45 protein-coding genes, 1 tRNA gene and 2 pseudogenes (1 of these 48 running past the window's edge) are annotated in these 57,671 nt (G+C 69.1%); 16 read left to right on the top strand and 32 right to left on the bottom strand.

The window, feature by feature from the left end:
* From hypF to J3P31_RS09110, 17 genes are all read right to left on the bottom strand, one after another.
* Positions 1 to 1,700 carry the 5' portion of a carbamoyltransferase HypF gene (gene hypF, locus J3P31_RS09185; protein ID WP_246849428.1) on the bottom strand. 559 nt of this gene lie to the left of the window's left edge, so the window shows 1,700 of its 2,259 coding nt (coding positions 1–1,700); its start codon is at positions 1,698 to 1,700; its stop codon lies off the left edge, out of view.
* Positions 1,685 to 3,112, bottom strand: coding sequence for a nickel-dependent hydrogenase large subunit (locus tag J3P31_RS21350; RefSeq protein ID WP_246849412.1), 1,428 nt, complete (start codon positions 3,110 to 3,112; stop codon positions 1,685 to 1,687). Before J3P31_RS21350 ends, hypF begins: the two co-directional genes overlap by 16 nt.
* Positions 3,109 to 4,098, bottom strand: a complete 990-nt coding sequence (locus tag J3P31_RS09180) for an NADH-quinone oxidoreductase subunit B family protein (protein ID WP_210528141.1) — start codon at positions 4,096 to 4,098, stop codon at positions 3,109 to 3,111. Before J3P31_RS09180 ends, J3P31_RS21350 begins: the two co-directional genes overlap by 4 nt.
* A complete protein-coding gene (locus J3P31_RS09175; RefSeq protein WP_368373046.1) occupies positions 4,095 to 5,414 on the bottom strand; it encodes a sensor histidine kinase in 1,320 nt (439 codons plus the stop codon). The genes J3P31_RS09180 and J3P31_RS09175 overlap by 4 nt, the downstream gene beginning before the upstream one ends.
* Positions 5,415 to 5,523: 109 nt before the next feature.
* Positions 5,524 to 8,001 (bottom strand): PAS domain S-box protein, encoded by a 2,478-nt coding sequence (locus tag J3P31_RS09170; RefSeq protein ID WP_210528139.1) that lies wholly within the window; start codon positions 7,999 to 8,001, stop codon positions 5,524 to 5,526.
* Positions 7,994 to 8,650 carry a chemotaxis protein CheX gene (locus J3P31_RS09165; RefSeq protein WP_210528138.1) on the bottom strand — a complete coding sequence of 219 codons (657 nt, stop codon included), beginning with the start codon at positions 8,648 to 8,650 and terminating at the stop codon, positions 7,994 to 7,996. The genes J3P31_RS09170 and J3P31_RS09165 overlap by 8 nt, the downstream gene beginning before the upstream one ends.
* Positions 8,647 to 9,009 carry a response regulator transcription factor gene (locus J3P31_RS09160; protein ID WP_210528137.1) on the bottom strand — a complete coding sequence of 121 codons (363 nt, stop codon included), beginning with the start codon at positions 9,007 to 9,009 and terminating at the stop codon, positions 8,647 to 8,649. The genes J3P31_RS09165 and J3P31_RS09160 overlap by 4 nt, the downstream gene beginning before the upstream one ends.
* A gap of 95 nt (positions 9,010 to 9,104) precedes the next feature.
* The gene (locus J3P31_RS09155) at positions 9,105 to 9,359 is read right to left on the bottom strand and encodes a hypothetical protein (RefSeq protein WP_210528136.1); all 255 of its coding nucleotides are present in this window, start codon (positions 9,357 to 9,359) and stop codon (positions 9,105 to 9,107) included.
* On the bottom strand, positions 9,356 to 11,530 hold the full coding sequence (locus J3P31_RS09150) for a chemotaxis protein CheA (protein ID WP_210528135.1): 2,175 nt from the start codon (positions 11,528 to 11,530) through the stop codon (positions 9,356 to 9,358). The genes J3P31_RS09155 and J3P31_RS09150 overlap by 4 nt, the downstream gene beginning before the upstream one ends.
* Positions 11,527 to 11,913 carry a response regulator gene (locus J3P31_RS09145; RefSeq protein WP_210528134.1) on the bottom strand — a complete coding sequence of 129 codons (387 nt, stop codon included), beginning with the start codon at positions 11,911 to 11,913 and terminating at the stop codon, positions 11,527 to 11,529. The genes J3P31_RS09150 and J3P31_RS09145 overlap by 4 nt, the downstream gene beginning before the upstream one ends.
* The gene (locus tag J3P31_RS09140) at positions 11,906 to 12,751 is read right to left on the bottom strand and encodes a CheR family methyltransferase (protein ID WP_368373045.1); all 846 of its coding nucleotides are present in this window, start codon (positions 12,749 to 12,751) and stop codon (positions 11,906 to 11,908) included. Before J3P31_RS09140 ends, J3P31_RS09145 begins: the two co-directional genes overlap by 8 nt.
* An 8-nt stretch (positions 12,752 to 12,759) precedes the next feature.
* The gene (locus tag J3P31_RS09135; RefSeq protein ID WP_210528132.1) at positions 12,760 to 13,383 is read right to left on the bottom strand and encodes a HEAT repeat domain-containing protein; all 624 of its coding nucleotides are present in this window, start codon (positions 13,381 to 13,383) and stop codon (positions 12,760 to 12,762) included.
* A 1-nt stretch (position 13,384) separates the two neighbouring features.
* Positions 13,385 to 14,452: a chemotaxis-specific protein-glutamate methyltransferase CheB gene (gene cheB / locus J3P31_RS09130; RefSeq protein WP_210528131.1), complete on the bottom strand. Its 1,068-nt coding sequence runs from the start codon at positions 14,450 to 14,452 to the stop codon at positions 13,385 to 13,387.
* A complete protein-coding gene (locus tag J3P31_RS09125) occupies positions 14,449 to 15,909 on the bottom strand; it encodes a chemotaxis protein CheW (protein WP_210528130.1) in 1,461 nt (486 codons plus the stop codon). Before J3P31_RS09125 ends, cheB begins: the two co-directional genes overlap by 4 nt.
* Complete coding sequence (locus J3P31_RS09120) at positions 15,893 to 17,806, bottom strand: methyl-accepting chemotaxis protein (protein WP_210528129.1); 1,914 nt, start codon at positions 17,804 to 17,806, stop codon at positions 15,893 to 15,895. Before J3P31_RS09120 ends, J3P31_RS09125 begins: the two co-directional genes overlap by 17 nt.
* A 271-nt stretch (positions 17,807 to 18,077) precedes the next feature.
* Complete coding sequence (ilvD, locus tag J3P31_RS09115; protein WP_210528128.1) at positions 18,078 to 19,916, bottom strand: dihydroxy-acid dehydratase; 1,839 nt, start codon at positions 19,914 to 19,916, stop codon at positions 18,078 to 18,080.
* 432 nt (positions 19,917 to 20,348) lie between these two features.
* Positions 20,349 to 20,924 (bottom strand): cytochrome b, encoded by a 576-nt coding sequence (locus J3P31_RS09110; RefSeq protein WP_210528127.1) that lies wholly within the window; start codon positions 20,922 to 20,924, stop codon positions 20,349 to 20,351.
* A 111-nt stretch (positions 20,925 to 21,035) separates the two neighbouring features.
* Between J3P31_RS09110 and J3P31_RS09105 the strand changes: the two genes are divergently transcribed.
* The 6 genes from J3P31_RS09105 to J3P31_RS09080 all read left to right on the top strand — a co-directional run bounded on the left by J3P31_RS09105 (position 21,036) and on the right by J3P31_RS09080 (position 27,912).
* Positions 21,036 to 21,785 (top strand): CDP-alcohol phosphatidyltransferase family protein, encoded by a 750-nt coding sequence (locus tag J3P31_RS09105; protein ID WP_210528126.1) that lies wholly within the window; start codon positions 21,036 to 21,038, stop codon positions 21,783 to 21,785.
* Positions 21,773 to 23,380 (top strand): sulfatase, encoded by a 1,608-nt coding sequence (locus tag J3P31_RS09100; RefSeq protein WP_210528125.1) that lies wholly within the window; start codon positions 21,773 to 21,775, stop codon positions 23,378 to 23,380. Before J3P31_RS09105 ends, J3P31_RS09100 begins: the two co-directional genes overlap by 13 nt.
* A gap of 93 nt (positions 23,381 to 23,473) precedes the next feature.
* The gene (locus tag J3P31_RS09095; RefSeq protein ID WP_210528124.1) at positions 23,474 to 24,469 is read left to right on the top strand and encodes an ABC transporter substrate-binding protein; all 996 of its coding nucleotides are present in this window, start codon (positions 23,474 to 23,476) and stop codon (positions 24,467 to 24,469) included.
* A complete protein-coding gene (locus tag J3P31_RS09090) occupies positions 24,459 to 25,253 on the top strand; it encodes an ABC transporter ATP-binding protein (protein WP_210528123.1) in 795 nt (264 codons plus the stop codon). Before J3P31_RS09095 ends, J3P31_RS09090 begins: the two co-directional genes overlap by 11 nt.
* Complete coding sequence (locus tag J3P31_RS09085; RefSeq protein WP_210528122.1) at positions 25,250 to 26,827, top strand: ABC transporter permease; 1,578 nt, start codon at positions 25,250 to 25,252, stop codon at positions 26,825 to 26,827. The genes J3P31_RS09090 and J3P31_RS09085 overlap by 4 nt, the downstream gene beginning before the upstream one ends.
* On the top strand, positions 26,824 to 27,912 hold the full coding sequence (locus tag J3P31_RS09080) for a glycosyltransferase family 4 protein (protein WP_210528121.1): 1,089 nt from the start codon (positions 26,824 to 26,826) through the stop codon (positions 27,910 to 27,912). Before J3P31_RS09085 ends, J3P31_RS09080 begins: the two co-directional genes overlap by 4 nt.
* On the opposite strand, the gene J3P31_RS09075 is transcribed toward J3P31_RS09080, so the two are convergent.
* Complete coding sequence (locus J3P31_RS09075) at positions 27,890 to 30,205, bottom strand: Tex family protein (RefSeq protein WP_210528120.1); 2,316 nt, start codon at positions 30,203 to 30,205, stop codon at positions 27,890 to 27,892. The genes J3P31_RS09080 and J3P31_RS09075 overlap by 23 nt on opposite strands.
* Before the next feature lie 403 nt (positions 30,206 to 30,608).
* Here J3P31_RS09075 and J3P31_RS09070 point away from each other — a divergent pair, with 403 nt between their 5' ends.
* Genes J3P31_RS09070 through mnhG form a run of 6 tightly spaced genes read left to right on the top strand, consistent with a single transcriptional unit; the run spans position 30,609 to position 36,621 of the window.
* A complete protein-coding gene (locus J3P31_RS09070) occupies positions 30,609 to 33,500 on the top strand; it encodes a monovalent cation/H+ antiporter subunit A (RefSeq protein ID WP_210528119.1) in 2,892 nt (963 codons plus the stop codon).
* Positions 33,500 to 33,844, top strand: coding sequence for a Na+/H+ antiporter subunit C (locus J3P31_RS09065; RefSeq protein ID WP_210528118.1), 345 nt, complete (start codon positions 33,500 to 33,502; stop codon positions 33,842 to 33,844). The genes J3P31_RS09070 and J3P31_RS09065 overlap by 1 nt, the downstream gene beginning before the upstream one ends.
* Positions 33,841 to 35,484, top strand: coding sequence for a monovalent cation/H+ antiporter subunit D (locus J3P31_RS09060; protein WP_210528117.1), 1,644 nt, complete (start codon positions 33,841 to 33,843; stop codon positions 35,482 to 35,484). Before J3P31_RS09065 ends, J3P31_RS09060 begins: the two co-directional genes overlap by 4 nt.
* Positions 35,481 to 35,969 carry a Na+/H+ antiporter subunit E gene (locus J3P31_RS09055; protein WP_210528116.1) on the top strand — a complete coding sequence of 163 codons (489 nt, stop codon included), beginning with the start codon at positions 35,481 to 35,483 and terminating at the stop codon, positions 35,967 to 35,969. Before J3P31_RS09060 ends, J3P31_RS09055 begins: the two co-directional genes overlap by 4 nt.
* Entirely contained in the window at positions 35,966 to 36,247 is a 282-nt protein-coding gene (locus J3P31_RS09050; RefSeq protein WP_210528115.1) for a K+/H+ antiporter subunit F, read from the top strand. Before J3P31_RS09055 ends, J3P31_RS09050 begins: the two co-directional genes overlap by 4 nt.
* The gene (gene mnhG / locus J3P31_RS09045; RefSeq protein ID WP_210528114.1) at positions 36,244 to 36,621 is read left to right on the top strand and encodes a monovalent cation/H(+) antiporter subunit G; all 378 of its coding nucleotides are present in this window, start codon (positions 36,244 to 36,246) and stop codon (positions 36,619 to 36,621) included. The genes J3P31_RS09050 and mnhG overlap by 4 nt, the downstream gene beginning before the upstream one ends.
* A gap of 81 nt (positions 36,622 to 36,702) precedes the next feature.
* Here the strand turns inward: mnhG and J3P31_RS09040 are convergent, their stop codons facing one another.
* Positions 36,703 to 38,121: a hypothetical protein gene (locus tag J3P31_RS09040; protein WP_210528113.1), complete on the bottom strand. Its 1,419-nt coding sequence runs from the start codon at positions 38,119 to 38,121 to the stop codon at positions 36,703 to 36,705.
* A gap of 627 nt (positions 38,122 to 38,748) precedes the next feature.
* Here J3P31_RS09040 and J3P31_RS09035 point away from each other — a divergent pair.
* Positions 38,749 to 40,578 carry a hypothetical protein gene (locus J3P31_RS09035; protein ID WP_210528112.1) on the top strand — a complete coding sequence of 610 codons (1,830 nt, stop codon included), beginning with the start codon at positions 38,749 to 38,751 and terminating at the stop codon, positions 40,576 to 40,578.
* Positions 40,579 to 40,865: 287 nt separating this feature from the next.
* On the opposite strand, the gene J3P31_RS09030 is transcribed toward J3P31_RS09035, so the two are convergent.
* The 12 genes and pseudogenes from J3P31_RS09030 to J3P31_RS08970 all read right to left on the bottom strand — a co-directional run bounded on the left by J3P31_RS09030 (position 40,866) and on the right by J3P31_RS08970 (position 53,664).
* Entirely contained in the window at positions 40,866 to 41,402 is a 537-nt protein-coding gene (locus J3P31_RS09030) for a chromate transporter (RefSeq protein ID WP_210528111.1), read from the bottom strand.
* Positions 41,392 to 41,946, bottom strand: coding sequence for a chromate transporter (locus tag J3P31_RS09025; protein ID WP_210528110.1), 555 nt, complete (start codon positions 41,944 to 41,946; stop codon positions 41,392 to 41,394). Before J3P31_RS09025 ends, J3P31_RS09030 begins: the two co-directional genes overlap by 11 nt.
* 1 nt (position 41,947) lies before the next feature.
* Positions 41,948 to 43,576 carry an ABC transporter ATP-binding protein gene (locus tag J3P31_RS09020; protein ID WP_210528109.1) on the bottom strand — a complete coding sequence of 543 codons (1,629 nt, stop codon included), beginning with the start codon at positions 43,574 to 43,576 and terminating at the stop codon, positions 41,948 to 41,950.
* The gene (locus J3P31_RS09015; RefSeq protein ID WP_210528108.1) at positions 43,576 to 44,484 is read right to left on the bottom strand and encodes an ABC transporter permease; all 909 of its coding nucleotides are present in this window, start codon (positions 44,482 to 44,484) and stop codon (positions 43,576 to 43,578) included. The genes J3P31_RS09020 and J3P31_RS09015 overlap by 1 nt, the downstream gene beginning before the upstream one ends.
* Before the next feature lies 1 nt (position 44,485).
* A pseudogene (locus J3P31_RS21835) lies at positions 44,486 to 45,090 on the bottom strand (ABC transporter permease).
* 595 nt (positions 45,091 to 45,685) lie between these two features.
* The gene (locus J3P31_RS09000; RefSeq protein WP_210528105.1) at positions 45,686 to 46,459 is read right to left on the bottom strand and encodes an SDR family oxidoreductase; all 774 of its coding nucleotides are present in this window, start codon (positions 46,457 to 46,459) and stop codon (positions 45,686 to 45,688) included.
* Positions 46,460 to 47,608 carry a galactonate dehydratase gene (gene dgoD, locus J3P31_RS08995; protein WP_210528104.1) on the bottom strand — a complete coding sequence of 383 codons (1,149 nt, stop codon included), beginning with the start codon at positions 47,606 to 47,608 and terminating at the stop codon, positions 46,460 to 46,462.
* Positions 47,605 to 49,224, bottom strand: coding sequence for a GMC family oxidoreductase (locus J3P31_RS08990; RefSeq protein WP_210528103.1), 1,620 nt, complete (start codon positions 49,222 to 49,224; stop codon positions 47,605 to 47,607). The genes dgoD and J3P31_RS08990 overlap by 4 nt, the downstream gene beginning before the upstream one ends.
* Positions 49,214 to 50,101 carry an aldose 1-epimerase gene (locus J3P31_RS08985; RefSeq protein WP_210528102.1) on the bottom strand — a complete coding sequence of 296 codons (888 nt, stop codon included), beginning with the start codon at positions 50,099 to 50,101 and terminating at the stop codon, positions 49,214 to 49,216. Before J3P31_RS08985 ends, J3P31_RS08990 begins: the two co-directional genes overlap by 11 nt.
* A complete protein-coding gene (locus tag J3P31_RS08980; protein WP_210528101.1) occupies positions 50,101 to 51,087 on the bottom strand; it encodes an ABC transporter permease in 987 nt (328 codons plus the stop codon). The genes J3P31_RS08985 and J3P31_RS08980 overlap by 1 nt, the downstream gene beginning before the upstream one ends.
* A 19-nt stretch (positions 51,088 to 51,106) precedes the next feature.
* Positions 51,107 to 52,615, bottom strand: coding sequence for a sugar ABC transporter ATP-binding protein (locus J3P31_RS08975; RefSeq protein WP_210528100.1), 1,509 nt, complete (start codon positions 52,613 to 52,615; stop codon positions 51,107 to 51,109).
* An 80-nt stretch (positions 52,616 to 52,695) separates the two neighbouring features.
* Complete coding sequence (locus tag J3P31_RS08970) at positions 52,696 to 53,664, bottom strand: substrate-binding domain-containing protein (RefSeq protein WP_210528099.1); 969 nt, start codon at positions 53,662 to 53,664, stop codon at positions 52,696 to 52,698.
* 165 nt (positions 53,665 to 53,829) lie between these two features.
* Here J3P31_RS08970 and J3P31_RS08965 point away from each other — a divergent pair, with 165 nt between their 5' ends.
* The 3 genes and pseudogenes from J3P31_RS08965 to J3P31_RS08955 all read left to right on the top strand — a co-directional run bounded on the left by J3P31_RS08965 (position 53,830) and on the right by J3P31_RS08955 (position 56,661).
* Positions 53,830 to 54,579: a FadR/GntR family transcriptional regulator gene (locus J3P31_RS08965; RefSeq protein WP_210528098.1), complete on the top strand. Its 750-nt coding sequence runs from the start codon at positions 53,830 to 53,832 to the stop codon at positions 54,577 to 54,579.
* 143 nt (positions 54,580 to 54,722) lie between these two features.
* Positions 54,723 to 56,333, top strand: a pseudogene (locus tag J3P31_RS08960) (IS21/IS408/IS1162 family transposase); the annotation flags it as partial.
* A gap of 7 nt (positions 56,334 to 56,340) precedes the next feature.
* Positions 56,341 to 56,661 (top strand): recombinase family protein, encoded by a 321-nt coding sequence (locus tag J3P31_RS08955; protein ID WP_210528097.1) that lies wholly within the window; start codon positions 56,341 to 56,343, stop codon positions 56,659 to 56,661.
* A gap of 923 nt (positions 56,662 to 57,584) precedes the next feature.
* On the opposite strand, the gene J3P31_RS08950 is transcribed toward J3P31_RS08955, so the two are convergent.
* Positions 57,585 to 57,661, bottom strand: a tRNA-Met gene (locus tag J3P31_RS08950).
* Positions 57,662 to 57,671 lie beyond the last annotated feature (10 nt).

Here is a 57,671-nt window from a genome sequence, read left to right as displayed (position 1 = left end):
GACAGCCCTGCTTGGTCGAGCCGCATCACGGCGTTGCGCCAGGGCTCGCGCTGCGCGGCGTCGCCGCCGGGGAGCGGCGCTGGGGCGAGGTGGGCGGCGCGGGTGACGTCAGCGTAGTCCCCGACCAGCAGCTCCCCGCCCCAGACGGTGCCGTCGGGGCCGAGGCCCAGGCCGTCGAGGACGATCCCGGCGACAGGGCCGCCTCGACGGGGCCAGAGGTTCTCGCCCAGGCAGGCGGCGAGGTGGGCGTGGTGGTGCTGGACCTCGATGACGGGCAAGCCGCGGCTGCGGGCGTGGAGGGAGGCGCGGGCGTCCGGGTGGAGATCGCAGGCGACGGCGTGCGGGCGATGATCGAAGAGCGCGGCGTAGTCGGCGTCGGCCTTCAGAAACTCCTCAAAGGTCAGGGCGTCGTCGAGGTCGCCCAGGTGATGCGACAGCAGCGCCTGTCCGTTCTTGGTCAGGCAGATCGCAGACTTGAGATGGCCGCCATAGGCGGTCACGGGGGGCGCAGACTCGAAGCCGGGGGGGAGCGGCTGCGTGGTGGGCACCCGGCCGCGCCCGCGCCGCAGGGTCATGGGCCCGTGCGGCGTCCACCGTTCCACCCCGTCGTCGAGGCGGCGGAGGATGTCGCGGTCGTGGAGGAGGAAGGCGTCGGCGAAGGCGGAGAGCTTGGCGCGCGTCTCGTCGTTGGCGATGACCTGCGGCTCGCCCGACAGGTTGCCGGAGGTCATCACGAGGGGTCGGTCCACGGCGTCGAGGAGGAGGTGGTGGAGCGGCGTGTAGGGCAGCATCCAGCCGAGCGTGGGCTGGCCGGGGGCGAGACCGTCCGGGAGGGGCGTCCCGGCCTTGGTCAGGAGGACGACGGGGGCGGCGGGGTCTGAGAGGAGGGCCTCCTCCTCGGGTCGGACCTCGGCGTGGGCCCGGATGGTCGCGAGCGGGGCCATGAGGGCGAAGGGCTTGGTCGGGCGGCGCTTGCGGGCGCGGAGGGTCGCGATGGCCTCCGGGTTCGTCGCATCGCAGGCGAGGTGGACGCCGCCCAGGCCCTTGACGGCAAGGATCGCGCCATCTCGCAGGAGCGTGGCGGCGTGGGCAACAGGGTCGCCAAGGCGTTCGCGCCCGTCCTGTTCGAGCCAGAGCCGGGGGCCGCAGGCCGGGCAGGCGATCGGCTGGGCATGGAAGCGGCGGTCGGCGGGGTCGGCGTACTCGCGCGCGCAGTCGGGACACATGACGAAATCGGCCATGGCGGTGCGGGCGCGGTCGTAGGGCAGGCCCGACAGGATCGACAGGCGCGGCCCGCAGTGGGTGCAGTTGGTAAAGGCATAGCCGAAGCGCCGCTGGGTCGGATCGCGGATTTCGGCGGCGCAGGCCGGACAGGTCGCGGCGTCGGGGGTGACGCGCGTCTCGGCCCCCACCCCGCGAGAGGGGGCGATGGTGAAGGCGACAGGTTCGGTCGCGAAGACATGAGCCGCGCTCTCGATGGCATCGATGCGGGCGAGCGGCGGGGCCTCCTTGGGCAGAGCATCGAGGAAGGCGGGGAGCGCGTCGCCGGTGACGTGGATCAGCACGCCTTCGGGGTCGTTCAGGACCTCGCCCCGCAGGCCGAACCGGGTCGCAAGCTGCCAGACGAAGGGCCGGAAGCCCACGCCCTGCACCTGCCCGCGGACGCGGATGGCGAGCGGGCCGCTCAATGCACCGTGCAGACCATGCACGGGTCGAAGCTCCGGACGATGTGCTGGACGGCGAGCGGGGCCACCTCCCCCTCGCCCACCGGGGCGCCGACGAGCGCGGCCTCGACCGGGCCGGGGACGCCGCCCGCGTCGCGGGGCGAGAAGTTCCAGGTCGTCGGCGCGACGATCTGGTAGGCGGCGATGCGGCCACGCTCGATCCGGACCCAGTGGCCGAGGGTGCCGCGCGCGGCCTCGACCAGCCCCGCGCCCTCGCCGTCGCAGAGGGGAGCCTCGGCCATGAAGGGCTGGGCGGAGTCGAGGGCGGCGACCCATTGCTCCAGCAGGATCTGGGTGCGGGCGATCTCCAGCAGCCGCGCGGCGACGCGGGCCAGGACGGAGGAGCGGGCCGCGAGGTCGAGCGCGAGCGGGTGCCCGTCCACGACCTGCCGGGCGAGCGCCCCCGTCTCCATGGTCCGGCCCGAAAGGCGCGGGGCCTTGCACCAGCTATAGGCCGGGGCGGCCATGTCCTCATCGGGGGCGGTCACGCCCTGCGCGGGGTGGCGCGAGGGGCCGAGCATCCAAGCGTGGCTCAGGTCCTCGGTGATGGCGGAGGAGTCGAGCGGGGCGGTGGTGCCCTCGGTCCAGATGCCCCGCGCGAAGGCGGTGCCGGAGGCGGTCGGATAGCCGCCGCTGGAGAGATACCGGCCCGGGCCGGGGCCGAGGCCCAGGAGGTCGAGGTCGGCGGCGATCCGGAGGAACAGGCCCGCGTCGCCGCTGGACCAGCCCATCAGGGCGTCGAGGGACGGGAGGGCGGCGAAGTCCTCCAAGGCGCCCCCGAAGAGGCTGGCTTCGAGGAAGCTCCGGAACGACCGCAGAGTCGTCGCCATGCGGATCTTGTCGCGCACGGTCGGCGCCCGGGTGACGCCACCGGGCTGGATGGCCAGCGTGTGGGGCCACTTGCCCCCGAGAAGGCCCACGATGTGCAGAAGCTCGGCCCGGGCGGAGGTCATGGCGCGGGCGGCGCTGCCCTCCATGGCGGTGAAGCGGGCGACGGCCTGCGCGTGCCAGGGGCGACCCGCATAGGCCGGGCGGGCGAAGTCCGGCATGAAGAACAGGTGGAAGTGGGTCACGTGGTCGGACAGGTTCTCGACCCCGTGGAGGATCGCGGCGGCGAGCGCCCCCTGCGGCGCGGGCGTAACCCCGGCGGCATCGGCCAGCGCCAGCGCGGCGGCCGCCGACTGGCTGATCGAGCAGATGCCGCAGATGCGCGGCGTGATGGTCAGCGCGTCGCGTGGGTCCTTGCCCAGAAGCATCATCTCGAAGCCCCGGAACAGGGGCGAGTTGACGTGGGCAGCGACGACGCGCCCCTCCTCGACCGTCAGGCGGACCTCGAGGTCGCCCTCGACCCGGTTGAACGGGCCGACGAGGAGGGTGCGGGAGGTCATGGGCGCTTGGGCAGGCTGGGTGGCACGAGGATGCGGTCGGCGGTGGCGTTGGCGCCGATCCGATCCGGCGTCGCCGCCTTGGAGAGAGAGGCCAGCGCCATGAACCAGGCCTTGGGCATATCGGAGGGCAGGCCCACCGGGATGCCGGCGAGCTTGGGCGTCTCGGTGAAGGGATGCCGGGGCTCCTCCCACTCAGGCGCGGTGCAGGCCACGCAAGGGGTGCCGGCGCGGGTGCAGGAGGAGCCGCCGTTCCAGCCCCGGATGTTGCAGTCGCCCGCCGCCTGGGTGCCGACGCAGCCCAGATGCTCCATCATGCAGCCCATCTGCGACAGCGCCTTGGCGCTCGCCTTATATTCGTAAAACTCGTTCTTGGGGCAGGCGTGGTGGACGAGGTGGTCGGCGAAGAAGCGGGGCCGTCCGTAGCGGTCGAGGTCGCCCTCGCCCAGCGCGCCTTCGGCCAGGAGGAGCAGGGTTTCGGTCACCCAGTCGGGGTGCGTGGGGCAGCCCGCGACGTTGACGACCGGCAGGCCGCCCCGGGCGCGGAAGCTGGCGTGCAGCACGGCCCCGGGTCGGGTGCCGTCCCATTGCAGGCCGGTCGCGCCCGCCGGGTTGTCGCCGGCCGAAGTGATGCCGCCATAGGCCGCGCAACTGCCCACCGCGACGACATGCCGGGCGAGCGGGGCCAATTGGCGCACCCAGTCCAGCATGGGCCGCCCGGTGCCGCCCAGGATGTGGAAGCGCCCGGTCCCCTTGGGCCCCGTGACGACCGACCCTTCGATGCAGAGGACGTCGAGGGGCACCGTGCCCGAGGCCACGGCATCGAGGATGGCCAGCGCCTCGGCCCCCGTCTCCTGCGACAGGGAGGGGTGCCAGAGGACGTGGATGCCCGCGCCGGACAGGAGGTCGAAGACGCCCGGATTTTCGGCGCAAAGGAGCGACATGGTGCAGCCGCCGCAGCCCGCCGACTGGAGCCAGAGGAGGTTCATCGCGCCTCCGGGATCGACAGGCGGAAGGTCGCGCCGGGGGGACCGTCGAGCAGGCGGAGCGCGCCGCCATGCTCCTCGGCGATCTTGGCGGAGATGGACAGGCCGAGGCCCGTCCCCTTCCCCACCGGCTTCGTCGTGAAGAACGGGTCGAAGATGCGGCCCCGCGCCTCGGGCGGGACGCCCGGGCCATTGTCCTGCACCTCCACGACCGCCATGCCGTCCCCATGCATCAGTGTCACCGTCACGACGGGATCGTCGGTTTCGGCCACGGCGTCGAGCGCGTTCTGGATCAGGTTCATCACGACCTGCTGAATGTGGCCCGCGCGGCCGATGGCGCGCAGCGTCTCCTCGCCTTCGATGGTCAGGGCGGGCTTGTGCTTGGCGCCGCGCAGGACCCAGTTCGCGGCGACGCGCACCGTCTCGGCCAGGTCGAAGGCGATCGCCTCGCCCGAGCCGTCGGCGGACAGGCGGCGCAGGTCGGCCACGATGTCGCGCACCCGCTCGGCTCCGTCACGCGCGCCGTCGATGGCGGTGCGGAGGTTGCGGACCTCGCGGTCGAGCTTCAGCTCGGCGCGCAGCCGGACCAGCTCCTCGCGCAGGGCACCGGCCTGCACGCGCTCGAAGTAGGCCTCGAAGCGGCTCGCGTAGCGTTCGAGCGCATGGACGTTGGCGTAGACGAAGCTGATCGGGTTGTTCAGCTCATGCGCGACCCCGGCCAGCAGTCGCCCGAGGGAGGCCATCTTCTCGTTGCGGACGAGCTGGGCCTGCGCCTCCTGCAGGGCGCGATGGCTGTTCTCGAGCGCTTCGTAGGCGCGGCGCAGCTCACCCACCGGGCGACCGACGAGAACCGCGCCCTTGCTGCGACGGCGGTCATCGAGGCGGGGCGTCAGGCTCCATTCGAACGTCTGGGGGCCAGAGGGCGAGGCCAGGTCGGCTTCCACCGTCAGGCGGCGGCGGCTGACCATCACCTCGTGGAGCGCGGCCTCGAGGATCGTGCGCGACCCCTCGTCCACGATGCCTGCCATGGGCTGCCCGGCCAGCGAGCCAGGTTCGGCGAAGAGCGCACGGAGCGATGCGCTCGTTTCCTCCATGCGGCCGTCGCGATCCACGACGACGAGGACGTCGGACACGGAATCGAGGACGGACGCCATGCTCCTTCGCAGCGACTCCAGCTCGGCGTTCTGCTGCTCAAGACGCTCCTGATAGGAGACCAGCTCTGCGTAGGTGCTGTCCACGGCGCGCAGCACGTCGAGCCAGGCGGAGTCGCTGAACTCCGCGGTCGGGGTCGTCTGAACGAGGTCCTGCCCAAGGCGCACTGCATCGTCCTCCGCGTCGCAGGTTACCGGGACAGGCGTGCCATGGAAAGCCGAACCCCGCAGGGCGCTAACCCTGGACGGATCCATGATGCCGCGGACCCGGCCTCCGTCAGTGCTGCCAGGCGACTTCACGTCCGGACAGGTTCCCCCCAGCCTCTTCGGGGGACCGGAGCGCCGCCTCGATGGCCTGGGCCAGCTGGTCCGGGCTGAAGGGCTTGCCGAGCACCGCCTCTCCGGCGAGCGCCTGCGGATCGGCATGACCGGTCAGGAACATGATCCGCAGCGACGGGTGCGCGGCCCGCAGCCGCGCGGCCAGCGAGGGACCGTCCATGTCCGGCATGACGACATCGCTGACCACGAGATCCAGGCGGGGAACGGCGGCCGCGATCCGGATGGCCTCGTCGCCGCTGGAGGCCTCATGGACGCTGTAGCCCAGGTCGCGCAGATGCGCCCCCGTCACCGGTCGGACCTGATCGTCGTCATCGACCACGAGGAGGACCGCATGGCTGCGGGGCTTTGCCGCCAGGGGCTCGGCGGCGGCGTCCTCGCTGGCGATCTCGCCGGTCGCGCGGGGCAGGACCAGGCTGATCCTCGTGCCTTCGCCCGGACGGCTGTCGATCAGCATGGCCCCGCCGGACTGCTCCACAAAGCCGTGGACCATGGCCAGCCCCAAACCGGTCCCCTTGCCCACGGCCTTGGTGGTGAAGAATGGCTCGACGGCCCGCGCCAGCACATGGGGCGGCATCCCGACACCGGTGTCGGCGACGGAGATCACGCTGAAGTCCCCGGCGGGCACCTGCGGGTGCCGCCCCTCGGGCGCGAGCCGATGAGCACGGATGGTGAGGCGCCCCCCTTCGGGCATGGCGTCACGGGCGTTCACCACGAGATTGAGGAGCGCCACCTCCAGCCGGTGGCGGTCGACCAGCACCGGCCAGGTGTCGGCCTCGGTTTCGATCGTGCAGGCGATCGTCGGACCGGCGGCATGGGACAGCAGGTCGGCCACGTCGGTCAGCAGCCCCGACGGATCCACCACCTTGGGGCGGAGCTCCTCGCGCCGGGCGAAGGCCAGCAGGTGGCGCACCAGCTCGGCCGCGCGGTCGGCCGCCTTGCGGCCATGTTCCACGATCTCCCGGACCGCCGGGTCCTCCACGCGCCGGTCGATCAGGGCATAGCTTCCCGTGATCGCGGCCAGCATGTTGTTGAAGTCGTGCGCGACACCCCCGACGAGCTGGCCCAGCGCCTCAAGCTTCTGGCTTTGCGCCAAGGCCGCCTGGGCCTCCTCGCGCTGCTTCATCTCGACCTGGAGATCGGCCGCCGCGCGGGCCAGCGCCTGGGTGCGGTCCTCGACCCGCTGTTCGAGCTCGGCGTTGAGCGCGCGGAGGTCGGCCTCGGCCCGCTGGCGGGCCAGTTCGCCCCCGGCCCGGGCGGCGAAGGCCGTGACCAGCCGCTCGGCCAGCTCGGGGTTCGCCAGCGGCTGGCGGTCCATCGCGCAGACCACCCCGATCGGGCGGCCCTGCGCGTCGTGGAAGCGCACGCCCACATAACTCTCGAAACCGCGTTCGGTGAGCAAGCCGGCCCGAGGGAACATCCCGCGGACGCCGCGCGGCACGACGCAGTGGCCGTCGGCGAAGGTATCCGCGCAGGGCGTTCCGTCGATCGCGAACTCGACCGGATCGGTGCGCCCGGCCGACCAGACGGCGAGCGACCTCAGCCGGCGCTCGCCTCCCTCGTCGACGAGGACCGCGATGTGCGTGTGCTCCACCCCGAGCCCGGCCGCGAGCTCACGCGCCAGCTCGGCCAGGAGGACGCTGTCGCTGGTGCCCGAGGACACGGCGGCGGCGGCGCGCAGGGCATCCTCGGCCCGCTTCCGCTCGCTCAGGTCGCGCAGGATCACGGTCAGATGGCGCCGCCCCTCGGCCACCCAGGGCGCCACGGAGACCTCCACGGGCACCACGCCGCCGTCGCTGCGCCGCCCCACCTCTTCCTCGGGTCGCCGGATCTGGGCAAGGCTGGGGCCGTCGCGGGCCGGCAGGAGAAAGGAGATGTCCTGGCCTTCGGCCTCGGAGCGCGCGAAGCCGAACTGGCGGACCGCCGCATCGTTGAGCCACTGGATCCGACCCTGCCCGTCCGCCATCAGGATGGCGTCGAAGGCCCCGTCCACCACGGCGCTGAAGCGGGCGTTCAGGCGTTCGCGCAGGACGCGCTCCCGGTGGTGGGCGGCGCTGGCGTCCATGACCTGCACCAGCACCGTGCGGGCATTGCCGGTCTCCACCGAACGCACGACGACATGGTGAATCATCGGCCGTCCGTCCCGCCGCCGCAGAGGCAGGAGTTCAGGATTCAGCGCGTGGCTCAGGGTGCTCGAGATGCCGAGTTCGAGCGCGTCGGTGATGGCCAGGGCGAGCCTCGAGCCGTCGAGCCCGGGAAAGACGTCGCCGAGCGTCCGCCCGGCCCCGGCTTCCGGCGCGAGACCCGACGCGGCGGCGAACCACGCGTTCCACCACAGGATCGCGCCATTGGCATCGATCAGGATGACTCCGCTTTCGAGGGAGTCCATCGCGGCGGCGAGGAGCGAGGCATCAACCATTCGAGGTGGCCGTGGCCTGAGCGGAGGTGGCCCTTTGGATGAAGTCGTTGATGAGCTGCTTCAGCCGCTCCAGCGACGGCAGGTCCATCAGCAGCGCGATGTAGCCCTGGATGTCGCGGTCGCGGACGCGGAAGTCGATGAACAGGAACAGCACCAGCCCACCGTCCTGCTCGGCCGGACCGCCTCCGAAGAGCTCCGCATCCGTGGTCCGCATGACCTCGGGCAGGGACATGTCCAGCCGTTGACGAAGCACGTTCGCCATCGTCGCGAGGCAGCCGTTCAGGACGACGTTGCCGATCTCCGCGACCGCCTCCTGCTCGAGGTCCGCCACATCCTCGAGCGGGACCGCTTCGCCCACGACCGCGCGGACCAGTTCGAGGCTGTTGGCCTCGGGGAACACGAGAACGGCCTGGCCCGAGAACGGCCCGACGAAATTCTGCTGCACGGCGACAAGGCTGCCGGTGTTGCCCCGCATCGCGAGGGCGGACGCCCGGGCGCGGGTCACGACCTCGACGGCGGGCACCGACAGGAGAACCTGCCCGCCCACCATCCGCGCGAGGTTGGCGGCCGCGCGGCCCACGCCCATGTTGGCCAGTTCGGCCAGCGCATCGCGCTCCAGTTCGTCCAGTTCGATCAACGTCCCGCTCATGCCCCCGCGCGCCTGAGCCGGAGCGTAGCGCCCGACAGGAAGGCGCCAAGAGCCTCGTCCGTGACCGGCTTGGGCACGAAGGTGGTGTCGAGCGCCCGTGCGCGCGAGATGATCTCGTCCTGGACGTTGGCCGAGATCAGCGCGATCGGCATGTTGGGCCAAGTCTCCCGCAGGTCCGCAGCCAGGCTGAGGCCATCCGCCCCCGGCATGTTGAAGTCGATGAACGCCACATCGACCGGCTCTGATCGGGCCTTCTCCAGGGCCTCGTCGGCGTTGGCCGCCTCGACCGGGCGCCAGTCGGGCCTCAGCCGTCCCAGGGCGCGAGCAACGACCATGCGGGCCAGCTTGCTGTCGTCCACGATCAACACCGTCCTTGCAACGGTTCCGGTGCTGTCAGTTGCGGTCACGTGAACGCTACCCTCTCGGCATCTCTGAAGAATTCTCCATCATCAGGTTACAATCCGCCCGGTGGGGCTGCAACCGTGATCGGCTCGATCCAGCGGGCGACGAAGGGATCGCCGCAGGGTCCCTGGACCGGCCGGCCCGCCTGAAGCACAAGCTGCACCAACGCCGTATGGAGATGCGACGCGCCGCGCCAGTCGACCGTGGCGGCGCCTGCGTCACGAAGCAGCAGGGCGAGCATTTCCGCCTCGTCCACGGAACAGCGCCCCTCCAGCACGATCGCGGACCCTTGCCGTCGGACGGTCATGGCAGCAACGCCTCCGGTTCGAGCACGAGGAGCACCTGCCCGTCCCCGCGAACCGTGGTGCCCAGCAGGTGCGGCATGTTGGCAAGGAGACCCTCGGGCGGCCGCATCGGGGCGTCGAGCCGATCCTCGATGCCGTCCACCTCGAAGCCGACCGGTCCGCTGCGAGTGGCAAGCACGACGACCAGCGCCTGATCGCCCCCCGTGACACCCGTCAACCCAAGCAGATCCGCCAGCCCCACCAACGGGACCGTGCGGTCGCGCAGGACGAACGCCGCCCCGCTCCGGATCGGGTGGATGCGCTCCCGGGGGATCCGGACCGTCTGCAGCGCGCGATCCATGGGGAGCCCGAACCGCTCGGTGCCGGCGCGGACCACCATGACGCGCGTCACGGTCATGCTGATCGGCAGCAGGAGCCGGAAGGTCGTTCCCTTGCCGGGCCGGTTCAGGATCTGGAGCGTGCCGCCCACCCGTTCGACGGCGTCGCGCACGACGTCCATGCCCACGCCGCGCCCCGACAGGTCGGAAACCCGCGCGGCGGTCGAGACACCGGACCGAAGCACCAGTTGGACCGCCTCCTCGTCGGACATGGCGAGGGCGGCGGCCTCGGTCACGACCCCTTGCCTGACCGCCCTGCGGCGGAGCGCGGCGGGGTCGATTCCCCTGCCGTCATCGCCGACCTCGATCGCGACGCGGTCGCCGTCGGGCGCGGCCCTCAGGGTGATCCGGCCCTCCGGGGGCTTGCCCGCGGCACGACGCTCCTCCGGCGGCTCGATCCCGTGATCGAGCGCGTTCCTGAGAAGGTGGAGCAGCGGTTCGTGGATGGACTCGACGATGGTCCGGTCGACCTCGGTGCCTTCACCGGACATGTCCAGCAGGACCTGCTTGCCGAGGCTTCGGGCGGTCTCGCGGACGAGGCGGGGAAAGCGCCGGAACACGGGTCCCACGGGCATGAGCCGCAGGTCCGCCACGGCCCGCTGGAGCACCACGGTCAGGCGCCCGAGCTCGGCGTCACGCTCGGCCAGTTGCTTCAGGAGATCGGACGCCGCCATGTCGCCTGACGCGCGGCCGAGCAGGTGCGACAGGCCATTTCGCGCGACGGCGATCTCGCCCGCCAGGTCCGCGAGCCGGTCGATGCGGGCCGAGTCTACCCGGGTCGCCGGGCTCGCGCCTGTCGGTGCCGGCGCCTCGGAGCCGGCGGGTCCAGCGGACCAGGGCTCCTCGAGCGCGGCGAGAAGCGGCCGCGGGTCCTTTTGGGCCAAGGCGGCGGCCCCGGCGGCGTCGATCCGGTCGGCACGTTCACCCGCACCGGCGTGCCGGAGCGCATTCACCGCCGATCGCGCCGCCGAAGCCAGCCGCCCCAACAGATCACCCGGTTCGGCGGGCGTCCGGAGCAGCAGGCCTTGCTCTGCCAGGATGGCGTTCAGAAGGACATCGGCGGAGGTCGCCCGTTCGGGCGCAGGTTCCACGACCGCGATCCGGGCCTGATCGGCCACAAGCCGGACGAGGTCGCGCGCCGTTCCCGGGTCCGCCGCCGCGAGAGCGCGGATACGGAGGTTGCAGGTGAAGGGGTCCGTCTGCTCGATGGGTGGCCAGGGGTCACGGGGCACGACGCTGACCGCCAGGAGGCCCGGAAGGCGCCGCACGAGATCCAGCGGGTCGTCGCCGTCGAAGAAGCACCCGGGACGGGGTTCGTAGTCCAGGGCGACGATGGGCCCGGCCGGAATGTCCGTAAGGTCGTCCAGCATCTCCTGCGCCCAGGGTGGTGCCTCCGGGATCGGCCCGACGGGGCTGGCCCCCCCGTGGGACCCGGTGCCCTCGAGCAGCCTGTCCGCCGTGGCCGAGGCGTCCTCGGGCAGGCGGCCCTCGGCCTCGAAGTGGCCCAGCCAGGACTCCGTCTGGTCCAGGATGGCGAGCACCCGGTCGATGGCTCCGGCCGGAAGCCGTTCCTGACCGCGCCAGGAGCCCAGCCAATCCTCCGACGCGTGCATGAGGCGCGACATCGGAGCAAGCTCCATCACGGCGGCCGAACCCTTGAGGGTGTGCACGACCCGGAACAGACGGTCCAACCGTCCGATGTCGCCCGGATCACGCTCGAGCGCGACGATATCCTCTGCGGCCTGGGCGGTGAGCTCGCGGCATTCGATCAGGAACTGCTCGTCCAGGGGGCTCATGCCGCGGCCCCCGTCAGGGCGGCGACGTGGCGGCGCAGCACGTCCTCGTCGAGAGGCTTGACCAGGTAGAAGTTCGCCCCGGCCTGCCGGGCCGCCTCCCGGTCCTGCGGACCGCCTTCGGTGCTCGCCACGAGAGTCGGCGTTCCCCCAAGGGGCAGCGGCTGGCGGCGGAGGGACTGGAGGAAGGTGATCCCGTCCATGTAGGGCATGTTCACGTCGACGATGATGAGGTCGAACGAAGAGACCAGAGCCTTTTCCAGCGCCTCGATGCCGTTCAGGGCTTCCTCGATCTCGAAGCCTGCGGGCTCCAGGGCATGGCGGCACCACTGCCGCAGGAGCGCGGAATCGTCGGCCACGAGCACGCGCCGCCTTGGGTCAGTCATGCGCGTCCCCTTCCGGCCGCTGGTAGACGATCGCCTCCTCGTGGCGGCGCACCTCGAAGAGCGGGGAGATGCGGCTCATCGATTCCGCGTGCCCCAGGCAGATGTATCCTCCGGGCACGAGGGCGTCGTAAAGGTTCTCCGCGGCGACGCGGCGGGACATGTCGTCGAAATAGATCAGCACGTTGCGGCAGAAGATCACGTCGAACCGGCCTTGGGCGCCGACGGTTGCCGGATCGATCAGGTTCGCCTCCGTGAACAGCACGGACTCGCGGAGGCCGTCGATGATCCGCCACGACTCGTCGCCGGATTGGTCGAAGTACTTCGTGACCAGCGCCGGAGGGAGGCGCGAAAGGGAACGGCGGCCGTAGATGCCGTCGCGGGCCGCCGCCAGGGCAAGGGTGTCGATGTCGGACCCGACGATCTCGACGTCCACGTCGTCGATGGGCGGCCAGTTCTCCAGAAGCCAGATCGCGATGGAATAGGGCTCCTCGCCGGTCGAGCAGGGAACGGACCAGATCCGGACCGGCTCGGAGGGGACCCTCCGCGCCACGGCGCCGGGCAGGATGGAGGAGGTCAGGCAGCGGAGCTGGTGATCCTCGCGGAAGAAGTAGGTCTCGTTGACGGTCAGGCTGTTGACGAGATGCTCGACCTCCCCGCCCGCGTCCGCCCTGAGCCGCGCGAAATAATCCGGGAAGGTGGCGGCCCCCGTCGCCTCCATCCGTGCCGCAAGCCGGCGGTCGACGTAGTAGCGGCGCGCCGGCGTGAACGAGAGTCCCGTCCGGCGGTACAGGAAATCGCACAGGCGCTGGAACTCGTCCGCCGTCGCGCGCGGGGGCACGGCGGACGTCATCGCGTGGCGGGCGCCCGGCCGCCCGAGATCCGGGCGGAGGCCGCACGGATCGCAAAGCCCAGGAAGGGCTCCGACGCGAACCGACCCGCGCAGGCCTCGAGCACGGGCAGGCAGTCCGGGCCGCCGATCTCGGCCAGAACCTCGACGGCGGCCGCGCAGGGGTTCGGCTCCCGTTCCCGGGCGATCATGCCGCACAGGAGGGCGGCGGCCTCTCCGGCGGGCATGGCGCGCGCGATCTCGGCGGCCAGGACGCGGATGTCGGGGTCCTCATCCGCCAGGAGCGCCGGCAACTGCGCCAGCGTGGCGGGGAGCCCCTGAAGCGTCGTCAGGGCGGCCGACCGCAGGGCGGCATCATCGGATCGAAGATGCGGGAGGAGCGCCGCGACGGCAGCATCCCCGCCGATCCGCGCCAGCGCCGTCAGGATCGCCTCCCGGACGCTGCCATCGCGCTCGTGGGCGAGCATGCGACCCAGCGGCCCGGCGCTCTCGGGATTGGGCGGCAGGAGCCTGGTGGCCGCGCGCCGCGCCTCGGGATCGGGGGACGACGGGTCTGGCCGGGACGTCGGCGTCGGATCGGCCGGAGGGATCGGGCTGGAGCCGTCGCGGCGGGTCAGGGGCATGTCAGGGCACCATGCGGCAAAGGTTGAGCGGGATCTCGTCGAGGGGCGCGACGATGTCGGCCCCGCCCGCGCGGACCAGTTCCCCGGGCATTCCCCAGATGACTGCCGTCGCCTCCGACTCGGCGATCGTTCGGCCGCCTTGGCCGCGCAGTCGCGTCATGGCCTCGGCGCCGTCGCGGCCCATGCCGGTCATCAGCACGCCGATGAGGCGACGCGGCGGCATGTGCTCCATGGCGCTTTCGACCAGCCGGTCCACGCTCGGGTGCCAGAGGTAGCGATCCGAGGCGGGGGCAACGACCGCCGCCAGCTCACTGCCCCGGCGCGCCACGAGCAGGTCGGCGTCGCCCCGGCCGATATAGGCCCGCCCGGGCCGAAGGGGCATGGGTCGGTCCACCTCGACCACCTCGATCTCGCAAAGGCCGTTCAGGCGTCGGGCGAGCGCGCCGGTGAAGGTGGCGGGCATGTGCTGGGCCACGAGAAGCGGCCAGGCGAACCCTGCGGGAAGGCGGGTCAGCAGGTTTTCCAGCGCCGGCGGGCCGCCTGTCGAGGTCCCGACCAGCACCAGACCTTCCGCGACGGGCCCCCACCCCTCCTGCAGGCGCGTGGAGCGGGCCACGGGGCTGCCGGCACCGACGCGATGACGGACGACCTCGGACAGCCGCAGGCTGCGGCGTGGCCGGGCGCCCGCGGCGGCGCGGACCTTGGCTACGATAAGGGGACCGAACTGATCCATCTCGAGCGAGACGGCGCCGCCGGGCTTGGTCACGAAGTCCACCGCGCCGAGCCGCATCGCCTCGAGAGTGACGTCCGCCCCTCTGGCGGTCAGGGCCGAGACCATCACGACCGGACAGGGCGCCTCCACCATGAGGCGGTCGAGGCAGGCCAGGCCATCCATGCGGGGCATGTTCACGTCAAGGGTGACCACGTCGGGGCGCAGGCTTCGCGCCAACGCCAGCGCTTCCTCGCCGTCGCGGGCCGTATGCACCTCGAAGCCGGATTGCCCCGTGAACAGCCCGGTCAGGAGCTTCCGCATGAGCGCGGAGTCGTCGACGATCAGGAGCCGGATCATGCCCCGCCCTCTCCGGTCCGCGCAGGCCCGGACGGGTCGAGCCCTTCGAGCAGCCGGTCCACGTCAGGGAGGAGGACCGTGCGGCCCTGCCCCATCCTGGCCACGCGCCCGACCTCTGCGCCATCCGGCGAGGGGTCCAGGGCCGCGTCGGGCAACAGCGCGATGCGGCTTCCGGCGTCGACCACGAATGCGGCTCGCCGGTCCTTATGCGACAGCACCAGAAGGTGATCGTCCGACCGGGCGGGCCTGGAGGGCAACCCAAGCCGGCGCTGCAGATCGAGGACAGGCACGGCCCGGCCGCGCAGGTTCATCACCCCGTCGAAAAAGGCCGGCGCGCGCGGCAGCCGGGACATCCGGGACGGACGCGGCACGATCTCCTCGACCACCTCGATGGGCACAGCCAACTCGCTTGTCCCCAGGTGGAACGTCAGGACATGGGTCATGTCTTCTGGATCAGCCGCCAGGGAACGACGCGCCGGGGCGGCTTCGCTGGACAGGACCCGGTGCAGCGTGCCGGGATCGAGCAGGCGTTCCGGGGACAGGAGCGCCACCAGCCGACGCCCCCCGTCCAGACGCGCGACGCCCTCCAGTTCGGCCTGGGACCCGGCATCCTGCCCGAGCAGAGGCGAGACCGGGTCGAGATCCGTCTCGTCGAGCCGTCGGATGGCCGTGGTCCGGTCGACGGCGATACCGACGCTCCGGTTGCCCAGCGCCACGACCACCACATGTCCGTCCGAGGTCGCTGGCGGGGGCACGCCAAGCAGGCGACGCCCCGACAGGACGGTCAGGGGTGCGCCTCGGAACTCCATAAGGCCGGGCGAGGCGCCGTCCTCGCGCATCGCCTCAAGGAGGTCCGGCGGCATCGGGACGATCTCTCGCACCGACCCCAGCGGCAATCCATAGTCCTGGCCCGCGAGAACGAAGCCGAGGACCGAGATCCGTTCGGCGCGGGTTCGTCCAGCCTGCGCGAAACCCTGCGGAGTCGCAGCCGATCCGACCCGGTGCTGAACGCCTTGGGCGCGGAACTCGCGCGCCAGCACGGGCGCGGGGTCGAGGACCGGGACTTCGCCCGCGTCCAGATCCAGCATGGAGGACCAGGCCAGATGGCCGATCGGCCGGATCCGGTCGGCAGCCACCTCGATCAGCGACATGACACGGTGGACGCGCAGACCGACAAGGTCGGGAGCACCGAGGACGACCACCTGCCCCGGGTCCCCTGCTGCTTCGCCGGGGCGGTCGAGCAGCCGCCTCGCATCCACCACGGGCAAGGCTCGTCCATGCAGATTGGCAATCCCGTCGAGGCAGGCGGGGCTCCGGGGCAGCCGGACCAGGGACGGGAGACGGATGACCTCGCGCACGTGGTCCGCAGGAAGGGCGCAGGCGGCGTCACCCACCTGAACGCGGAGGAACCTGTGCGGTCCTCCGGTCATGCTGCCGGCGTCAGCCCTGCCCGACATGAAGCTCGTCCGCCAGCAGGGCGATCTCCTCGATCGCGGCGGCAAGATCCTCGGCCCCCCTGGCCTGCTGGCGCGCCGCGGTGGCAGCCTGCGTGGTCGCGCTGCTCGCCTGCTCGGCGGCGGCGGCGATCCGATGGGCTCCGGCCCGAGCCTCGCGGGCCGCGGTCGCGATGCCGTCCACCCCGCCGAGGATGTCGCGGCTGCCCGCAACCAGCGCCTCGATCTCGGAGTCGACAAGGGTCAGCGCAGCCGTGACGGCCCGGTTCTTCTGCACCTCCAGCTCGGAAATGGCGGCCACTTGTTCCAGCTCCCGGCGGACGTTCCCGACGTGATCCTGGATGGCGCGCACGGCCTCCCGGATCTCGGCCGCGTCCTCGAAGGCATCCCGGGCGAGCGCCCGGATGTCCGCCGACACCTGGGCAAAGCCTGCACCCTCCTCGCCCGCACGCGCGGCCTCGATGGAGCCGTTGACGGCGAGCATGCTGGTCTGGACGATCACCATGTTGATCGCGTCCACGATCCGGTCGATCCGCCGTCCGGCGGCTTCGAGCCCGGCCACGAGAGTGAGGCTGGCCCGGGTGTCCTGAAGGGACAGCTCGACCCCTTCGATCAGGCGGGTCACGGCCCTGCGGCTTTCGCCCACCATCTCGCGGACCGAGGTCGCGCGGTCCAGGGCCTCGCGGGCGGTCGTGCGCGCCAGGTCGGCCCCGGCCTCGATCTGCTCCATCGCGCGGCTCGACTGCTGGGCGGCCGCGGCCTGGGCCTGCGCGCCCCGGCTGATCTGCTCCACGGCCGCCATGATCTGCGCCGCGGCGCCGGACAGCTCCTGGACCGTTCCGGACAGTTCCTCGGCGGCGGCCCCGATCTCGCCCGCCGCCTGGGCCAGGGAGGGGCTGCCGCGGAGGTCGTCGGCCACCTCGGCAAGGGCCTGGGCCGTGAGCTGGCTTTGATCCAGAGCCGTGCTCTGCTGCTCGATCGCCTGGAGCGCCTCGCCGGAGGCGGCCGCCAGCTCTTCGGAGGCCGAGGCGACCTGATCGGCGCCTCGCTGCACCTCGCGCGCGGCGCTCTCGGACTCCATCGACCGGACGAGGATCAGGCGGGACCCGTCGGCCAGGGTCACCATGTCCCGGCGCATGTCCTCGAGGGCGGCCACGACGTCGTGGCCGCGCCCGGCCTCCCGGACCGCCACCTCGGCCGCCGTCTCGATGGCCTTGGCGACCTCGACGGCCTCCTCCCGGATCCGTTCGGCCAGCAAACGCGCGTCCGAGGCATCCGTCTCGGCCCGCTCGGCCAAGGCCCGCACCTCGTCGGCCACCACGGTGAAGCCCCGGCCCATATCGCCCGCGCGGGCGGCTTCGATGGCAGCGTTCAGCGCCAGCAGGCTCGTCTGGTCCGAGATGCGCGTGATCCTTCGGGTGACCTCTCCGATGGCGTCGGCCTGGCGCTGCAGGGCATTCGTCGTGGCCACCGAGGCGACCTGCCGGTCGGCAGCGCCCGAGATGCTGGCGACCGACAGGCCGATCTGGCCACTGGCTTCGGCCAGTTGGGTCTGAAGCGCCTCGGTCCGGCGCCGGCCTTCCTCGGCCCGGCTGCGGGCCTCGGTCAGCGCCCCCAGGATGGCGGTGGCAGCGGTCAGGGATTGCTGGGATGCGCCTGCGGCATCCTCGGCGCCGGCGGCGATCTGGGTCATGGCGCGCCGGAGTTCCTCGGCCGCGGCCGCGGCTTCGGCGATGCCGCTGGCCAGCTCCTCCGTCGCGGCGCCGACCCGCTCCGCGATCTTCTGCTGCCGGGCCCGGGCCCTTTCGCGCGTGCGCAGAAGACCGGGAGCGGTCGGCTCGCGCTCCGGCACGGGCCTAGCCTCGCGCGATTGAAGATCGCCGGACTTCCTGAGCGGCATCCCATTCCTCCGAAACTGCTTTGCCGCCAGTAATTCGAAGGCGGACGCCTTTGTCCAAGGGGATTCCGGGCCGACGGTCGAACGTCGCCACGGGACGGCCCCGCGCCGACCTGGGCGGCCCAGGCTGGAGGGACCGTCCTGACACCCCCAAGCGACCTGCGGTCGCCTGTCCAAGGCCATGCGGCACCATGTCGACGCAGATCCGCGTCGGAACGGAACCGACAAGGTCGGAGGGAACCAGCCCAGGGCTTGGACCGGGCCGGTCCGGCGGTCAGTCCTCGGGCAGCGCGCGGACGGCGCCCTGCGCTGCCGATGTGGCAAGCATGGCGTAGGCCTTGAGGGCGCTGCTCACCTTGCGGGCCCGGGGCGCTGCGGGCTTCCAGCCCTTGGCGTCCTGCTCGGTCCGGCGGCGGGCCAGCTCGTCCTCGGGCACGGCCAGGGTGATGGTCCGGGCGGGAATGTCGATCTCGATCCGGTCCCCTTCGCGCACGAGACCGATCGCGCCGCCGGAGGCGGCTTCGGGGCTCACGTGGCCGATCGAAAGTCCCGAGGTCCCGCCCGAGAAGCGCCCATCGGTGATGAGCGCGCAGGCTTTGCCCAGTCCTTTCGACTTGAGGTAGCTGGTGGGATAGAGCATCTCCTGCATCCCCGGCCCGCCCTTGGGGCCCTCGTAGCGGATCACGACGACGTCGCCGGCCTTGATGCGGTTGGACAGGATCGCCTCCACCGCGGCGTTCTGGGACTCGACCACCCGGGCCGGACCCGAGAAGACGAGGATCGATTCGTCCACGCCCGCCGTCTTCACGATACAACCCTCGGGCGCGAGGTTGCCCGACAGCACCGCAAGGCCGCCATCCTGGCTGAAGGCGTGCGCGGCGTCCCGGATCGCGCCCTTCTCCCGGTCGAGGTCCAGCTCCTTCCAGCGGCGGGACTGGCTGAAGGCCTCGGTCGTGGCGACGCCGCCGGGGGCCGCCTGGAAGAACTGGCGCACGGATTCGTGGTTCGTGCGGCTGATGTCCCACTGGTCGATGGCTGCGCCCAGGCTGCGGGCGTGGACCGTGGGCACCTCGCGGTGAAGGAGCCCCGCCGCGTCGAGCTGGCCCAGGATCGCCGGGATGCCGCCCGCGCGGTGCACGTCCTCCATGTGGACGTCCGACTTGGCGGGCGCGACCTTGCACAGGCAGGGCACGCGGCGCGACAGGCGGTCGATGTCCTCCATGCCGAAGTCCACGCCGCCCTCGTGCGCGGCGGCGAGGATGTGCAGCACCGTGTTGGTCGATCCCCCCATGGCGATGTCGAGCGCCATGGCGTTCTCGAACGCCTCCTTGGTGGCGATGGAGCGGGGCAGCACGGTCTCGTCGTTCTGCTCGTAGTAGCGGCGGGCGAGGTCCACGACGAGGTGGCCCGCCTCCACGAAGAGCCGCTTGCGGTCCGAGTGGGTCGCGAGCGTCGAGCCGTTGCCCGGCAGCGACAGGCCCAGCGCCTCGGTCAGGCAGTTCATCGAGTTCGCGGTGAACATCCCCGAGCAGGACCCGCAGGTCGGGCAGGCAGACCGCTCGATCTGCTGAACCTCGGCGTCGGTCACGGCGTCGTCGGCGGCGGCGACCATGGCGTCCACGAGGTCGAGCGCGACCTCCTTGCCGCGCAGAGTGACCTTGCCGGCCTCCATCGGCCCGCCCGAGACAAACACGACGGGGATGTTGAGCCGCATGGCAGCCATCAGCATCCCGGGCGTGATCTTGTCGCAGTTCGAGATGCAGACCATGGCGTCGGCGCAATGCGCGTTGACCATGTATTCGACGCTGTCGGCAATGAGCTCGCGCGAGGGGAGGCTGTAGAGCATCCCGTCATGGCCCATCGCGATGCCGTCGTCGACAGCGATGGTGTTGAACTCCTTGGCGACGCCTCCTGCGGCCTCGATCTCGCGGGCGACGAGCTGGCCCAGGTCCTTGAGGTGGACGTGGCCCGGCACGAACTGCGTGAAGGAGTTCACGACAGCGATGATCGGCTTGCCGAAATCCTCGTCCTTCATGCCCGTCGCGCGCCACAAGCCTCGGGCGCCGGCCATGTTTCGGCCATGGGTCGTGGTGCGGGAACGATAAGCGGGCATGGGCTGGGCCTCAGGCGGGACAAGGGTTGCGCACCCATGGCGCGGGTCGCCGTCACGATCAAGAGCGCAAACGCGCGAGGGCGCCGGATCGACCCGGCCAGGGCAGCCCGCGCGATCGCGCTCACGTCGCCGGTCCATGCGCCTCGCACCGGCCCGCCGAGCCGCCGTGTGAACGAGGCGGAAGACCGCCTTCGGCGTCCGGAACGCCCGGCGATCCGCCAGCGCGGCTAATGGCTTGCCTGGCGGACAAGCAGGGCTGGCATCTGCCGGGGAAAAGGTTTGGACAACATCGACTTGTTCCCCCGCGACAGAAGGAGAACATGCCGCCGAAGAAGTCGCTGCTTTGGTTTTGGGTCGCCTGTGCGCGCCGGACGGGCGACATTCGGGCGCCGCATCCGTGAAAGCTCGGCGGCCGGACGCCCTTTGCCCGCATCAGCGCCGCCGGAACGTCGGCCACATGCGCTGGAACACGCCGTCGCGCAGCACCACTGCGTGGAACAGGGCCGCGCCGATATGAAGCGCGATGAGCGCGATTAGCAGGAGGCGGTTCCAGCGGTGGACCGCCTGGGCCGCATCGGCCAGACCCCCAGACCGCGGCACCGGGCTCGGGATGCCCCAGGCGTCGAGCCACTCGATCGGAAAGCCTCCGGCCTTCACTCGAATGTATCCGGAGACCGCCTGAACGATCAGCAGAAGATATAGAGCCTCGTGCGTGAGGCCAGCGACCCGTCTCTGCCAGACCGGGACGCTCGGGGGCAAAGGCGGGGGTGGGTGCCGGATGCGATACACGAGCCGCAGGAGGACGACCCCAAGGATCACCATGCCGATGTTCTTGTGGTAGATGAACAGGGCATCCTGGAGCGGGCGATCCAGCCCCTTCCGGACCATCAGCTGCCCGGCCGGGATCGTGCTGAGGACGAGTGCCGCCGTCAGCCAGTGAAAGACCTTGGCCGGAGCCCGGTAAGCACCGGCAGACAACGTCGGGACGGCAGATGGGGCCACGACCATGCGCAATCCCCCGGAGGTTCACTTCGCCATCCTAACAGGGCCGGCTTCGATTTCGAAGCCGCTTGCGTCATGATCTTGACGCGTGGGCAGAAAGACGGACTTGCTGGAGCCATGCTCCGCAGCGGCCATGCCCCAAGGTCACTCTTCGGCGCGCGGACGGCTGCGCTCCGCGCCGGACTGGCCGCCCTGATCCTGCTTCCCCCGGTCTGGTTGGCGGGGTCTACCCTCGCGCCCGGAGGAGGACCTGTCGCGGTGGGCGCGCACCTGATCATCTCCACCGTGATCGTGATGTCCTTCGGCCGACACTGGTCGCCGCCGCTCCTGGGACTGGCCAACCTCGTGACGCTGCTTCGCGCGGCGCTGGCCAGCCTGTTGTCCGTCCCTATCGTCTTTCCTCCGGACTCCGCATCATCGACGTCGTGGCTGCTGGCGGGTGGGGCGGCGATCGCGCTCGCTCTTGACGGTGTCGACGGAATGCTGGCCCGCCGCACGGGGCTTGCGACCGCGTTCGGCGCCCGGTTCGACATGGAGGTGGATGCCGTTTTCGCCGCCCTCCTGTCGATCGCGATCCTGCGGATGCAGGAAGCGGGGCCGTGGATCCTGCTGCTCGGCCTGATGCGGTACCTTTTCGTCCTGGCGAGTTGGCCCCTGCCCTGGCTTGCCGCCCCCCTGACCCAGCGGCGTCGCCGCAAGGCCGTCTGCGTGATCCAGATCGCGACCCTGGTGGCGCTGCTGTCCCCGCTCGTTCAGCCCCCGCTGTCGGGTATCCTTGGCGCTGTCGCGACCCTGCTGCTCGCCTGGTCCTTCGGCACGGACATCCGCGAGCTTGCCTCGGGGCGGAGCCGGGCGTGGGAACGGTAGCCCGACGTCTCCTCGCCGCCGCCATCCTGCATCTGGCGCTCATCCAGCCGAACCATCCGGGCGCGCTGACCTGGGGGGCCCTGACCCTCGTTCCGCTCGAACTGCCGGTGCTGACGCTGGGGCTCGCGGCGCTGGGCGAACGGGGTCGGGGGCGGCGTGCCCTTCGATGGGGCCTTGGATCTCTCCTCGCGGCCATCATCACCCTGAAGTTTGCGGACCTCGGAACCACCATCGCCTTTGGCCGGATGTTCGATCCCCTGACCGACATGCAACTTGTCCCGGCAGGACTGCGGCTGCTGCATGGGATCGCCGGGCCATGGATCACACTGGGCCTGCTGGCGGGCCTCGGACTCGCGTTGATGGGAACGCTGGCTGCGCTGGTGTGGGCGCTGGGGGTGTGGGCCGCGCTCGGGCTGGCCCCGCGCGGGCGATGGATCGCCGGCCTCGTGGCGGCAAACTTCGCGATGCTGGCGATCAGCGAGACCGGCCTGCACCTCGGCGCGTGGCGTGGGATCAACCCGCCCGGCTCGGCCTTCACGACCCGCGTCGCAGCGGAACATGTCCGGGACCTCGCCCGGTCCCGCGCCGCGTTCGCCGACTTTGCCCAAGCGGCACGGCGCGATCCCTATGCCGGGCGGGATGACCTCTTCGACCGCCTGGGGACGCGCGACCTCATCGTCATCTTTGTCGAAAGCTACGGCCGCGCGAGCTTCGACAACGCCCTCTACGCCCCGACCCATATGGGTTCGCTTCGCGAGGCCGAGGGAAAGCTCCGGCGCGCGGGCCTGGCCAGCCTGTCGGGCTGGCTCGTCTCGCCGGTCGAGGGCGGGCAGAGCTGGCTCGCTCATGCGACGCTGGCCTCCGGCCTTCGGATCTCGGACCAGCGGCGCTATGGCGCGCTGCTGGCCAGCCCCCGCCGCACGCTCTGGCACCTGGGCGCGGCGTCGGGCCGCCACCCAGCCGCCGTGGAGCCAGCCATCGTCCTGCCCTGGCCCGAGGGCGGCAAACTCGGCTTTCGGACCCAGCTCAACGCCGCGAAGCTCGGGTACGAAGGCCCGCCCTTCAACTGGGTGACGATGCCGGACCAGTACGTGCTTTCGGCCTTTCGCGACAGGATCGGACCGCAGCACGAGCCCCTGTTCGTCGAGATCGCGCTGATCTCCTCCCATGCCCCCTGGACGCCGGTGCCGCGGCTGGTGCCCTGGACCGAGGTGGGCGACGGCCGGATCTTCGCCGACCAGGCCAGCGCCGGCCCCTCGCCCGAGGAGGTCTGGGCGGACGAGGCGCGCGTGCGGGACCAGTATCGCAGGTCGCTCGACTATTCGCTCCGGACCGTGATGGATTGGGCGGCGCTCGCGCCGGACCCGCGGCCCCTTCTTCTGGTGCTGGGCGACCACCCCCCTGCGGGTTTCGTGTCGGGGATCGAGGGATCGGACGTGCCCATGCACCTGATCGGCCCGCCCGATCTGATCGCCGCCTTCAAGGGCTGGGGCTGGACGCCCGGGCTCGTGCCGGCCGGGGACGTCGCGCCATGGCCGATGGAGGAGGTCCGCGACCACCTCGTGGAGGCTTTGACCACGTCCGGGCCGCGCTGAACCTTTGCACCAGGCCCTTGGTCCGAACAGGACCACGCTTCGCTTCCCTTAGGTCAATGGACGCCGTAGCATGAAGGACAGGAGGAGACCGCGATGACCCGATCTGCGCCCACCCGCCGCCAATTGCTGTTCACCGCCGGTTCGCTGCTTGGCTCCGGGCTCCTGGGGGTCCGGCCGACCCACGCCCAAGGCATCCCGGTGGCGATGCAACTGTCCTGGCTCCACTCGGTCCAGTTCGGAGGCAGCTACATCGCGCTTCGGAACGGATATTGGGCCGAGCAAGGGCTGGATGTCACGTTGCTGCCCGGAGGCCCCAATGCGCCTGTCGCGCCCCCGCTGGTCGCCGGGCAGGCGCTGCTGGGGCGCGGGGCGGCGGACTACGACGCGGCCGCGGTCGCGCAGGGGGCTCCGTTCCGGATCATCGGAGTGGCCATGCAGAAGAACCCGTTCTGCATCGCGTCCCTGCCCGCAAACCCCGTGCATGAGCCCCGCGACCTCCTGGGCAAGCGGCTGGGCATGGCGCTCATCAATCGTCCGGTCCTCGACGCGCTGTGCGCGCTCAACGGCATCGATGCCACCGCCATCGAGATCGTGCCGACCCAGTACGACGCGGCGCCGCTGCTCCAGGGCCAGGCCGACTGCCTGCTCTGCTGGGCGACGGACCTGCCGGTGGCGATGGCCGTCCAGGGGGTGGACAGCGTGGTCATGCTGATGGCGGATCATGGCTACGAGATCCACGCGCAGACCTACATCGCCACCGAGGACAGCCTGGCCCAGCGCCGGGACGAGATCGTGAAGCTTCTCAGGGGCGAGGCCCGGGGCTGGCAGGACTATCGCAAGGACCCGGCCGCCGCAGCCGCGCTGACGGTCGAGATGTTCCCGGACCTCGGCCTTGACCCGGAGGCCCAGCGCATCCAGGCCGAGCGTCAGCTTCCCCTGATGTTCACGGACGTCACGGACGCGCACGGCTTTGGCTGGTTCACGGACGAATCCGTCGAGGCGAACATCCGCACGCTGGCCCTGCTCGGCCAGGAGGTCGGCCCGGACCTGTGGGACCGGTCCGTCCTGGAGGAGGTGCATGGCAACTGACCGACCGCCAAGCATCGAGGTTCGGGACCTGAGCAAGAGCTACGGCCACGGCCCTCATCGGATCGAGGCTCTGGTGGATCTCAACCTGCGGGTCGAGGCCGGACGCACAACGGCGCTGGTCGGTCCGTCGGGCTGTGGGAAATCCACCCTGCTGCGCCTTGTGGCGGGGCTGGAGACGCCCACCTCCGGATCCTTGCGGATCGGAGATGAAACGCCGGAGGCAGTCCGCGCCCGGGGCGATCTTGCCGTCGCCTTCCAGGATGCGGCCCTGCTGCCCTGGCGCAGCGTGCGCGGAAACGTGGCGCTGGGCCGCGCTCTGGCGGGCTTGCAACGCGACAGGACCGCGGTGGACGCGCTTATCGCCCTGGTCGGCCTGTCCGGGTTCGAGGAGCGCCGGCCCGCGGAGCTGTCGGGTGGAATGCGACAGCGGGTGGCCATCGCGCGGGCCCTCGCGGGCAGGCCCCGTCTTCTGCTGCTCGATGAACCTTTCGGTGCCGTGGATGAATTGACGCGCGGGCAACTTCATCAGGATCTCGCCCCGCTCTGGCAGGCGCAGGGGACGACCACGTTGCTCGTCACCCATTCGGTGGCCGAGGCCGTGCGGCTGTCGGACCGCGTCGTGGTGCTCACGCCCCGGCCGGCCCGGGTCGCGGCGGACATCGCCATCGACCTGCCGTGGCCGCGCGGGACGGGCATCGGCTCCAACCGGTTCCACGCCTTCTGCGACGAAGTGTCCGCCGCGCTGCGGGACAGTGGCGGCGACCAGCGACTGGCGGCGCAATGACGGGACAGGCCCTCGTTCCCCTGCGCCCGGGGCCATGGCTGCAGGGCGCTGGCGTCCTTGGCCTGCTCCTGGCCTGGGAAGGCGCCTCGCAGGCCTCGCAGAGTCACTTCGTCCTTGCGGGGCCGAGCCAGATCCTGGAGCGCCTGCGACTGGACGGAGGGCTGCTGCTGCGCGCCCTGCTGGCCACCCTGAGGGCCGGGGCGCTGGGATTTGCGCTGGGGGTGGCCGTCGGGCTTGGGCTCGCGCTGACGGCCGTGCTGGCACCGCGTGTGGAACGACCGCTCACCACGATCTCGCTTCTCCTGTTCTGCCTGCCGCTGGTGGCTACCGGGCCGGTGCTCCGGGTGATCCTTGGCCCCGGAATCGGTCCACAGGTCGCGCTGGCGGCGCTGGCGGTGGTCCACACCACCTTTACCACTGTCCTCGTGGGACTGCGGGCGGCGCCGGCCAGCTGGTTCGACCTCGTCCGCAGCTATGGACGGACACGCTGGGCCGAGCTCTGGCAGGTCCGTCTGCCTGCGTCGGTCCCTTACCTTCTGGCGGCCTTGCAGATCGCCGCTCCGGCCGCTCTCCTCGGCGCGATGGTCGGAGAGTTCACGGGGGCCGAACGGGGTTTGGGCGTGCTCACGATCCAGGCGATCCGGTCGCTCGACGTGGTCGGCGCCTGGACGATCGCCACGGTCGCCGCGGCTTCCGCGATGGCCGTCCATGGCGGCCTCGGCGTGCTGGGGCGACGCCTCGACATCATTCCACCCCCTGTTCTCCTCGCCCCGCCGCCCGACCCGCCCGTCCGGAGCCCGGCTGCCCGAGGGCTTGCTCTGCTGGGCCTCATGGGGTTCGTCCTGCTGCTCTGGCAGGGTCTCATGGACGCCTTGGCCCTGTCGCCCTTCTTCGCCAAGCGGCCCGCGGATGTCTGGGCCTATCTGGTCGCGGGGTCGGATGCGGCGGTCCATCGGCAGACCCTTCTGGTGGCCCTGGGAGAGACCGCGTCCCACGCCTTGCCCGGAGCTTTGGCAGGGCTCGCGTCCGGAGCGGGGCTCGCCGCCCTTCTCGTCCTCGCGCCCCCATTCGCGGCTGCGGTGCTGCCCCTGTCGCTGGCCCTGAGGTCGATCCCGGTCGTCGTGACGGCGCCGCTGATCGTGCTCGGACTGGGACGCGGCCCGGCCGGAACCATCGCCGTCGTCGCGGCCATGGTGTTCTTTCCGACCCTCGTCGCCTGCCTGAGCGGGTTGCGCCACGCTTCGCGTCCGATCCTGGACATCCTGGACAGCTACGATGCCGGGCGGATCCGGCGCCTGGCGATCGCGCAGCTTCCGGCCATGCTGCCGGCCCTCTGCGCATCGGCGCGCATGTCGATCCCTGCGGCGATCCTGGCCACGACCACCGCGGAATGGCTGGCCACGGGACGGGGTCTGGGAAGCCACATGGCCATGACCGCGATGACGTCCGACTATGCCGCGCTCTGGAGCAGCATCGTCCTGATCGGCCTTGCGGCCCTGGCGGCCCATGCAGGGATCGCAGCCCTGGAACGGGCGCTCCTGGCCCGCTTTGCGCCCGAGCAACTCGCCCCATGAGACCGGCAGCCTTCGCCATCCCGGGCGACCACCGTCAGAAGACCGGCGGCTTCATCTACGAACGGCGGCTGCTTGAGGAGTTGCGGGCCGCCGGTCGGGACGTTGCGCACCTTATGCTGCCGGCCTCCTATCCCGCCCCTTCCGAAGGGGAGGCCCGGGCTGCGGCCGAATCCCTGCGCGCCCTGTCCTCCGATCGGCCGCTGATCCTCGACGGGCTCGTGTTCGGCGCGATCGACACCGGGGTCCTGGCCTCCCTCGCCTGCCCGGTCATCGCCATGGTCCACCACCCCCTCGGGCTCGAAACCGGCCTGCCGCCGGCGCGTGCGGCCCATCTCCTCGCGCGGGAGGCTGCGAACCTGCGGCATGTGGCCCATGTCGTGGTCCCAAGCGCGCATACCGCCCGGGTGCTCGTGGCCGATTTCGGCCTCGACCCGTCGCTCGTGACGGTCGCGCCCCCGGGGCATGACGGACCGCGCGGCCGACGCCCTCTGGGGACCGAGCAGCCGCTGATCCTGTCGGTGGGGCTGCTCGCGCGACGAAAGGGGCATGACGTGCTGATCCGCGCCCTGTCCCGGATCGCCGATCTGGACTGGGTGGCCGAGATCGTGGGCAAGACCCATGAGGTGCAGGTCCGCGACGAACTGCGGTCGCTGGTGGACGAGCTCGGCCTCCGGTCGCGGGTCTTGCTGGCGGGCGAGGTCGAGGACGCCGACCTCGCCCGCCGCTACCGCGAGGCACGGATCTTCACGCTCGCCACCCGCTACGAGGGCTACGGCATGGCCTTGGCCGAAGCTCTGGCGGCGGGGCTTCCCATCGTGACCTGCCGGGCCGGGGCGGTCCCGGACACGGTGGGATCGGCGGCGCTCCTCGTCCCGCCGGATTCACCGGAGGCTCTGGCCGGGGCCTTGCGGGACCTCCTGACCGACGACACCCTTCGCACCGAGCTTGCCACGCGGGCCGAGGCGGCCGGCTTGCGCCTTCCGACCTGGTCCGACACCGCCGCCATCATGGGGACCGTGCTGGACCAAGTCGAGGCTGGTCCAAACGGAGCGGCGCGGCGGACTACCGGCCGAACTTGCCCTTGAGCGCATCTGCGAAGGCGTTGCCGCCCGAGGAGCCTCCCTTCGGCGATGCCGACGACGGACCTCGGGCCGGAGCCTTGCCGGAGCCCTGGCCCCGTTCGCGCGCCTGCTCCCGGGCCTCGCCCGAGTCGCTCCTCATGGTCAGGCCGATCCGCTTGCGCGGGACGTCGACCTCGACCACGCGGACCTTCACCACGTCCCCGGCCTTCACCACCTCGTGCGGGTCCTTCACGAAGCGGTCGGCCAGCTGGCTCACATGCACGAGGCCGTCCTGGTGCACGCCCACGTCGACGAAGGCTCCGAACGCCGCCACGTTGGTCACGGTCCCCTCGAGGAGCATTCCTGGCCTGAGGTCGCCGATCTCGTCGACACCTTCGGTGAAGGTCGCCGTCCTGAACGAAGGCCGGGGATCGCGACCGGGCTTTTCCAGCTCCGCCAGGATGTCCTTGACCGTCGGCAGGCCGAAGCGGTCATCCACGAAGGCGCGCGGGTCCACCTTCTTGAGCGCGGCGGCATCGCCCATTAGGGCGCGGATGTCCCGCCCGCAGGCTTTCACGATCTTCCGGGCCACCTCATAGGCTTCGGGGTGGACCGACGAGGCGTCGAGAGGCTCGTCCCCCGCCGGGATGCGGAGGAAGCCCGCCGCCTGCTCGAAGGCCTTTGGCCCGAGCCGCGCCACCTTGAGAAGATCGCGCCGGGTGCGGAACGGACCGTTCTGGTCGCGGTGGGCGACGATGGACGCCGCGAGCGAGGCCCCCAGGCCTGACACGCGCGCGAGAAGAGGCGCGGACGCGGTGTTGAGGTCCACGCCCACCGCGTTCACCGCATCCTCGACCACCGCTTCGAGGGAGCGACCCAGGCGGCCCTGGTCGACGTCGTGCTGGTACTGGCCGACCCCGATGGACTTGGGCTCGATCTTCACCAGCTCGGCCAGCGGATCCTGCAGGCGGCGGGCGATCGAAACCGCGCCCCGAAGCGAGACGTCGAGATCCGGGAATTCCTTGGCGGCCAGTTCGGACGCGGAATAGACCGAAGCGCCGGCCTCGCTCACGATGACCTTCACCGGCTTTTCGGAGCCCGGCAGATGCGCCAGCAGGTCGGCCACCATCTTCTCGGTCTCGCGGCTGGCTGTGCCGTTGCCGATGGCGATGAGCCTGACTCCGTGCCTGGCGATGAGCTGCGCCAGGGTGACTTGGGCCCCGCGAAGGTCGTTCCTGGGCTGGAAGGGGTAGACGGTCTCGGTGGCCATGACCTTGCCCGTGGCATCGACCACCGCGACCTTCACGCCCGTCCGGATGCCGGGATCGAGGCCCATGGTCGCCTTGCCCCCGGCCGGCGCCGCCAGGAGCAGATCCTTGAGGTTCCGGGCGAAGACGCGGATCGCCTCCTCCTCGGCCCGCTCGCGCAGCTCGACCATCAGGTCGAGGGACAGCGAGCCCCGCAGCTTCACACGCCACGCCCAGCTCGCCGCCTCGCGGAGCCAGCGGTCGCCCGCGCCGGCTCCGGCGGCGCCCAGCGCCGCGGCGCAGGTCCTTTCGGCCGGGCTTTCGCCACGCGGGGCCTCGTCGTCGATGGCCAGGTCGACCGCGAGCGCGCCTTCGTTCCGTCCGCGCAGCATCGCCAGGACGCGGTGGGACGGCGCGGTGGCCCAGGCCTCCGAATGGGCGAAGTAGTCCGAGAACTTGGCGCCCTCGGCCGCTTTCCCGTCCACGACCTTCGCCGTGAGCCGCGCCACCTGCCTCATGTGGGCGCGCAGGCGGCCGAGAAGATCGGCATTCTCGGCCAGACCCTCGGCCAGGATATCGCGCGCGCCCTCCAGGGCTGCCTTGGCGTCGGGCACGGCTTCGGTGACATAGGCCGCCGTCAGAGCTGCAGGGTCCGCGGCGCGGTCGGCCAGGATGGACTCGAACAGCGGCTGGAGACCGTTCTCGCGCGCGATCATCGCCTTGGTGCGGCGCTTGGGCTTGTAGGGCAGATAGATGTCCTCGAGCTCGGCCTTGGTCGTGGCCGAGGCAAGCGAGCGGGCCAGTTCGTCCGTCATCTTGCCCTGACCGGTGATCGACCCGACGATCGCCGCCCGCCGCGCCTCCATGTCCCGCAGGTAGGTCAGGCGCTCGGACAGGGTCCGCAGCTGCGTGTCGTCCAGCCCACCGGTGGCTTCCTTCCGATAGCGGGCGATGAAGGGGACCGTGGCGCCGCCGTCCAAAAGCGTGATCGCGGCCTCCACCTGCGGGGCGCCGGCGCCGATCTCGGCGGCGATCAGGTGAGGGATGCGGCGGGCGGCGTCCTGGGTCATGGGTCGTCCTGCTGACTCGGAGAGAAAACGGTCACCCGCCATAGCGTCGGCGGGGAACCGGGCCAAGACCCGAGAGCATGGGCAAGGCGCCGCGCCCCGGCGACCAATCGTCCGCACCAGTCGTCAGGTCGGGACCGGACAGGCGAGCGGCGCGCCAAACGCGATCGCGGCGGCCGCAAGGACGTGACCCTGAGATCACGGAACGTTTGCTCGGGCGGCATGTGACCGATCGTCCCGCTTGGGGTTGATATTGCACCCCCCTGCCCTCTAGTTCGGAAGGGAGTTGGCCGGGGCGCCCGGTCTTTCTTGACACCACAAGCAAGACCTCCGGGCGAACCACCTTCGAGGAGGTCCGTTCCGTGGTCCCGTGAAACGCCGGACGAAGGAGTAGGCTGACCCGCGCATGGCTGAACCGAACCTGATCCTTCTTCTCGTCCTTCTGCCCTTTGCGGGCTCGGTGATCGCGGCCACGATGCCGACGGGCGCCCGGAACGGCACGGCCTGGCTGTCGGGCCTGATCATGTTTGCCGGCCTGCTGATCCTTGCAGCGGTCCACCGGCCCGTGGCCGAGGGCGAGGTGCTGCGGTACGCGATCTCCTGGGTGCCGTCGCTCGGCCTTGATCTTGTCTTCCGGCTTGACGGCTTTGCGTGGCTTTTCGTGACGCTGGTGCTGGGGATCGGCGTGCTGGTCGTCCTCTATGCGCGGTATTATCTGGCGAAATCAGATCCTTCGCCGAAGTTCTTCGCGTCCATCCTAGCCTTCGCCGGGGCCATGGTTGGCCTGCTGACATCGGGCAACCTCATCATGCTCGTGGTGTTCTGGGAACTCACGAGCCTCATCTCCTTCCTGCTGATCGGGTATTGGCAGCGTAGCCCGGCGGCCCGGGATGGCGCCCGGATGGCGCTGGTGGTGACCGCGGCCGGAGGGCTCTGCCTCCTGGCGGCGATGCTGCTCCTGGGACAGATCGCGGGCACCTATGACCTGGACGGAGTGCTGGCGGAAGGGAGCCAGATCCGGTCGCATCCGCTTTATGGCGTGACCCTGGCCCTGTTCCTGATTGCGGCCTTCACCAAGTCCGCCCAGGTTCCGTTCCATTTCTGGCTGCCGAACGCGATGGCGGCGCCGACGCCGGTGTCAGCTTTCCTCCATTCGGCCACCATGGTGAAGGCGGGGGTCTTCCTGCTCGTCCGGTTCTCGCCCGCGCTTGGAGGAACCGAGGCCTGGTTCTTCACGGTGACCGGGATCGGAATGGCGACCCTTCTCTTCGGCGCGGTGATCGCCCTGTTCCGGCACGATCTCAAGGGCCTGCTGGCCTATTCGACGATCAGTCACCTGGGCCTGATCACGGCGCTTGCCGGGATCGGAAGCAACGGGGCGATCGTCGCGGCCATCTTCCACATCGCGAACCATGCGGTCTTCAAGGCCTCCCTGTTCATGGCAGCCGGCATCATCGACCATGAGACAGGGACGCGCGACATGCGTCGGCTCAGCGGGCTGATCCGGCTGATGCCCGCGACGGGAAGCCTGGCCATCGTGGCGGCATTCGCGATGGCGGGGGTGCCGCTGCTCAACGGCTTCCTGTCCAAGGAGATGTTCTTTGCCGAAGCCGTCGAGTGGCACAACGGGACCTGGCTCGACGACTCGCTGCCCTACATCGCGACGTTGGCCAGCGTCTTTTCGGTGGCCTATTCGATGCGCTTCATCATGACGGTGTTCTTCGGGCCGCCACCCGTCGACCTGCCGAAGACGCCCCACGAGCCGGTGACATGGATGCGGCGTCCCGTCGAGCTCCTGGTCCTGATCTGCCTCGTGGTCGGGATCATCCCGGGCCTCACGCTTGGCCCCACGCTGAACATGGCCGCGCGGTCGGTGCTGGGGGCGGACATGCCCTATTACAGCGTCGCGGTCTGGCATGGGTTCAATACGCCCCTGATCATGAGCCTGATCGCCATGGTCCTGGGCGCAGGCCTTTATCTGGTCTTCGCGCGCGCCATCCAGAACGGCCCCGAAGGCCCGCCCCTGGTCCACAGGATCCAGGCTCAGCGCTTCTATGAGCGAGTGATGCTGGTTGCCACCTGGACCGGGCCGCGTCGCCTGCTGCGGCTGGTCGGGCCGGATCGGCTTCAGCCGCAGCTCCGGCTGATCGTGCTGCTGGCCATCGCGGGGACGGTCTACATGATGTGGGGCTCGGCCGGGACGCCGCCCCGGCTCGGCCCGACCGAGCTCAACCCGGGCTTCCTGGTCATGTGGATCGTCGGCGCATCCTGCGCCATCGCCGCCGCGTGGCAGGCCAAGTATCACCGCTTTGCGGCGCTGGTGCTCCTGGGAGGCGCCGGCCTGGTCACCTGCCTCACCTTTGCCTGGTTCTCCGCGCCGGACCTTGCGGTGACGCAGCTCCTGGTCGAGATCGTCACGACGGTCCTTCTTCTCCTGGGCCTTCGCTGGCTCCCCAAGAGGCTGGCCGAGATCCCGGGCGACCAGCTGCGGGCCGCGCGCATCCGGCGGGGCCGCGACCTCGTGATCGCCCTGGTCTTCGGGGCCGCGATGTCGGCGATCGCCTTCATGGTGATGACCCGGCCACAGCTTGCGACCGTGGGGGACTGGTTCCTGCGCAACGCCTACTCGGAAGGTGGCGGGACGAACGTGGTCAACGTCATCCTCGTGGACTTCCGGGCCTTCGACACCTTCGGCGAGATCACGGTCCTGGTCATCGTGGCCCTGTCGGTGTTCGCGCTGCTCCGACGATTCCGCCCCGCCACCGAAAGCGCGGGCCCCCCCGAACAGCAGGTGGCTCCGGAGGCCCGGCCACTGAGCGACTACATGATGGTGCCCGCGGTCATCATGCAGTGGATGTTCCCGGTCATGATCGTCCTGTCGGCCTACCTCTTCCTCAGAGGGCATGACCTGCCGGGCGGCGGCTTCTCCGCGGGGGTCACCCTGGCGATTGCCTTCCTGCTCCAGTACCTCGCCACCCATGTCCGGCTCGTGGAGTCGCAGCTCACCGTCTTGCCGGCGCGCTGGATGGGCTTCGGCCTGCTGACGGCCGGGGGAACGGGGATCGGCTCCTGGGTCTTCGGCTATCCGTTCCTGACGGCCCATGCGCAGTACGTGAACCTTCCGCTGATCGGCGAAGTGCCGGCGGCGACGGCCATGATCTTCGACCTGGGCGTCTTCGGGGTGGTCGTGGGCGCCACGATCCTGATGCTGATCGCGATCGCGCACCAGTCGCTCCGCTCGGCCCGCACCCGCGCCCATGACGAGGCGCCCGCCCGCGAACAGGAGGAGGCCGCCTGATGGAAATCGTCCTGTCCGCCGCCATCGGCATCTTGGCCGCCTCGGGCGCTTGGCTCCTGATGCGACCCCGCACGTTCCAGGTCATCGTCGGGCTCTGCCTGCTGTCCTATGCGGTCAACCTGTTCATCTTCGCCATGGGGCGCCTGACCGTGGGGGCCCCTGCGATCATGCCCAAGGGCGGGTTCGTCAACCCCGACGCCTATGCGGACCCGATCCCCCAGGCCCTAGTCCTGACGGCCATCGTCATCAGCTTCGCCACCACGGCGCTCTTTCTTGTCGTGATGATCGCCTCGCGCGGGTTCAGCGGCACGGACCATGTCGACGGGCAGGAGCGCAACCTGTGACGGTCTCGCCCGAGCATCTCCTCATCGCGCCCATCCTCATCCCCTTCTTCGCAGGGGCGCTGATGCTGCTTTATGGCGACGAGCGGCAGCGCAAGGCCCGGCTCGTTCTCAGCTTCGGCTCGGCGGTCGCGCTGCTCCTGGTCGCCTGGGAGCTGCTGGCGCGCGCCACCCAGAGCCCCTTGGCCGAGGGCGGAGCCATGGGGTTCTATCTCCTGGGGGACTGGGCCGCGCCCTTCGGCATCGTCCTGGTGCTCGACCGCCTGTCGGCGATGATGCTGGTCCTCGTGGCCGTCCTGGCGATCCCGGCGCTGGTCTATTCCCTGGCGGGCTGGCAGCGGCAGGGGCAGCATTTCCACGCGCTGTTCCAGTTCCTTCTCATGGGGCTCAACGGGGCGTTCCTGACGGGCGACCTGTTCAACCTGTTCGTCTTCTTCGAGGTGCTGCTGGCGGCCTCCTACGGTCTCCTCCTGCACGGGTCCGGTGCCTTCCGGGTCCGCGCCGGGCTGCACTACATCGCGGTCAACCTCACCGCCTCGCTGATGTTCCTGATCGGCGTCAGCCTGATCTACGGCGTCACGGGGACGCTCAACATGGCCCATCTGGCCGGGCTGATCCCGACCCTGCCCGACGCCGAACGGCCGCTCCTCCATGCCGGCGCGGCCATCCTGGGCCTCGCGTTCCTGGTCAAGGCGGGCATGTGGCCCCTGTCGTTCTGGCTGCCCTCGGCCTACATGGCGGCCTCGCCCCCGGTGGCGGCCATCTTCGCGATCCTGACCAAGGTCGGAGTCTACGCCGCGCTGCGGCTGTCGATGCTGATGTTCGGGCCGGGGGCTGGACCCTCGGTCGGCATGGGCGCCGAGGTGCTGATGGTGGGCGGCATGCTGACCGTCTTCTTCGGCATGCTGGGCGTCCTGGGCAGCCAGGGACTGGGGCGGATGGCGGGCCATCTCGTCCTGATCTCCTCGGGCACGGTCCTGGGGGTGATCGGCTTTGCCCTGGCCGACGGCGGCAGCGCCATGCTGGCCGGCGGCCTGTATTATCTGGTGGTCTCGACCCTGGCCTCCAGCGCGCTCTTCCTGCTGATCGAACCGATGAGCCGGGAGGACGGCGACATCGCGGCCATGCTGGCCCTGACAGCGGACGCCTATGGCATCGAGGACCCGCCAGAGGATGAGGACGCCGGAGTGGGTCTGGCGATTCCGGGGTCCCTCGCCATGCTGAGCCTGTGCTTCGGGGGATGTCTCCTGGTTCTGGCGGGCCTGCCCCCGCTGGCCGGCTTCGTGGGCAAGTTCGCGATCCTGTCCGGCCTGCTGGCCGGGACCGGGCTGGCGGTGCCCTGGGGCTGGGCCTGGACCTTCATGGCACTTCTGCTGGCCTCGGGCCTTGCCACCTTGATCGGGCTCGTCCGGGTCGGCGTGCAGGTCTTCTGGACGACCGAAGGCGCCCCCCAGAAGGTGTGGGCTCTGGAGGTCGGACCCCCTGCGGGGCTCCTCATCCTCGCCGCCGTGATGACCATCGAGGCCGACGATATCATGCGCTACATGGAAGCCACCTCCCATGCGCTGCACACGCCCCCCGTTTACACGACCGGGGTGAACCTCGCGCCGCGCATCTCGGACCAGCCGGAGGAGGCCGAATGAGCCGGCTCCTGCCCTACCCGGTGCTGACGTTCGGGCTCGTGCTGATCTGGCTCATCCTGACGCGTTTCTCGCTCGGACACCTTCTGCTTGGCACCTGCGTCGCCATCCTCGCGAGCTGGGCGATGGGGGCGCTGCAGCCGGACCGGCCCAGCCTGCGCCGCGCCACGGCCATCCCCGGCCTCGTGGGCATCGTCGCCTGGGACATCCTGAGGTCGAACGCCGCCGTCGCCTGGCTCATCCTGTCGGGCGGACGTGGCGGGGCGCGGCGTTCCGGCTTTCTGCGCATCCCGCTCCGCCTTCGTCATCCCGCCGCGCTGGCGGTTCTCGCGATCATCGTCACCGCCACCCCGGGCACGGCCTGGCTGGAATACGACCCGGAGACGGGCGTCCTGCTCCTTCATGTCTTCGACTTGGTGGACGAGGGAGACTGGCTGGATCTGATCCAGAACCGCTACGAGGCCCGCCTGCTGGAGATCTTCGAATGAGTGGAACGATCCTGGCCTTTGCGCTCGGCTTTGCCCAGATCGCGCTGGCCCTTGCGGGGGCTCTGGCCGGGCTGCGCATCCTTCGGGGTCCGAGGGCCCAGGACAGGGTTCTGGGACTGGACACATTCTATATCACCGCGATGCTTCTGTTCATCGTGACAGGGATGCGCTCGGGCAGCCTGTTCTTCTTCGAAGCCGCCATGGTCATCGGCTTCATGGGATTCGTCGCCACGGTGGGACTGGCCAAGTTCCTCATTCGCGGCGAGGTGATCGAATGAGCCACCTGGATTCCGTTCCCCTTTGGGTCGCCATCCCCGTGGCCCTGCTGATCGTCCTGGGCAGCGGCCTCACGCTCCTGGGCACCATCGGGCTCGTGCGTCTGCCCAGCTTCTACGACCGGCTCCATGCCCCGACGCTTGGAACCAGTTGGGGAACTCTGGGCATCGTTCTCGCCTCGGCCATCCTGTTCACCTGGCTCGAGAAGAGGCTGGTCATCCATGAGCTTCTCATCGGCCTGTTCGTCATGATCACGACGCCCGTCACCTTGATGCTCCTGGGCCGTGCGGCCCTGCACCGCGACCGGATCGAGGGGCTCGACGCCGCTCCGCCGCCGGCCGGGGCGCCGGATAATCCGGACGAGCAGCTCCCTTGATCCGACCCGAAGGGCGGCCGTAGTCTTCGGGACCGGGGAGACGCGAGCTGCGTCCTCCTGGCCGGCAGATCGATCCCGGGTTCAGAGGACGGTCCGAATGCCCCCGCGGGGCGCCCCTCCCAGGACGACCGGCAGGAGCGGCCGGGCCGGGACCGGGGCCATCCCCTGCGATGCCGACGGCTGCTCGGCCCAGCTGAGCAATGCCCCCGCAGCAAGCCAGGTCAGGGGCGTCAGGGTCGCGTTGGGGATCATGTCGACCAGGTTGATGGCCAGGATCAGCATTCCTCCGGCCGCGAGAGGGGGCACGGACTGCTTTCGTCGGCGCCATGTCAACAGGATGGGCAGGCAGAGGAGCCCCATCTTCGCGATATAGCCGACGATGCCGTTCACCCCTATGAGGATGACCCAGAGACCGTCGGTGACCGAGGTGATCCGACCGCTGTCGGCCTCCCGGATCTGGTTGCGGCCCCATCCTCCCCATCCGAAGAGCGGGCGTTCCATGGCCCGCGCGAGAAGGCTGTCCTCGTTGTCGAACCGGAACTCGAGAGACTGCGCCCGATCGGCACTGACCCGTTCGGCCGTCTGCACCATGTAGTCCGTCGGAATGACGCCGCTGTAGCGAAGGGCCGGGTAGAACAGCAGCAGCACGGCAATGATCGCCGCGAGATTGATCTGCATCCGGGGCGAGAACAACAGGATCACAGGCAGCCCGAGGAGCGCATAGATCAGCGATGCCATCGACTTGCAGAGCACCAGAACGGCCAGCAGCCAGACGACCAGGAACAGGGCGAACACGGCCTTCCTGGAGCCGGACCGGACGATGGTGGCGGCGGCCAGGATGGCTGTGGCGGTCAGGAACGCGACCCAGAGTCCGTGATAAAGGAACACGATGGGCCGGAAGCCGCTCCCGCGCATCATCTGGCCGAAGTCGTGCTGGAAGAAGCCATAGACCCAGGTGTTGATCTGGGGGCTCAGCCGGACCTCGACCAGCATGGGGAAGGAATAGGCGAACGTCGCGATGGCGATGGCCCACAGGAATTCCCGCAGGCCGGCCTCGCCCTTGAGAAGGGCACGCCCGAGGAGGAAGGGCAGCAGCTCTGCCAGAAGCGCTAGCGTGTTCGGGACCACCTCCGGGATCCGCATCCCCGTGACCCAGAACGATCCCCAGAGCAGAGGATCCATGTTCAGGACCAGAGTGACCAGGGAGCTGAGGAAGCAGGCCCCCAGGAGCACGCGGGCCATGGGCCCCCTCGGGAGAAGGTCCTTCACGGGCAGGAACAGGGCAAGACAGATGACGAGCGCGGAAAAGGCCGGGATCGTGTGCTTGTTCAGGCTTGGCAGGGCGGGCAGCTCAAAGCTTGTCGGCAGGGGAGGCAGCAGGAGGTAGCCCCCGATGATGCAGGCGAGCAGCCCATGACGCGGCCCCATGAAGCGGAACATCGCGAACGACGCGACAGGCCAGACGAGCAAGGCCAGATACGCGAACGCGTTCGGAGACATCGATCTTCCTGCGCAGTGTCGGATAGATTGGTTACATATCGGTCTATCAGAGCCTCTTTCTCGAAACTAGGCAATTTGCCTTTGTGCCACTTCGCATGATCCGGTCAGGGCAGAATCATTGGGCAGGAACCTCGTTCGCCAACGGCCATCGCCGCCAATTATGGAAAGGCCCTTGGTTTCAGTCCCGGAGGTTCTGTTGGCGCAGAACGGAGACGACCCTGGATCCCCGGGAATCCCTCGGTCGGGATGCTGCCGGTCGGACGGTCGGTGGATCGTCCAAAGGTGCCGACACGCCCCTGCCGGGCCAACGGCCATGAAGTCCCATGGCATGGAGACCGTTGATCAGGCGAGTGTCGCCGCTGGATTTCTCTCTTCGCCCACTGTGCCCCGCTCTCGGTGCCGGGTCGTTCTCCCCGATGGGAGAAACGTGCTGCGCGGACCATGTCTCCGACATGCAAGACCTCGTGACGCCGCGCCCAAGGCCGCGTTAGGATTCGCGCGGCGAACGGCAAGGCGATCGGCTCTTCATGCCACCACAGACGGTCCGGCGTGTCTGCCAGGTCCCTGGCCGTTCTGGCGAGTGAACAGTCCCGACCCGGAATGTGCCGGGAGTTGCTGGAGTCGTGTATGCGTCGTGTTGCTCCTTATGTCGTGGCTCTCCTCGGTCTGCTGGCGGCCGCCGTCTATCTTTGGGTCGGGGCCGCGCCCGCGGAACAGCCGTTGCCGCAGGAGGCCATCAAGAGCCGACCCGTGGAAACGGTGCAGGCAACGCCTGCCACGTCGAACCGCGCGGTCGCGGAGGGCCCTTCCCTGGGCACCAACCTTTCCAGCCTCAACGACTGGTCGACCGAGTTTCCGTTCATCGACCTGTTCAAGATGTCCCGCCCCTGGTTCACCCAGACGCAGGGCACCTGGGATACGGGCGAGGCCGGATTGCTGGACCTGGACGAGCACGGCTGGGTGCGCCGCCTGACCCGCGACGGATCGCCCGCGCCCTTCGAACGGGTGTCGACAGTCTGGACGACGGCAGGGAACTACCTGCGGAAGGGTTCGTATGTGGTCGACTGGAAAGGCGAAGGCAGCCTGGAGATCGGAGGGGGCGTGCGCGTCCTCGACCAGTCGGACCACCGGATCGTGTTCGCTCTCGAAGGCGATACGTCATGGATTTCGATCACCAGCACCGATCCGAAGCATTCCGGGGACTACATCCGCGATATACGAATCTATTATCAGGACGACGGGCCCCTGCTGGATGACGGGCTGATCTTCAATCCCGCCTTCATAGAGAAGATCGAGAATTTCCGGGTCCTGCGTTTCATGGACTGGATGAACACCAACAACTCCGAACTGCAATCCTGGGCCGATACCACGCCGATCGGGGCGGCCTCGCAGGCGTCCTACGAACATGGCGGGGGGGCTTCGGTCGACATGATGGTGGCGCTGGCCAACCAGGTCGGCGCGGATCCGTGGTTCACGATCCCCCACCAGGCGGATGATGACTACATTCGGCACTTGGCGACCTATGTCCGCGACCACCTCGACCCCGGACTTGTGGCGCGCTTCGAGTATTCCAACGAGGTCTGGAACTGGGGGTTCGCCCAGGCCAGCTGGGTCCAGCAGAAAGCCGTCGAAGCCTGGGGCGAGGAGGCGGAAGGCGGATGGATGCAATGGTATGGAATGAGGGCGGCCGAGATGGCGCGCATCGTCGCCGACGTTTTCGGAGAGGAGGCCGGCACTCGGGCTCTCAATGTCTTCTCCACCCAGTTCGGCTGGTTGGGACTGGAGGCCTATGCTCTCGATGCGCCGGCCTATGTGGCTCAGGGCGGCACACCGCCCCGGGATGCCCCGTTCCACGTCTATGCCGTCGCCCCCTACTTCGGAGGCACCATCGGCTCCGAAGACATGATCGACCAGGTGGCTGACTGGACCTCCGAAGCTGAAGGGGGGATCCAGGAGGCTCTTGACTATGTGGCCGACGGCCCGGCACCGGACAGCATCGTGAACCTGCCATCCAGCATAGCCCATCACGCCGAGGTTGCCCGCAGCCTCGGCTGGCGTCTCGAGGCCTATGAGGGAGGCCAGCATATCGTCGACTTGGCGGGCCTGTTCGGCGGCGAGGAAGACCTGGACCGCACCCACTTCCTCGTGACCCTGGCGAACCGGCCCGAGATGGGCGACCTCTACCGACGCTACCTGGAAACCTGGCGCAACGCGGGCGGCACGCTGATGGCGCAGTTCTCGGATTTCGGGGTGCCGAGCCGATACGGCAGTTGGGGGCTGTGGGAGAGCGCCTTCGCCGGGGACAACCCACGATCGCTCGCGGTCGAGGCATTCCGGGATGGCGTGCAGCCCTGGTGGGACGATGCGCGGCCCCTTGCCGTCTTTGGAGGCCACCCTCCCAGGACGGATGCGGATGTCGGCTCGTCGCCTGCTGCGCCGTCGCCGGTTGCCAACTAGGGCGGTGGCCGAGGCGGGGCTCCGTGGCCGGCCAGGCCCGACCTGACGTCAACTGGAGGCGATCACCCCACGAGGATCACCTGAGGCGCGTGGGATGGACGCGCGCGGAGGTGCTCTGGCTGCACGGCCATCCGTTCCGCTCCGGATCTTGACCGGGTCCCGGCGACCGCCGCGGACGCCAGCTTGGGACAGGTGCGCGGACCGAGGATGAACCGTGTCCATTGCCCGGCTTGGACCACGTCTGGGTCGAGGTGGGATCTCCGTTCCGTACGGTCACGGATGCGGACCTAGCCCCACGCCCGGAGCCCCAGTGTCGCAAGGCCGCCTCCCAGGATTATGGCCAGCGCCGAGAGGCCGGGGAACCGGTACAGGATCGCGGCGGCGGCCCCTGCGATCCCGACGGCGAGCAGCCCTCCGCCCGACAGGCGCAGGATGGCCATCACGCCCGCGATCATCAGCCCCGTCCCGACCGGGGCCAGTCCTTCCCTCAGGACGCGGTGCCATCTTTTCCCCCGATGGCGGTTCGAGGTCCGGAACACGGCATAGAAGAGCGCCGAGGATGGAAGGAAGAGAGCCAGCGTCGCCACGACCGCACCGGTCCATCCCGCCAGCTTGTACTCGATCAGAGTCGCCACCATCGTGCCCGGCCCAGGCGCGGCGCGCGTCACCGCGAACATGTGCAGGAACTCCTGACTGGAGATCCATCCCTGCTGCCGCACGACCTCGGTTTCGAGCCCGGCGATGATCGATGCGCCGCCCCCGATGGAGAGAAGCGACAATGGCACAAGGATCCAACTCAAGCTCCAGAACCCGTCATCCTCCATCTACGGCGATCCTTGCATTTGCGAAGGCGATGCTGACAGGCGCGGCCACGAGGACGACCGGGAGCATCGACCAGCCAAGCACGCCAACGCTTCCGGCGATGACGATGATGGTGGCAAGGCCCATGGGACTGTGCCGCACCCGGGCGATGCCCTGGCCGCAGACCACGACGAGCATCCCGATGGCGGCGAAGGCCACGCCTTCCATGAAAGCCTCAAGGCCTCGCGTATCGGCGACCAGGCGCGTCAATCCATCCAGGGCCAGGACGGCGAAGAATGGGGTGGTCAGGAACCCGATCAGGCAGGCGACGGCGCCGCCGGGTCCCCGGAGCAGCTCACCCAGGCCGATGACCAGATTGACGACGTTCACGCCCGGAAACATCTGAGCCATCGCAAGGTTCGCTGCGAACTCCTCGTCGGTGATCCAGCCGTGCCGCTGGACGAACTCGCGGTGGACCCAGCCGGACAAGCCACCACCGAAACTCAGGGAGCCGATCTTGAAGCAGGCGACAAACAGCCCCGGCACGGTGGTAGCCTGATCCGGCATGTCAGGCGGCGTGCGGCAGACCACCGGCGGCCGCAGCCAGCAAGCGCCGGGTGTATTCGTGACGGGGACGGTCGTAGACCTCCTCGACAGTGCCCTGCTCGACCACTTGACCCCGATACATGACAAGGACTCGCGTCGCGAAGTCACGCACCAGGCCGAGATCATGCGCCACGAAGACGTAGGACAGTCCCAGTTCGGACCGAAGCTCCTTGAGCAGAGCGATCACCTGGGCCTGGATCGAGACGTCCAGCGCGGAGACCGCCTCATCGCAGACGATCACCTCGGGACGCAGCGCGAGAGCCCGGGCGATCGCGATCCGTTGCCTTTGGCCCGCCGAGAACTCGTGCGGATAGCGGTCGGCATGGTCAGGCCGGAGGCCCACCTGCGCCAGGAGCTGCGACACGCGCGGGCGCCATTGCTCCGGATCGAGGACGTCGCGGTGGATGGCCCAGGGCTCGGAGACGATCTGCTGGACGGTCATGCGCGGATTGAGCGAGGCCGTGGGATCCTGAAAGACGAACTGCATTCGGCGCCGCACCTTGAAGGTTTCGGCCGGCGACATCGACAGAAGGTCCTTGCCGTCGAAGCGAATGGTTCCAGATGTGGGCCGGTCGAGGCCCAGGAGCATCCGCACCAGCGTGGACTTGCCGGATCCGGACTCGCCCACGATGCCCAGCGTCTCGCCCGAAGCCATGCTGAATCTCACGTCGTCCACCGCGATCACGGGACGGGTGGCCCCGGTGGCAAAACGGCTGGGCAGAGGGCCATAGACTCGGGTCACATGATCCACCTCGAGGAGCGGCGGCCCTGATTTGGCCGCAGGCGGGACCGGGAAGCCGTGCCGCCCTGGAACCGCGTCCAGCAGCTGGCGCGTGTGGGCGTGCTGCGGGTCCGTCAAGACCTCGGGGGCGCGCCCCTGCTCGACCACACGGCCGGCCTGCATCACGACGACCCTGTCAGCGATCCGCTCCACCACCGCGAGATCGTGGGTGATCAGGACCATGCCCATTCCACTTTCGGCCTGGATCGACTTGAGGAGATCGAGCACCTGGGCCTGCACCGTGACGTCGAGAGCACTTGTCGGTTCGTCCGCGATCAGGAGGTCGGGCTCGAGCGCGATGGCTGAGGCGATCATGATGCGCTGCCGCTGTCCGCCTGAAAACTGGTGGGGGTAGTCCCGGGCACGACGCTCGGGATCGTCGATCCGGACCCTGGCCAGGAGCTCCACCGCCCGGCGGTGTGCCGTGCGGCGATCCACGCCATGCGCCCGGAGGGTTTCCGCGATCTGCCCGCCGACGGGGTAGACCGGGTTGAGAGCGGCGAGCGGGTCCTGGAAGATCATGGAAATCGACTTGCCGTTGACGGCCTTCCGCGTCCGGCGGGACGCCTTCAGAAGATCGATGCCGTTGAACAGGATCTCGCCCCGGCTGATCCGGGCGGGAGGGGAGTCGATCAGGTTCATCACCGCCGAAGCGGAGACGGACTTGCCGGATCCGCTCTCGCCGAGGATGGCGAGGGTCTCTCCGGCACGCACGGACCAGGTCACATCCTCGACCGCCCGGACGAGCCCGGTCGGGGTCGGGAACTGGATCGACAGGTTCCGCACCGAAAGCAGGGGCACGTCGGGCATCACACCGCTCCTTTGGAGACAAGGCGCCACCGCTCGACCGGATCGGTCAGGATGCGCAGCCAGTTGGACAGCAGGTTGAGGGAGATCGTGACCAGCATGATCGCGAGCCCGGGCCAGAAGGCGAGCCACCAGGCCGAGCCCAGATAGTTGCGACCATCCGCAACCATCAGGCCCCAGGTGACCTCGGGTGACTGGATGCCGATGCCGAGGAAGCTCAGTCCCGCCTCCACCAGCATGACGAATGCGACTTCGAGCGTGGCCAGGTTGATCGCGGTGGGCAGGACCATGGGGGCGATATGGCGCAGGAGGACCCGGTCCGTGTGAGCGCCCATGGCGCGGGCGGCGGTCACGAAGAGCCGTTCCTTGATCTCCAGCACCTCCGCCCGGATCGTTCGCAGGAAGACGGGGATCCGCGACACGGCAAGGACGAGGATCACGTTGGTGATGCCCGGGTCGAGGGCAAAGAGAACGATCACGGCCAGCAGCATCGACGGGAAGCTCATGATCGAATCCGCGAGCCGGAGCAGGACGGCGCTGACCCATCCACCCTTGTAGCCGGCGATAAGTCCAAGAGCCCCCCCGATCAGGAGAGCGCAGGCCACGGCGCTGAATGCGATCACCATGGTGTTCTGGCTCGCGACGATGATCCGGGCGAGAAGGCTGCGGCCGAGCGCGTCGGCCCCGAGCACGAACAGCCATCCCCCCCCGCCCGAGAAGGGCGCAGCGTTCCGGGCCTGGAGGTTCATGGCCCGCGCCTCGTCGGCCAGGAGCGTCGGACCGAGGACCGCGCAGCCGAGGACCACGAGCAGGATCACGGCGGAAAGGGCGGCCAGCTTGTCGCGCCAGAGCGCCGCAAGCGAGTTGGACATGGTCGAGGGGGAGCGGACGGACAGGGGCTGCGCAGTCATCTCAGCCGTGCCGGATGCGGGGATCGACGAGGGCATAGAGCAGGTCCACGATGATGTTGATGAGGAACACGGCCAGCGCGGTCACAAGCACGGCCGCCTGGATCACGGCGAAATCCCGCAGGAGCACCGAGTCGATCAGCAGCTTGCCGATCCCGGGGAAGCCGAACACCGTCTCGACGATCACGGCCCCATTGACGATGCTGGCCGCCTGGTCCGATGCCACGGTGATGACGGGAAGAAGGGTGTTCCGCAGGGCATGGACGAATACGATGGCCGTCCCGCTGACGCCCTTGGCGCGAGCCGCCTTCACATAGGTGGATGACAAGCGGTGATCATCGAACTGCGGACCACCTGCACCAGCACGCCTGTCGGTCGGAGCGTCAGGACCGCGACAGGCAGTATCCAGTGCCAGGGCGTGCCCGTGCCGGATGTCGGCAGCCACCGGAGATGCACGGCGAAGACCAGGACCCCGACGATCGCAACCCAGAAGTTGGGCGTGCTCGCGCCGATCAGCGAGATGAGGCCGGCAATCCGGTCGAACAGTCCGCCAGGCCGGATCGCCGCGAGCGACCCGACGACGATGGCAGTCGCGATCACCAGCGGCATCGCGAGGGCGGCCAGCATCAGGGTGGTGGGAAAGGCGTCAAGGACGACCTCGACGGCGGGACGCCCGAACTGGAGGGATTCGCCCAGATCCAGCACCAGAACTCCCTCCAGGAAGCGGCCGAACTGCAGGATCAGCGGGTCATCGAAGCCATAGAGTTCGTTGAACTGGTCGCGTACCTCGAGGGTTGCGTCCTGGGGCAGGAACAGATCGGCCGGGGATCACTACATTAATTTCCGGAACGATTATGACAGCGGCCTCTTCGGCGAGGTGGCTGGCATATGCCAGGAGATCGCCGATTTCACCATCCGTGAATGATCTGGACGCGTGCCATCCCACGATGACCAGACCGCAACCGCCTTCTTCCAGGTCTTGGAATGGACGGACGACCTACGCCTGAATCGTGTCGACGAAGAACCAAACCCGCCGTTCGGTAGCTGCCGCACCGCCGATCAACGTGGTTTGCTTCTTCCTGTCCCGAAGAGATCAGGGTCTCGGCCCGACCCGCCGACCCGTACCAAGGCGCCCCCGATAATCGGCTGCGGTCACTTGGCCGGATCATCTCCCATTTGGATCGGGGCAGGCTCGGCATCACCATCAGGCGTGCTGCTGCACGGAGAGTCCGCCATCAATGGTCAGGCAGGTTGCCGTCATGAATGGACATTCGTCGGAAATCATGAAGACCGCCGCACGCGCGATCTCCTCCGGAGTCGCAATTCGGCCCTGCGGGTGCAACTCCAAGGTCGCGGCCCGCGCCGCCTCGGGATCCGGCGCCGTGGCCCACCAGTCGAGAACCTTTTGCGTGGCCACATAGCCCGGCGCGATGGCGTTCACTCGGATGCCTCGGTCGGCATATTCGAGTCCGAGCGACCGCGTCAGGCCCAGAAGGGCGTGCTTCACCACCGGGTAAGGGAAGGTCCCCGGTATGATCGTGAAGGCATGGGTCGAGGCGATGTTGAGTATCACGCCGTGCCGTTGCTCGATCATGGCCGGCAGAACGGCGCGGGCGCAGGCCCACGCGCCCTCCAGATTGATCGCGAACGCTCGCCGCCACTCCTCCTGCGAGGTGGCCAGTGGATCATGGAAGACGTTCACGCCCGCGTTGTTCACCAGTCCATCGAAGCGTCCCCCGGCCGTCTCGAAGGTCTGAGCAACGGCGGCCGGGTCCGCGATGTCGCATACGGCAGCGTCGATCCGGCGTGCGGGCCAGGCCTCGCGCAGCGCCTGGACCGTGGCCTCCAGGGCCGCCGGATCGATGTCGATCAGCAGAAGGTCCGCCCCCTCCCCGGCGAAGTCCAGGGCGATGGCCCGGCCGATCCCCTGGGCTGCACCCGTGACGGCGATCCGTCGTCCATTCAGTCGTCCGGTCACCTACCACTCCGCCACGCTGCCGTCGGCGTGCCGCCAGACGGGGTTTCGCCAACGATGGCCAATCATCGCGGCACGGGTCACGGCCTCTTCGTCCACCTCGATCCCGAGTCCCGGACCGGTCAGCATCGCCACCATGCCATCCTCGTAGGTGAACACCCCAGGGTCGACGAGATAGTCCAGCAGGTCGTTGCCACGGTTGTAATGGATGCCAAGGGACTGCTCCTGGATGAAGGCATTATGGCTGACCGCATCGACCTGCAGGCAGGCGGCCAGCGCGATCGGCCCGAGCGGGCAGTGAGGCGCGAGGGCGACGTCATAAGCCTCGGCCATCGCGGCGATCTTGCGAACCTCGGTGATGCCGCCGGCATGGGACAGATCGGGCTGGATGATATCGACGACCCGGCTTTCGAGCACGTGCTTGAAATCCCATCGGGAATAAAGGCGTTCGCCCAACGCGATGGGCGTGGCGCTGGTCTTGGCCACCTCGGCTATGGCTTCGAGGTTCTCGGACAGCACCGGTTCTTCGATGAACATCAGCCGCAGGGGCTCCAGTTCGCGGATGAGAACCTTGGCCATGGGGCGCTGGACCCGCCCATGGAAATCGGCGGCAAGCCCGACATGGGGGCCGACGGCGTCGCGCACCAGTCCGATGGTCTCGACGATGTGGTCCACCTTGGCGTGGCTGTCGACGATCTGCATCTCCTCGGCACCGTTCATCTTCAGCGCCGTGAAGCCGCGGGCCACCGCGTCGCGCGCATTGGCCGCCACCTCGGCGGGACGGTCGCCCCCGATCCAGGAATAGACCTGGATGCGCTTGCGGCAGAGCCCACCAAGGAGTTGGTGGATGGGCTGACCATAGGCCCGGCCCTTGATGTCCCAAAGAGCCTGATCCACCCCGGCGATCGCGCTCATCAGGATGGGACCGCCGCGGTAGAAGCCGCCGCGGTACATCACGTTCCAAAGGTCCTCGATCTGGAGAGGATCGGCACCGATGAGGTAGTCCGACAACTCCTCGACGGCCGTCTGCACGGTCAGCGCGCGCCCTTCGACGACCGGCTCCCCCCAGCCTGAAATGCCCTCGTCGGTCTCGATCTTCAGGAACAGCCAGCGCGGGGGCACGATGAAGGTCTTGAGCGCGGTGATCTTCACGTCTGTCTCCCAAGGATCAGGGAAGCCGCCTTGTCGCCCACGGCGAGAGCGGCGGCGTTGGTGTTGCCCGAAACGATGTTGGGCATCATCGAGGCGTCGATGACGCGCAGGCCTTCCGTCCCACGGACGCGCAGCTCGGGGTCGAGGACCGCCATCCGGTCGCCTTCCGCGCCCATCCGGCAGGTGCCGACGGGGTGGTAGCCGGTCTTGACCGTGCGCCGGCAGTGCTCGCCGATTCCCTCGTCTGACCGGACCTCGGCCCCTGGAAAGATCTCGCGGTCGACCAAGTCCTTCATGGGCGACTGGGCAAGGACGGACCGGGCAAAACGGAAGCCGGCCACCGTTTCCTCGAGATCCTGAGGATCCTCGAATATCCGGGGATCGACGACCGGCAGGTCGTTCGGATCGGCCGAGCGCAGGCGGACCCGTCCCCGCGACCTGGGCCGCAGGAGCAAGGAGTTGATCGTCACGCCGTGGCCGGGATCGGTGCCGGTCACATCCCGATCGAGATAGACCGTCGGGACGCAGAACATCTGGATCGTCGGCCGGCGCCCCTGCCCCGTCGGATCAAGGAACGCGCAGCTCTCCACGCCCGTCGTCGTGACCGGCCCGCTGCGGAACAGCAGGAACTGGAGCCCTGACAAGATCATTTTCAGCCCACGGTCCTGCCCGTAGTAGCCGAACGCTCCCTTGGTTGTCGCGACGACGGGGCACTCGTAATGGTCCTGAAGGTTCTCCCCCACGCCGGGAAGGCTCACCCGCAAGGGGACGTCATGCCGCGCGAGCTCCTCTTCCGGACCCACGCCCGAGAGCATCAGCAGCTTGGGCGTCTGGTAAGCGCCGGCGGCCAGGAGCACCTCGCCCGCGCGCGCCTCCTGCCGCTGGCCGCCCTCGATCCAGCTCACGCCCGTAGCGCGGGAGCCCTCGAAGAGAACGCGTTCCACCGTCGCCCCGGTGCGCAGGCTAAGGTTGGGCGCCCCCCGCACCGGATTGAGGAAGGCATCGACCGGCGAGCAGCGCCGTCGGCGTTCCCAGTCCATCGTATGCTGCATCAGGCCCACGCCGCGCGGGTCGCCGGTGTTGAAATCGGACGTGTAAGGAACGCCCATGCCCTGCATGGTCTTGAGCCAGGCCCGCGTCATCGGGGCCGTATGGCCCAGATGGGACACCTTGAGCGGCCCTCCCACGCCGTGATCGGGACCGCCCAGATGGTCGTTGTCCTCCTGCTGACGATAGTAGGTCAGCAGGTCGTCCCAGTCCCATTCTCCGGTCCCATTCCCGCCGATGGCCCGGTTCCAGTCGGCATAGTCGTCCCGCTGGCCACGCATGTAGACCATGGCATTGACCGTGCCGCCGCCGCCCAGAACACGGCCCTGCGGCACGATGGGCGCGCGGCCCCCAAGATGCTCCTGCGGCTCGGTCCGGTGCATCATCAGGTAGGTGTCGCGGCCCAGGAACTTCATGTAGCCCGCCGGGAAGTGCATGATGGGGTTGGCCTTCGCAGGCCCGCGCTCCAGCATCAGGACGCGCGCGCCCGCCGTGACGAGGCGCGCGGCGGCGACACAGGCCGAACTGCCACCGCCGACAAGGATGTAATCGTAGCCCTCAACGACCATCGGGGAGCGCCTCCATGCGAAAGGTGACGCTGCCCGACAGCGTTTCGGACGGACGCAGGACGGAAAGTCCGCCGAGGACGGCCTGATTATGCCCGTCGGCAAGATGGGTCATCGGTTCGAGCGCGAAGAAGTCCCGCCTGTAATCGGGATCGAAGCTGGTATCGGACACGAAAAGGAACATGGTCCGGAAGACGGCGTCGGCCTCGATGACGAGCGAGGCTCGGCGTTCGGGCCAGCTGATCCGGGCCCGGCCCGACCAGCCTTCGAAGCCGTTGTTGACCCAGTGGTGCGGGAGGGGACGGGGGACCGAGAAGTCCAGCTCCGCCGGAATCGGCCCGGGTGTTCCGGGGAGCCAGCCCTCCTCCTCGCTCCACATGCGCTCCGCGCGGGTTTCCAGCGTCGTGTCCGGGGTCATGGGAAAATAGGGGTGCCAGCCGAGACCGAAGGGCATCGCCCGCTCCCCCCGGTTGACGACGGTGAGAGTCAGGCGGAGTCCATCCTCGGTCAGGGCGAAGGTCTGCTCGGCGTCATAGACGTAGGGGATCGCCGTCCCATCGTGGTGATGGCTCAGCACCAGGTGGTCCGGCTGTTGCGAGATGACGGCCCAGTCCGAGCGCCAGCCTTCGCCATGAAGGTAATGCCGGTCCCAGTCGGTGTTCGGCTCCAATCGATAGGTATGTCCCTCGAAGTCGAATGTGTTGTCGCGGATGCGGTTGCCGAAGGGCACGAGCGGGTAGCATGCGCTGTCGATCGGCGCTGCGCCTTGCGCCGTCGGGCGCAGGAGCGGAAGTCCTCCGCATTCCAGCGCCATCAGGCAGCCGCCGGCCGTTTCGATCCGGGCCGTGGTCGTGCCTGACAGGAGGGTGATCTGCGACATCAGCCCCTCCGCCCTTGGCTGCGCTTGATTGCATAGATGTTCGCGAGCACGGCCGCGACGATGATGACGCCCCGGACCACCTGCTGCACGAAGGGGTTGATGCCCAGCAGGATCAGCCCGTTTCCGATCAGAGTGATGACCAGCACGCCCAGGAGCGTGCCCACCATCGAGCCCCGCCCGCCCGAGAGAGCCGTTCCGCCGACCACGACGGCGGCGATGACATCGAACTCGAGCCCGGACGCGGCCGTCGCATTGCCCGAGCCCAGCCGCGAAAGCAGCAGGACGCCGGACAGCGCGGCCATCAACCCGCCAAGCACGAAGACCGTGATGCGGATGCGCCTGACATTGATCCCCGACAGGAAGGCCGCCTGCGGATTGCCTCCCACCGCGTAGATGGAACGGCCGAACGCCGTGCGCTTGCTCACGAACCAGAAGACGAGGAACAGCACGAGCATGATCAGCACGGCCGGCGGCAGTCCCAGGACCGAGCGGTCGAGGGCATCGACAACGTCGTTGCGCCCGATCGAAACCGGCAAGGCATCGGTGAAGAACAGGGACGCACCACGCAGGACCGACCACAGTCCCAGCGTCGCGACGAAGGAAGGCACGTCGAAATGGGCCCTGAGCACGCCGGCCAGTCCGCCAAGGGCTCCCCCCACCACGAGAGCGAGGGCCATCGAGGGGACCGTCGGCCACCCCCATTGCAGCATGTAGGCCAGCACCACCGAGATGAACGCGACCATCGGGCCGGTCGACACGTCGATCTCGCCCGAGATGATGATCAGCGTCATGGCCCAGGCCGCGATCCCGATCGTGGCAGCGTCCCGGAGGATGTTGACCTGGTTATAGAGACCCAGGAAGCCGTTCGCGGTCGAGGCGAAGACCAGGTAAAGCACCACGATCCCGGCCAGGAGGCTGAGCTCGTTCATGTGCTGCCCCAAGGCGATCCGCCGCGTCGGGCGGAGTTGGGTCGGTGTGGCAGTCATCGCCAATCTCCTTGAAGTCTCAGGCAGCCAGGCAGGCTGCGAGAAGCCCGTCCGGGTCGATGCCGGGGGCCGTCAGTTCCTCGACCAGCCTGCCGCCCCGAAGCACGAGCACCCGGTCGCAGACCAGGGGCAGCTCCTCGATCTCGGACGAGACGAAGATGACGGCCCGTCCCTCGGCCGCGAGTTCCCGGATGATGTCGTAGATCTGGGCCTTGGCCTCGACATCGACGCCGCGGGTCGGCTCGTCGAGGAGCAGCACGTCGCTGCCGGCGTGCACCCATCGACCGATGACGACCTTCTGCTGGTTCCCGCCCGACAGCGTCCCGATGGGCGTGTCGGTGCGCGCCGTCTTGACGTGAAGGCGGTCCACCACCCGGCGGGTCGCGTCGGCGATGCGACGGGGCGAAAGGATGCCCCAGCGACCGACGGCCCCGAAATCCGTGGCGACGGTATTCTCGTCGACGCCCAGCATCGGGACTATCCCGGCGTCCTTGCGGCTTTCGGGCGTGAAGCCGAACCCGCGCCGCACCATGGCCCGGTAGGAACTGCCGCTCAGGTTCCGCCCGTCGTGCCGAATGGTGCCGGCGTCGCGGGGCCGGTGCCCCATGATCGTTTCGAGCAGCTCCGTCCGACCCGACCCCAGAAGGCCAGCGATGCCGAGCACCTCGCCCCTGTGAAGCGTGAAGCTCACATCACTTAGCTTGGGCGCGAGGGCGATATTCCGGACCTCGAGCACTGGCGTCCCTCGGGGCGGCGGCATGATCGCGGCCCGCTCGGCAGCCTCGGTCCCGAGCATCAGCCGAACGATCTCGCGCGTGTCGGCCCCCTCGATGGGGACGGTCTCGACGATGCGGCCATCCCGCATGACGGTGACGGAATCGGCGATCTGCCGAATCTCGGCCATCCGGTGGCTGACATAGATCACCGCGATGCCTTCGGCGGCGATGCGCTGGACGGCGGACAGCACCAGCTTGGCTTCCGCATCGGCCAACGAGGAGGTGGGCTCGTCGAGGATGACGACCTTCGGGTGGCCAATCAGCACGCGGGCGATCTCCACAAGCTGGCGCTCGGCCGGAGAAAGGCTGGCCACCGTGCGATTGGGCGCCAGGTTCACGCCTAGGCGTGACAGCGCCACCTCTGCCGCAGCAGTCATCTCGCTTTGCTGGATCACGCCCGAACGTCGCGGCCATCGGCCCAGGAACAGGTTCTCGGCGACGGACATCTCCATCACCAGGCTCAGTTCCTGATAAACGACGCGAACGCCACGCTCGTAGGCTTCGGCCGCGCGACGGGAGGGTCCCTCGACCAATGGCGCGCCCCCGATCGTGACCGTGCCGCTGTCGGGCAGCTCGGCCCCGGTGAGGAGCCGGATCATCGTGGATTTCCCGGCCCCGTTCTTGCCCAGCAGCGCGCGGACCTCGCCGGCGCGGAGCTCGAACTCCGCGTTCTGTAGCGCAAGAACGCCGGGATACTGCTTGGAGCAGTTCGCCAGCGCCACGACCGGAGCAGTTCCGGAGTCCGTGCTCATGAGGTACCTCGGTTTGGTCGGGCGGCGCGGGACATGACCCGCGCCGGACGTTCATCGGGGCTCGTCGTGTCGGGCCACGATCAGGGGATCCCGTCCGGATGCGCCTCGAGCCAAGCGGCACCGTCTTCCGCCGTCGCGTAAAGGTCGACGTCATAGGGGACGAGGATCTCGTCCGGCGCATTTCCTTCGACTGCCAGGACGGCCTGCTGGAAGGCCAGACGGCCCATGCCCTGGCCCGAGATGTCCACCACGGCCTTGATCACGTCGTACTGTTCCAGCTCCTGCGCGATCTCGGTGGTCATGTCGCCCCCGAAGACGACCACGTCCCCGACCCGTCCCTGTGCGCGGATGGCTCGGGCCGCGCCCAGCGTCGCACCGCCGGCCTCGCCGAAGATGGCGTCGAGTTCCGGATTGCCCGTCAGGATCGTGCTCGCCACCGAGATGGCGTTGTCGAGGATCGCCCCTTCCTGGTTCGCGACGATCTCGTAGGTCAGGCCGGCTTCGGTCAGTGCGGCCTCGAACCCCTCACGACGGGTCACGCAGACCTCGACGAACTCGCAGTTGAGAACGGCGATCTTGGGCGCAGTCACGCCTTCCGCCTTGAAGTGCTCGGCCGCCGCCATCCCCAGCTTGTGACCGAACTCGTAGGGGTCGCCGACGGCGTAGGCCGAGACGAACTCCTGCATGTCGGCGTCATTGAGGCAGGTGTTGTAGCAGATGACGGGGATCCCGGCATCATGAGCGCGGCGGATGGAGCGGTAGGATCCATCGGCCGACACGGGCGAGGTGATGATAGCGTCAACGCCGGCCGCGATGAGCGAGTCGATGAACGAGCTTTCCTTGGCCACGTCGCCTTGGGCGTTGGTCTCGATGATCTCGAGGTTCTGTCCAGCTTCGGAGGCGGCATCCTGAATGCCTTTGCGGACACCGGCGTAGTAGCCCTGAGCGTCCATGTAGATGGCGCCGATGCTGATGTCCTGCGCCGCGACCGACCCGGCACCGGCCAATAGGATGGCGGATGCGACCGTCGCGCCCGTGATGGATTTCATGATGCTCCTCCTCCGCTGCGGCCCCTGGGGCCTTGTTCAGACCAGCACGTTTCTACGATTAAATACTATCTATTGTCAACCTTGATCATATATATGACACAGTCCTCGCTTGTCTTACGGCCGCTGAACCGCGAAAGAGGATGAATACAACCGGAACGAAAGCTCATGTCCTCCAGGACCAAGGCCCCATCCCAGCTGTTCACCAAGACGGCCAGCACGAGCCGTCCGGCCATGACCGCAGCTCTCACGGATCTGGTGGAGCAGGTCGTGTCGGGCGCGTGGCGCGAGGGCGATCTTCTCCCCCCCGAGGACGTCCTGCTCGAGCGCCTGGGCGTCAGCCGCACCACCCTCCGCGAGAGCCTGCAGCACATGGTCGCGCAAGGACTGATCCGGTCACGCCCGCGGGCGGGAACGGTGATCCAGCCCAGATCTCGTTGGAACCTCCTCGATCCGGTCGTGCTGTCGGCCGCCCTCCAGCACGTGCAGGACCCGAACTTCTACAACAACCTCATCGACGCGCGGGGCCTCATAGAACCTGAAGCCGCGGCCCTGGCGGCGAACCATGCCTCGCCCCGCGCGCTTGCCCGCATCCACGAGGCCTTCGCCGACATGGTGGAGACTGAGGGGCGGGACACGGAGAGCTGGAGCGCTGCGGACCTGGCCTTTCACACGTCCATCATCGAAGCTTCAGAGAATTGGGTCTACGGCCAGTTCGTCAACGCCATTCGCGCCGCGCTCCGTGCCAGCTTTGAAATGACGAACCGCGCGAGCCAGTCCCATGCGGATGCCATCGAGCATCACCGCAAGGTCTACGAGGCAATCCGCCAGCGGGACTCCGAGACGGCGCGCCGTGCCATGCGCGACTTGATCGACCTTGCTCGTCGCGACATGAAGCGGGTCCTTCCGCCCGTCTAGGAGCGGCGGCAAACCCGCCATCGTGCCCTGCCTGTGTTTCGGCGTGCAATCCTGATCCCTGATGCGGGGTGATCGGCGCCCAACTTTGACCCCCCTGCGGTTCCGGCGGACCGTCCGTTGCGCGGCAGCGGACGGAGGGGGAGTTGAAGCAGGTGGACACGATCGCGCGGGTCCGACGGGCCTTCCGTGTCCAGGGCGGGTTGGCGAAGAGGATCGTGCGGGAGCTGCACGTGTCGCGGATCGAAGCCATCGCGTCATGACTGAGGGGTGCGCAAGATCCTGCGGTCCGATGAGACGGACTTCCGCTACGACCGCGAGCACCAGCCGATGCCGCGGATCGGGCCGTGGCAGGAGCAGCTGGAGGGATATCTGGCCTCCAACGCGGGCAAGCCCTCGCGGGAGCGGCTGAGGGGGCCCTGGGCTACGAAGGCGGCTACGACGCCGTCCGCCGCTTTGCCCCGACTTGGTCGAAGAGCCGTGGGGCGCTGACGGCCGAAGCCTTCGCGTCGCTCTACTATGCGGCTGGCAAGCCCTACCAGTTCGACTGGAGCCACCAGATCGTTCTGACCAACGGGACCACGGTGGCGTTGAAGGTGGCTCCCATCCGGCGCTGCCACAGCCGGATGATGTTCGTGTGCGCCTACATGCGGGAGAGCCAACAGCCTCGCCATCGGGCTTGGACCGATGGCGCCGCTATGCCTCGATCTTCGACGCCCATGACCGGACTCTCGCAGTTTTTCGTAGCGCCTGCACGCGCAACATCCAGGGCAGCGAGGCGGGGCCGCCACTGGTTCGAAGCCTTGCCGAGCAAAGACGGTGGTGGAGACGATCTTCACTGGCGAGGAGCGGCTCTACAACCGCCGCTTTCTCCAGATGTGCAGCCACTACCTCGCCCAGCCTCTCGCCTGCACGGCAGCTTCCGGCTGGGAGAAGGGCCAGGTGGAGAGACCTGCGTCGGGCTGGCCCGGGAGCGGTTCTTCATCCCGCGCCTGCGGGTCCGGAGCCTCGACGAGCTCAACGCCTGGCTGCTCGACAAGTGCGTGGTCCATGCCAAGGCCTACAGGCATCCCGAAGAGACCGGCAAGATCGTCTGGGAGATGTTCGAAGCGGAGCGGCCGCATCTGGTGCGCTACGCCGGTCCCTTCGACGGCTTCCACAGTGTGCCGGACGCGGTCTCGAAGACCTGCACGGTCCGGTTCGACAGGGAGGAAGACCAGAAACCAATCCGGGGGATCGGTTCCCTGACGACCAAGTACTCGGTCATGGCCACCGCTGTCGGACGCCCTGTCGAGGTCCAGGCCTTTGCCGAGAGGGTCGTCATCCGACAGCACGGGGCCTTCGTCGGCGGGCACTGCCAGGTCTTCAGGCGGGGCAAGACGGTCTACGACCTTGGCACTACGTGCCCGTCTTGGCGCGCAAACCGGGAGCCTTGCGCAACGGCGCGCCGTTCCGGGACTGGGTGCTGCCGCCGGCCATGGCCGCGGTCCGGCGCAAGCTGAAGGGCTCGGACGACGGCGACCGGCAGATGGTCCAAATCCTGAGCTGCGTGGCCACGGATAGCTTGGCATGCGTCGAGGCTGCCTATCGGGAGGCGCTCGATCAGGGAGTCCACTCGGCCCCGGTCGTCATCAACATCCCGGGCCGCGGCGCCGGGACCACGTTCCGCCGCCGCTTCTGCTCACCCCCTCCGCGGCTCGCGCCTGAGCCACGAGCCCGTGGCGGACTGCGCACGCTATGACCGCCTCAGGAGGGCCAGCCTGCATGGACCGCACCCAGATCCTCGACCTGATGAGCAGCCTCAAGCTTTACGGGATGCACAGCGCCTATGACGAGGTCATGGCCATCGGCCTCAAGCACCAGCACGAACCGCTCCGCAAGATCGTGGCCCGCCTGAACGCCGAGGGCATTCCCGGCCCGCACGGGGGTCTCTGGAACGCGTCCACCATCGACGGCAGCTGGCAGAGGCGGAACGGCATCCTCAACAACGAGCCCTACCTAGCCCGTCTGGTCTGGAACCGGCAGCGCTTCCTCAAGAACCCGGAAACCAGCAAACGCGTGTCGCAGGCCAACCCGCGATCATAGTGAGTCGTCTCCGAGGTCGCCGCCCTGCGGATCGTCGACGACGCGACCTAGGCCAAGGTGCAGGACTTGAAGAGCCGCTATGCCGGCTTCGGGTGCGACAAGCGCCAGACCAAGAAGCGGCTCCTGTTGGGCCTGGTCGCCTGTGACTGCTGCGGCGGCACCATGACCACCGCGCACCGCGACCGGTACTACTCAGCGCGCGCAGGAGGAGGCCACCTGCGAGGCCCGGCACGGTACGGTATTGCCGCAGCTGACCTAGGGACGCAGTTCTAGTAGGCCTCTAACGCCTGCTAATCGGCAACGAGGACCTGCTGAAGGCCTTTGCCGACGAGTTCCGCCGCGAGCTCAAACCTCTTCGAGGTAGCTGCCACGTCAACGAGGCCAAGCTCAGGCGTGAGTTGGCCGGAGTCGAACGCGGCATACCCGCGGCCTCGATTTCATCCTGTCCGGCGACACGGTCCCGGCAAGCGTTCTGGCCAAGCTCCAAGAGCGGGAGGCCACCAAGGCACGGATTCTTGCGGGCGGCTTGCCGGGGGAGGCGCTCTCAGGTGAGATCACGGGCGCGCTCCGCTCCCTGGCGGACGGGATCGTGCTGACGCCGCAGCGCCGGCCCGGTCTGGGGCGGGCCACGCGCACCGGCGACCCGGAAGGGATGCTGGCTGCCATCCTGCCACTGGACCCGGGCCCAAGGCCCCGAGCCGGTGATGGTGTCACCGCCGGCGCCCTGCGGGCCAGGAAGCGGCCAGCTTCCCCGCCCTGAGGCGGCGGGACCTGAGCCGGGCGCCCTGCCCGGCCACGCGGCCGGCCTGTGTGCGCCTTGTGCGGGGGGGGTAGTTGCCGGGGCGGGCGGCCGGTGGGCTCTGGCTGGCCCTGGAAGGCCAAAGAGCCCCCCTGTGCAGGGAGGCTCTTTGGGGGGTCGTTCTTGGTTGCGGGGGCAGGATTTGAACCTGCGGCCTTCAGGTTATGAGCCTGACGAGCTACCGGGCTGCTCCACCCCGCGGCGAGGGTTG

It is taken from the genome of Rubellimicrobium arenae, from assembly GCF_017916275.1.
Classification (GTDB): Bacteria; Pseudomonadota; Alphaproteobacteria; order Rhodobacterales; family Rhodobacteraceae; genus Rubellimicrobium; species Rubellimicrobium arenae.
Note: the sequence above shows the minus strand (reverse complement) of the source record. Positions and strands in the feature narration are given on the sequence as shown.

Coding starts and splice junctions, on each gene's coding strand:
- J3P31_RS09095 (WP_210528124.1), top strand. CDS start 23,474: ATGACCCGATCTGCGCCCACCCGCCGCCAATTGCTGTTCACCGCCGGT.
- J3P31_RS09025 (WP_210528110.1), bottom strand. CDS start 41,946: ATGCCGGATCAGGCTACCACCGTGCCGGGGCTGTTTGTCGCCTGCTTC.
- J3P31_RS08980 (WP_210528101.1), bottom strand. CDS start 51,087: ATGACTGCCACACCGACCCAACTCCGCCCGACGCGGCGGATCGCCTTG.
- J3P31_RS09055 (WP_210528116.1), top strand. CDS start 35,481: ATGAGCCGGCTCCTGCCCTACCCGGTGCTGACGTTCGGGCTCGTGCTG.
- J3P31_RS09110 (WP_210528127.1), bottom strand. CDS start 20,924: ATGGTCGTGGCCCCATCTGCCGTCCCGACGTTGTCTGCCGGTGCTTAC.
- J3P31_RS09135 (WP_210528132.1), bottom strand. CDS start 13,383: ATGCCCCTGACCCGCCGCGACGGCTCCAGCCCGATCCCTCCGGCCGAT.
- J3P31_RS09040 (WP_210528113.1), bottom strand. CDS start 38,121: ATGTCTCCGAACGCGTTCGCGTATCTGGCCTTGCTCGTCTGGCCTGTC.
- J3P31_RS09030 (WP_210528111.1), bottom strand. CDS start 41,402: ATGGAGGATGACGGGTTCTGGAGCTTGAGTTGGATCCTTGTGCCATTG.
- J3P31_RS09090 (WP_210528123.1), top strand. CDS start 24,459: ATGGCAACTGACCGACCGCCAAGCATCGAGGTTCGGGACCTGAGCAAG.
- cheB (WP_210528131.1), bottom strand. CDS start 14,452: ATGATCCGGCTCCTGATCGTCGACGACTCCGCGCTCATGCGGAAGCTC.
- J3P31_RS09050 (WP_210528115.1), top strand. CDS start 35,966: ATGAGTGGAACGATCCTGGCCTTTGCGCTCGGCTTTGCCCAGATCGCG.
- J3P31_RS09065 (WP_210528118.1), top strand. CDS start 33,500: ATGGAAATCGTCCTGTCCGCCGCCATCGGCATCTTGGCCGCCTCGGGC.
- J3P31_RS09020 (WP_210528109.1), bottom strand. CDS start 43,576: ATGCCCGACGTGCCCCTGCTTTCGGTGCGGAACCTGTCGATCCAGTTC.
- ilvD (WP_210528128.1), bottom strand. CDS start 19,916: ATGCCCGCTTATCGTTCCCGCACCACGACCCATGGCCGAAACATGGCC.
- J3P31_RS09085 (WP_210528122.1), top strand. CDS start 25,250: ATGACGGGACAGGCCCTCGTTCCCCTGCGCCCGGGGCCATGGCTGCAG.
- J3P31_RS21350 (WP_246849412.1), bottom strand. CDS start 3,112: ATGACCTCCCGCACCCTCCTCGTCGGCCCGTTCAACCGGGTCGAGGGC.
- J3P31_RS09070 (WP_210528119.1), top strand. CDS start 30,609: ATGGCTGAACCGAACCTGATCCTTCTTCTCGTCCTTCTGCCCTTTGCG.
- mnhG (WP_210528114.1), top strand. CDS start 36,244: ATGAGCCACCTGGATTCCGTTCCCCTTTGGGTCGCCATCCCCGTGGCC.
- J3P31_RS09150 (WP_210528135.1), bottom strand. CDS start 11,530: ATGAGCCCCCTGGACGAGCAGTTCCTGATCGAATGCCGCGAGCTCACC.
- J3P31_RS09120 (WP_210528129.1), bottom strand. CDS start 17,806: ATGCCGCTCAGGAAGTCCGGCGATCTTCAATCGCGCGAGGCTAGGCCC.
- J3P31_RS09075 (WP_210528120.1), bottom strand. CDS start 30,205: ATGACCCAGGACGCCGCCCGCCGCATCCCTCACCTGATCGCCGCCGAG.
- J3P31_RS09170 (WP_210528139.1), bottom strand. CDS start 8,001: ATGGTTGATGCCTCGCTCCTCGCCGCCGCGATGGACTCCCTCGAAAGC.
- J3P31_RS08985 (WP_210528102.1), bottom strand. CDS start 50,101: ATGTCGCAGATCACCCTCCTGTCAGGCACGACCACGGCCCGGATCGAA.
- J3P31_RS09080 (WP_210528121.1), top strand. CDS start 26,824: ATGAGACCGGCAGCCTTCGCCATCCCGGGCGACCACCGTCAGAAGACC.
- J3P31_RS08955 (WP_210528097.1), top strand. CDS start 56,341: ATGGACCGCACCCAGATCCTCGACCTGATGAGCAGCCTCAAGCTTTAC.
- J3P31_RS08990 (WP_210528103.1), bottom strand. CDS start 49,224: ATGGTCGTTGAGGGCTACGATTACATCCTTGTCGGCGGTGGCAGTTCG.
- J3P31_RS08965 (WP_210528098.1), top strand. CDS start 53,830: ATGTCCTCCAGGACCAAGGCCCCATCCCAGCTGTTCACCAAGACGGCC.
- J3P31_RS08970 (WP_210528099.1), bottom strand. CDS start 53,664: ATGAAATCCATCACGGGCGCGACGGTCGCATCCGCCATCCTATTGGCC.
- J3P31_RS09035 (WP_210528112.1), top strand. CDS start 38,749: ATGCGTCGTGTTGCTCCTTATGTCGTGGCTCTCCTCGGTCTGCTGGCG.
- J3P31_RS09155 (WP_210528136.1), bottom strand. CDS start 9,359: ATGACCGTCCGACGGCAAGGGTCCGCGATCGTGCTGGAGGGGCGCTGT.
- J3P31_RS09145 (WP_210528134.1), bottom strand. CDS start 11,913: ATGACTGACCCAAGGCGGCGCGTGCTCGTGGCCGACGATTCCGCGCTC.
- J3P31_RS09015 (WP_210528108.1), bottom strand. CDS start 44,484: ATGACTGCGCAGCCCCTGTCCGTCCGCTCCCCCTCGACCATGTCCAAC.
- J3P31_RS09125 (WP_210528130.1), bottom strand. CDS start 15,909: ATGTCGGGCAGGGCTGACGCCGGCAGCATGACCGGAGGACCGCACAGG.
- J3P31_RS08975 (WP_210528100.1), bottom strand. CDS start 52,615: ATGAGCACGGACTCCGGAACTGCTCCGGTCGTGGCGCTGGCGAACTGC.
- J3P31_RS09165 (WP_210528138.1), bottom strand. CDS start 8,650: ATGAGCGGGACGTTGATCGAACTGGACGAACTGGAGCGCGATGCGCTG.
- J3P31_RS09180 (WP_210528141.1), bottom strand. CDS start 4,098: ATGAACCTCCTCTGGCTCCAGTCGGCGGGCTGCGGCGGCTGCACCATG.
- J3P31_RS09105 (WP_210528126.1), top strand. CDS start 21,036: ATGCTCCGCAGCGGCCATGCCCCAAGGTCACTCTTCGGCGCGCGGACG.